General features: G+C 37.5%; 59 protein-coding genes. 8 read left to right on the forward strand and 51 right to left on the reverse strand.

Translation table 11 applies throughout. From position 1 onward, the window contains the following. Positions 1 to 12: 12 nt before the first annotated feature. The gene (locus IEV41_RS12455) at positions 13 to 507 is read right to left on the reverse strand and encodes a DUF4367 domain-containing protein (RefSeq protein ID WP_188388838.1); all 495 of its coding nucleotides are present in this window, start codon (positions 505 to 507) and stop codon (positions 13 to 15) included. Positions 508 to 591: 84 nt separating this feature from the next. Beyond that, positions 592 to 1,470 (reverse strand): YitT family protein, encoded by an 879-nt coding sequence (locus IEV41_RS12460; RefSeq protein ID WP_188388839.1) that lies wholly within the window; start codon positions 1,468 to 1,470, stop codon positions 592 to 594. 117 nt (positions 1,471 to 1,587) lie between these two features. On the opposite strand from IEV41_RS12460, the gene IEV41_RS12465 reads away from it, so the two are divergent. Continuing rightward, a complete protein-coding gene (locus IEV41_RS12465) occupies positions 1,588 to 1,836 on the forward strand; it encodes a DUF2624 family protein (RefSeq protein ID WP_229722257.1) in 249 nt (82 codons plus the stop codon). A gap of 32 nt (positions 1,837 to 1,868) precedes the next feature. On the opposite strand, the gene IEV41_RS12470 is transcribed toward IEV41_RS12465, so the two are convergent. The 3 genes from IEV41_RS12470 to IEV41_RS12480 all read right to left on the reverse strand — a co-directional run bounded on the left by IEV41_RS12470 (position 1,869) and on the right by IEV41_RS12480 (position 4,538). Continuing rightward, positions 1,869 to 2,198, reverse strand: coding sequence for a DUF1904 family protein (locus tag IEV41_RS12470; protein ID WP_188388841.1), 330 nt, complete (start codon positions 2,196 to 2,198; stop codon positions 1,869 to 1,871). Positions 2,199 to 2,226: 28 nt separating this feature from the next. Beyond that, a complete protein-coding gene (locus IEV41_RS12475) occupies positions 2,227 to 3,117 on the reverse strand; it encodes a deoxyribonuclease IV (RefSeq protein WP_188388842.1) in 891 nt (296 codons plus the stop codon). Between the two features lie 98 nt (positions 3,118 to 3,215). Further along, positions 3,216 to 4,538: a DEAD/DEAH box helicase gene (locus IEV41_RS12480; RefSeq protein WP_188388843.1), complete on the reverse strand. Its 1,323-nt coding sequence runs from the start codon at positions 4,536 to 4,538 to the stop codon at positions 3,216 to 3,218. Positions 4,539 to 4,702: 164 nt separating this feature from the next. On the opposite strand from IEV41_RS12480, the gene vrrA reads away from it, so the two are divergent. Further along, positions 4,703 to 5,386 carry a VrrA/YqfQ family protein gene (gene vrrA / locus IEV41_RS12485; protein ID WP_188388844.1) on the forward strand — a complete coding sequence of 228 codons (684 nt, stop codon included), beginning with the start codon at positions 4,703 to 4,705 and terminating at the stop codon, positions 5,384 to 5,386. A 93-nt stretch (positions 5,387 to 5,479) separates the two neighbouring features. Next, positions 5,480 to 6,430, forward strand: coding sequence for a 4-hydroxy-3-methylbut-2-enyl diphosphate reductase (locus tag IEV41_RS12490; protein ID WP_188388845.1), 951 nt, complete (start codon positions 5,480 to 5,482; stop codon positions 6,428 to 6,430). A 17-nt stretch (positions 6,431 to 6,447) separates the two neighbouring features. Here IEV41_RS12490 and IEV41_RS12495 read toward each other — a convergent pair whose 3' ends face one another. The 24 genes from IEV41_RS12495 to deoC form a co-directional block, all read right to left on the reverse strand. Continuing rightward, positions 6,448 to 6,681, reverse strand: coding sequence for a hypothetical protein (locus IEV41_RS12495; RefSeq protein ID WP_188388846.1), 234 nt, complete (start codon positions 6,679 to 6,681; stop codon positions 6,448 to 6,450). Positions 6,682 to 7,316: 635 nt separating this feature from the next. Further along, a complete protein-coding gene (locus IEV41_RS12500) occupies positions 7,317 to 8,438 on the reverse strand; it encodes a Nif3-like dinuclear metal center hexameric protein (protein ID WP_188388847.1) in 1,122 nt (373 codons plus the stop codon). Continuing rightward, positions 8,435 to 9,142, reverse strand: coding sequence for a tRNA (adenine(22)-N(1))-methyltransferase (locus IEV41_RS12505; RefSeq protein ID WP_188388848.1), 708 nt, complete (start codon positions 9,140 to 9,142; stop codon positions 8,435 to 8,437). The genes IEV41_RS12500 and IEV41_RS12505 overlap by 4 nt, the downstream gene beginning before the upstream one ends. Positions 9,143 to 9,229: 87 nt before the next feature. Continuing rightward, positions 9,230 to 9,583, reverse strand: coding sequence for a cytochrome c550 (gene cccA / locus IEV41_RS12510; RefSeq protein ID WP_188388849.1), 354 nt, complete (start codon positions 9,581 to 9,583; stop codon positions 9,230 to 9,232). Between the two features lie 112 nt (positions 9,584 to 9,695). Further along, positions 9,696 to 10,226: a hypothetical protein gene (locus IEV41_RS12515; RefSeq protein ID WP_188388850.1), complete on the reverse strand. Its 531-nt coding sequence runs from the start codon at positions 10,224 to 10,226 to the stop codon at positions 9,696 to 9,698. 89 nt (positions 10,227 to 10,315) lie between these two features. Continuing rightward, positions 10,316 to 11,440 (reverse strand): RNA polymerase sigma factor RpoD, encoded by a 1,125-nt coding sequence (gene rpoD, locus IEV41_RS12520; protein ID WP_188388851.1) that lies wholly within the window; start codon positions 11,438 to 11,440, stop codon positions 10,316 to 10,318. A 39-nt stretch (positions 11,441 to 11,479) separates the two neighbouring features. Then, a complete protein-coding gene (gene dnaG, locus IEV41_RS12525) occupies positions 11,480 to 13,276 on the reverse strand; it encodes a DNA primase (protein WP_188388852.1) in 1,797 nt (598 codons plus the stop codon). Between the two features lie 2 nt (positions 13,277 to 13,278). Continuing rightward, the gene (locus tag IEV41_RS12530; protein ID WP_188388853.1) at positions 13,279 to 13,773 is read right to left on the reverse strand and encodes a YaiI/YqxD family protein; all 495 of its coding nucleotides are present in this window, start codon (positions 13,771 to 13,773) and stop codon (positions 13,279 to 13,281) included. 249 nt (positions 13,774 to 14,022) lie between these two features. Beyond that, positions 14,023 to 14,826, reverse strand: coding sequence for a pyruvate, water dikinase regulatory protein (locus IEV41_RS12535; RefSeq protein ID WP_188388854.1), 804 nt, complete (start codon positions 14,824 to 14,826; stop codon positions 14,023 to 14,025). Positions 14,827 to 14,855: 29 nt separating this feature from the next. Continuing rightward, positions 14,856 to 15,491, reverse strand: a complete 636-nt coding sequence (ccpN, locus tag IEV41_RS12540; protein ID WP_188388855.1) for a transcriptional regulator CcpN — start codon at positions 15,489 to 15,491, stop codon at positions 14,856 to 14,858. A 300-nt stretch (positions 15,492 to 15,791) separates the two neighbouring features. Next, the gene (gene glyS, locus IEV41_RS12545; RefSeq protein WP_188388856.1) at positions 15,792 to 17,864 is read right to left on the reverse strand and encodes a glycine--tRNA ligase subunit beta; all 2,073 of its coding nucleotides are present in this window, start codon (positions 17,862 to 17,864) and stop codon (positions 15,792 to 15,794) included. Next, entirely contained in the window at positions 17,864 to 18,745 is an 882-nt protein-coding gene (glyQ, locus tag IEV41_RS12550) for a glycine--tRNA ligase subunit alpha (protein ID WP_188388857.1), read from the reverse strand. Before glyQ ends, glyS begins: the two co-directional genes overlap by 1 nt. Positions 18,746 to 19,012: 267 nt before the next feature. Continuing rightward, positions 19,013 to 19,765: a DNA repair protein RecO gene (gene recO / locus IEV41_RS12555; protein ID WP_188388858.1), complete on the reverse strand. Its 753-nt coding sequence runs from the start codon at positions 19,763 to 19,765 to the stop codon at positions 19,013 to 19,015. 30 nt (positions 19,766 to 19,795) lie between these two features. Next, positions 19,796 to 19,939 (reverse strand): YqzL family protein, encoded by a 144-nt coding sequence (locus IEV41_RS12560; RefSeq protein ID WP_188388859.1) that lies wholly within the window; start codon positions 19,937 to 19,939, stop codon positions 19,796 to 19,798. 151 nt (positions 19,940 to 20,090) lie between these two features. Further along, positions 20,091 to 20,993 (reverse strand): GTPase Era, encoded by a 903-nt coding sequence (gene era / locus IEV41_RS12565; protein WP_188388860.1) that lies wholly within the window; start codon positions 20,991 to 20,993, stop codon positions 20,091 to 20,093. Positions 20,994 to 21,041: 48 nt separating this feature from the next. Continuing rightward, positions 21,042 to 21,407: a diacylglycerol kinase family protein gene (locus IEV41_RS12570; protein ID WP_188388861.1), complete on the reverse strand. Its 366-nt coding sequence runs from the start codon at positions 21,405 to 21,407 to the stop codon at positions 21,042 to 21,044. Positions 21,408 to 21,413: 6 nt separating this feature from the next. Further along, a complete protein-coding gene (ybeY, locus tag IEV41_RS12575; protein WP_188388862.1) occupies positions 21,414 to 21,878 on the reverse strand; it encodes an rRNA maturation RNase YbeY in 465 nt (154 codons plus the stop codon). Between the two features lie 11 nt (positions 21,879 to 21,889). Next, positions 21,890 to 24,025 carry an HD family phosphohydrolase gene (locus tag IEV41_RS12580; RefSeq protein ID WP_373284218.1) on the reverse strand — a complete coding sequence of 712 codons (2,136 nt, stop codon included), beginning with the start codon at positions 24,023 to 24,025 and terminating at the stop codon, positions 21,890 to 21,892. A 101-nt stretch (positions 24,026 to 24,126) separates the two neighbouring features. Then, on the reverse strand, positions 24,127 to 25,089 hold the full coding sequence (locus IEV41_RS12585) for a PhoH family protein (protein WP_188388864.1): 963 nt from the start codon (positions 25,087 to 25,089) through the stop codon (positions 24,127 to 24,129). A 3-nt stretch (positions 25,090 to 25,092) separates the two neighbouring features. Beyond that, on the reverse strand, positions 25,093 to 26,277 hold the full coding sequence (gene yqfD / locus IEV41_RS12590; RefSeq protein WP_188388865.1) for a sporulation protein YqfD: 1,185 nt from the start codon (positions 26,275 to 26,277) through the stop codon (positions 25,093 to 25,095). A gap of 103 nt (positions 26,278 to 26,380) precedes the next feature. Further along, positions 26,381 to 26,665: a sporulation protein YqfC gene (yqfC, locus tag IEV41_RS12595; protein WP_188388866.1), complete on the reverse strand. Its 285-nt coding sequence runs from the start codon at positions 26,663 to 26,665 to the stop codon at positions 26,381 to 26,383. A 183-nt stretch (positions 26,666 to 26,848) separates the two neighbouring features. Then, positions 26,849 to 27,295 (reverse strand): GatB/YqeY domain-containing protein, encoded by a 447-nt coding sequence (locus IEV41_RS12600; RefSeq protein WP_188388867.1) that lies wholly within the window; start codon positions 27,293 to 27,295, stop codon positions 26,849 to 26,851. A 14-nt stretch (positions 27,296 to 27,309) separates the two neighbouring features. Continuing rightward, positions 27,310 to 27,483, reverse strand: a complete 174-nt coding sequence (rpsU, locus tag IEV41_RS12605) for a 30S ribosomal protein S21 (protein ID WP_129727313.1) — start codon at positions 27,481 to 27,483, stop codon at positions 27,310 to 27,312. A gap of 251 nt (positions 27,484 to 27,734) precedes the next feature. Continuing rightward, entirely contained in the window at positions 27,735 to 28,403 is a 669-nt protein-coding gene (gene deoC, locus IEV41_RS12610) for a deoxyribose-phosphate aldolase (protein ID WP_188388868.1), read from the reverse strand. Between the two features lie 207 nt (positions 28,404 to 28,610). Between deoC and IEV41_RS12615 the strand changes: the two genes are divergently transcribed. Next, positions 28,611 to 29,747: a stage II sporulation protein P gene (locus IEV41_RS12615; protein WP_188388869.1), complete on the forward strand. Its 1,137-nt coding sequence runs from the start codon at positions 28,611 to 28,613 to the stop codon at positions 29,745 to 29,747. A gap of 22 nt (positions 29,748 to 29,769) precedes the next feature. Here the strand turns inward: IEV41_RS12615 and IEV41_RS12620 are convergent, their stop codons facing one another. The 14 genes from IEV41_RS12620 to gpr all read right to left on the reverse strand — a co-directional run bounded on the left by IEV41_RS12620 (position 29,770) and on the right by gpr (position 44,635). After that, positions 29,770 to 30,315 (reverse strand): hypothetical protein, encoded by a 546-nt coding sequence (locus tag IEV41_RS12620; protein WP_188388870.1) that lies wholly within the window; start codon positions 30,313 to 30,315, stop codon positions 29,770 to 29,772. 107 nt (positions 30,316 to 30,422) lie between these two features. Next, the gene (locus IEV41_RS12625; protein ID WP_188388871.1) at positions 30,423 to 30,899 is read right to left on the reverse strand and encodes an S-ribosylhomocysteine lyase; all 477 of its coding nucleotides are present in this window, start codon (positions 30,897 to 30,899) and stop codon (positions 30,423 to 30,425) included. A gap of 120 nt (positions 30,900 to 31,019) precedes the next feature. After that, positions 31,020 to 32,378, reverse strand: coding sequence for a tRNA (N(6)-L-threonylcarbamoyladenosine(37)-C(2))-methylthiotransferase MtaB (mtaB, locus tag IEV41_RS12630; RefSeq protein WP_188388872.1), 1,359 nt, complete (start codon positions 32,376 to 32,378; stop codon positions 31,020 to 31,022). 5 nt (positions 32,379 to 32,383) lie between these two features. Then, complete coding sequence (locus tag IEV41_RS12635; RefSeq protein ID WP_188388873.1) at positions 32,384 to 33,133, reverse strand: 16S rRNA (uracil(1498)-N(3))-methyltransferase; 750 nt, start codon at positions 33,131 to 33,133, stop codon at positions 32,384 to 32,386. 9 nt (positions 33,134 to 33,142) lie between these two features. Then, a complete protein-coding gene (prmA, locus tag IEV41_RS12640) occupies positions 33,143 to 34,078 on the reverse strand; it encodes a 50S ribosomal protein L11 methyltransferase (RefSeq protein WP_188388874.1) in 936 nt (311 codons plus the stop codon). Between the two features lie 123 nt (positions 34,079 to 34,201). Continuing rightward, entirely contained in the window at positions 34,202 to 35,332 is a 1,131-nt protein-coding gene (gene dnaJ / locus IEV41_RS12645; protein ID WP_188388875.1) for a molecular chaperone DnaJ, read from the reverse strand. 153 nt (positions 35,333 to 35,485) lie between these two features. Further along, positions 35,486 to 37,312, reverse strand: a complete 1,827-nt coding sequence (dnaK, locus tag IEV41_RS12650; protein WP_188388876.1) for a molecular chaperone DnaK — start codon at positions 37,310 to 37,312, stop codon at positions 35,486 to 35,488. 33 nt (positions 37,313 to 37,345) lie between these two features. Further along, a complete protein-coding gene (gene grpE / locus IEV41_RS12655; protein WP_188388877.1) occupies positions 37,346 to 37,915 on the reverse strand; it encodes a nucleotide exchange factor GrpE in 570 nt (189 codons plus the stop codon). Positions 37,916 to 37,988: 73 nt separating this feature from the next. After that, positions 37,989 to 39,023, reverse strand: a complete 1,035-nt coding sequence (gene hrcA, locus IEV41_RS12660; protein ID WP_188388878.1) for a heat-inducible transcriptional repressor HrcA — start codon at positions 39,021 to 39,023, stop codon at positions 37,989 to 37,991. 146 nt (positions 39,024 to 39,169) lie between these two features. Then, the gene (gene hemW, locus IEV41_RS12665) at positions 39,170 to 40,303 is read right to left on the reverse strand and encodes a radical SAM family heme chaperone HemW (RefSeq protein WP_188388879.1); all 1,134 of its coding nucleotides are present in this window, start codon (positions 40,301 to 40,303) and stop codon (positions 39,170 to 39,172) included. 18 nt (positions 40,304 to 40,321) lie between these two features. Further along, positions 40,322 to 40,936, reverse strand: a complete 615-nt coding sequence (locus IEV41_RS12670; RefSeq protein WP_188389264.1) for a LysE family translocator — start codon at positions 40,934 to 40,936, stop codon at positions 40,322 to 40,324. 152 nt (positions 40,937 to 41,088) lie between these two features. Continuing rightward, positions 41,089 to 42,915: a translation elongation factor 4 gene (gene lepA / locus IEV41_RS12675; RefSeq protein ID WP_188388880.1), complete on the reverse strand. Its 1,827-nt coding sequence runs from the start codon at positions 42,913 to 42,915 to the stop codon at positions 41,089 to 41,091. 189 nt (positions 42,916 to 43,104) lie between these two features. Next, a complete protein-coding gene (locus IEV41_RS12680) occupies positions 43,105 to 43,422 on the reverse strand; it encodes a DUF3679 domain-containing protein (RefSeq protein WP_188388881.1) in 318 nt (105 codons plus the stop codon). Between the two features lie 112 nt (positions 43,423 to 43,534). After that, complete coding sequence (gene gpr / locus IEV41_RS12685) at positions 43,535 to 44,635, reverse strand: GPR endopeptidase (protein WP_188388882.1); 1,101 nt, start codon at positions 44,633 to 44,635, stop codon at positions 43,535 to 43,537. A 175-nt stretch (positions 44,636 to 44,810) separates the two neighbouring features. On the opposite strand from gpr, the gene rpsT reads away from it, so the two are divergent. Next, the gene (rpsT, locus tag IEV41_RS12690; RefSeq protein ID WP_188388883.1) at positions 44,811 to 45,068 is read left to right on the forward strand and encodes a 30S ribosomal protein S20; all 258 of its coding nucleotides are present in this window, start codon (positions 44,811 to 44,813) and stop codon (positions 45,066 to 45,068) included. Positions 45,069 to 45,148: 80 nt separating this feature from the next. Here the strand turns inward: rpsT and IEV41_RS12695 are convergent, their stop codons facing one another. The 3 genes from IEV41_RS12695 to holA form a co-directional block, all read right to left on the reverse strand. Then, positions 45,149 to 46,345, reverse strand: a complete 1,197-nt coding sequence (locus IEV41_RS12695) for an MFS transporter (protein ID WP_188388884.1) — start codon at positions 46,343 to 46,345, stop codon at positions 45,149 to 45,151. A gap of 117 nt (positions 46,346 to 46,462) precedes the next feature. Further along, positions 46,463 to 47,830, reverse strand: coding sequence for an MATE family efflux transporter (locus IEV41_RS12700; protein WP_188388885.1), 1,368 nt, complete (start codon positions 47,828 to 47,830; stop codon positions 46,463 to 46,465). Positions 47,831 to 47,845: 15 nt separating this feature from the next. Then, the gene (holA, locus tag IEV41_RS12705) at positions 47,846 to 48,856 is read right to left on the reverse strand and encodes a DNA polymerase III subunit delta (protein ID WP_188388886.1); all 1,011 of its coding nucleotides are present in this window, start codon (positions 48,854 to 48,856) and stop codon (positions 47,846 to 47,848) included. A 307-nt stretch (positions 48,857 to 49,163) separates the two neighbouring features. Between holA and IEV41_RS12710 the strand changes: the two genes are divergently transcribed. After that, on the forward strand, positions 49,164 to 49,298 hold the full coding sequence (locus IEV41_RS12710) for a YqzM family protein (protein ID WP_188388887.1): 135 nt from the start codon (positions 49,164 to 49,166) through the stop codon (positions 49,296 to 49,298). 22 nt (positions 49,299 to 49,320) lie between these two features. On the opposite strand, the gene IEV41_RS12715 is transcribed toward IEV41_RS12710, so the two are convergent. The 3 genes from IEV41_RS12715 to IEV41_RS12725 form a co-directional block, all read right to left on the reverse strand. Further along, positions 49,321 to 51,627 (reverse strand): DNA internalization-related competence protein ComEC/Rec2, encoded by a 2,307-nt coding sequence (locus tag IEV41_RS12715; protein ID WP_188388888.1) that lies wholly within the window; start codon positions 51,625 to 51,627, stop codon positions 49,321 to 49,323. 300 nt (positions 51,628 to 51,927) lie between these two features. Next, positions 51,928 to 52,341 carry a deoxycytidylate deaminase gene (locus IEV41_RS12720; RefSeq protein ID WP_188388889.1) on the reverse strand — a complete coding sequence of 138 codons (414 nt, stop codon included), beginning with the start codon at positions 52,339 to 52,341 and terminating at the stop codon, positions 51,928 to 51,930. A 161-nt stretch (positions 52,342 to 52,502) separates the two neighbouring features. Next, positions 52,503 to 53,108 (reverse strand): helix-hairpin-helix domain-containing protein, encoded by a 606-nt coding sequence (locus tag IEV41_RS12725; RefSeq protein ID WP_188388890.1) that lies wholly within the window; start codon positions 53,106 to 53,108, stop codon positions 52,503 to 52,505. Positions 53,109 to 53,204: 96 nt separating this feature from the next. Here IEV41_RS12725 and comER point away from each other — a divergent pair, with 96 nt between their 5' ends. Next, positions 53,205 to 54,035, forward strand: a complete 831-nt coding sequence (gene comER / locus IEV41_RS12730; protein WP_188388891.1) for a late competence protein ComER — start codon at positions 53,205 to 53,207, stop codon at positions 54,033 to 54,035. Positions 54,036 to 54,193: 158 nt separating this feature from the next. Here the strand turns inward: comER and IEV41_RS12735 are convergent, their stop codons facing one another. Then, positions 54,194 to 54,949 carry a DUF6612 family protein gene (locus IEV41_RS12735; protein ID WP_188388892.1) on the reverse strand — a complete coding sequence of 252 codons (756 nt, stop codon included), beginning with the start codon at positions 54,947 to 54,949 and terminating at the stop codon, positions 54,194 to 54,196. Between the two features lie 77 nt (positions 54,950 to 55,026). After that, positions 55,027 to 56,226: a helix-turn-helix domain-containing protein gene (locus IEV41_RS12740; RefSeq protein WP_188388893.1), complete on the reverse strand. Its 1,200-nt coding sequence runs from the start codon at positions 56,224 to 56,226 to the stop codon at positions 55,027 to 55,029. 161 nt (positions 56,227 to 56,387) lie between these two features. Between IEV41_RS12740 and IEV41_RS12745 the strand changes: the two genes are divergently transcribed. Beyond that, a complete protein-coding gene (locus IEV41_RS12745; protein ID WP_188388894.1) occupies positions 56,388 to 57,659 on the forward strand; it encodes an MFS transporter in 1,272 nt (423 codons plus the stop codon). The last annotated feature ends 12 nt before the right edge of the window (positions 57,660 to 57,671 follow it).

Raw genomic sequence — 57,671 nt, forward strand, 5'->3', positions numbered from 1 at the left:
AACCCTTTTTCTCTACTCTTTCATTGAACGTGCTATATCTAACATCTGCTCTTTCGTTAAGAAATCACTATACATTTCGATATACGTACCATCTTGTATCCAATCTAGTACACCACCGGTGATAAATCTTCCATTTTTGTCAAACTCCCCACTGTTTATCCATTCCGAAAAGTAGCCTTCATTCCCGTTAATCGTTATTCTTTTTGCACTAGGGCTTTGATAATCGTGTATGACCGAAGATGCATCTTGTTGGCTAATGACTAAAATAGATATTTCATCATTCTTCTCAAAGTACTGCAAGCGAAAATCATTAACATTCTCCTTTGGTATGTCTGGAGATGTTTTAATGACTAGCTCCCACTCTTTCGGAAGGTTCTTCGGTTTAAAGACTGAAAAAGCTACTCGTTTTTCTACTTCTTCAATCGTTATACTGTCCTTATGATAGGTAATAGCTTGAGCGGGAATAGCGAGCAAGCACCAACAAAACAAAAGCATCAACAAACGCATTATTATGCCCTCCATTCTACTAATACTATGTATTATTCCCTATAAAAAAAGAGAATAACCATAGCATGGCTATTCTCTCTCTTATTAGTGAATGGCACTCTTGAACTTTCCACCTTTTGTTTCTTGGGTGTTCATAATTGTTAAGAATGCATTTGGATCAATTTCATATACGATATTCTTCAACTTCGTTACCTCAAGACGTGTAACGACTGTATAAATTACTTCTTTCTCTTCGTCTGTGTAGCCGCCTTTTCCTTTTAGCTTTGTTGTCCCACGACCAAGGCGGTGTAACAGAGCATCTGATACTTCCTCATAATAATCAGATACGATAATAACAGCTTTCGTTTCATCTAACCCTTGAATTACTAAATCGATCGTCTTGAATGCAATGTAGTATGTCATAACAGAGTACATTGCTTGCTCTACGCCAAGTACGAATCCTGCCCAAATAAAAATAAAGACGTTGATGAACATAACAAATTCACCGACAGAGAATGGAAGTTTTCTCGTAAGCATAATACCTAAAATTTCTGTACCATCTAATGCTCCACCATTACGAACGACTAATCCAACACCTGTACCTAATAGAAGTCCTCCAAAGACTGTCGCTAAAATCGGCTCTTCTACAAATGGCTCAATCCCATGCAACGATTGCTCAATAACTGCTAAACACACAATCCCGAAAATAGATGAAAGCATAAATGTTTTCCCGATATGCTTATATCCAGCATACATGAACGGAAGATTCAGTATCACTACAAGTGTACCGAAATTCAGCCATGGTATATTATCTGTTAAATAATCAATGATAAGCGAAACACCAATAATCCCACCATCAATGATTTTATTTGGTACAAGAATTAATTCAATTGCCGCAGCAGCACATCCAGCGCCAATGATAATTGCAATAAGACGCAAAATAAGATGAGATGCAGCTTCTTTTTTATGTTGCTTTGCTACCATAAAACTCCCCCTAGTGTAAGTATTTTTTCTTTATTATACACTACATTTTCTTGTTTTTTGTTCTACGTGCCCATTCTTTTCATAATCATGAGAATGGGAGGCGATAACGTGAATTTAATGAAAATAATTGTAAACAAAAAAATCAATAATATCTCTGTGGACGAATTATTAAAACTTTGCCACGAACATCAGATAACTGTGACTTATCAGCAAGCTCAACAAGCTGTCCAAGTCATTAAACAAAAGAAAGTAGACATATATGATGATCATGACCGACTAGAACTCATTAACAAAATTGCTTACATTACAAATCCAACGACAGCCGAACAAGTAAATGGATTACTACTCAAACTGATTAAAAAATAAGCTTGGTGTTTCCCCCAAGCTTATTTCTTGTATTATTCGCAGCTCTTGCCGTTTATATAATAGGCAGCTTCTGCAAATGTGCGGAAAGCAACCTCCACTTCTTCTAATCCTGTTGCTAAGGTATGCTTCGTTACAGCCTTCGCAAATTCATCTCGTACAACCTGGCCTCTTTCAAACCAAGCTACTTCAATGAATGGATAAGATGGGACAACCTCTCCACCGAAGACAGATGTTGTATGCAACACTTCTAACATGAAATTATCTGTCCCACATTCACAAATTTGCGCTAACTCTTCTACTAAAGGTGTACTCATTTGTTTAACTTGTTCTACTTCCATCCCACGGATAAAAAGATGTGGCATTCTCATTCCCCTTTCTTTCTCAGCAATATTATTTCATTAATTTCGCTTGTAGTTCTGGATCAAATGTTTGATTGCGAAGCATTTCAATTTCTAACTTGTACGGTGCTTTCTTGTTGTTCTTGTCTTCTCCAACATATGGTGTTTCTAAAATTTTTGAAACATCCATTAACTGTGGATGATGAACGATGTAATTCAATGCATCGAAGCCAATATGACCGAATCCTAAGTTCTCATGACGGTCTTTCTTCGCTCCGCGGACATTTTTGCTATCGTTAATGTGTAATACTTTCAAGCGATCGATACCAATTAATTTATCAAAGTCATTTAACACACCATCGAAGTCATTCACAATATCATAACCAGCATCGTGTGTATGACACGTATCAAAACATACAGATAACTTATCATTATGTGTTACACCGTCAATAATCATCGCTAACTCTTCAAAGCTACGGCCACATTCTGTTCCTTTACCGGCCATTGTTTCTAATGCGATTTGTACTTTATCATCTGCTGTTAACACTTCGTTTAACCCTTCGATAATCTTCTTAATACCAGCTTCTGCCCCTGCTCCAACGTGTGCTCCTGGGTGAAGAACAATTTGGCGTGCACTAAGCGCCTCTGTACGGTCCATTTCCATACGTAAGAACTCTACACCTAATTCAAATGTTTCAGGCTTCACTGTATTTGCAATGTTAATAATATAAGGGGCATGGACAATGATATCTCGCATTCCATGTTCCTCCATATGAAGTAAACCTTTTGCGATATTTAACTCTTCAAGTGGTTTACGTCGTGTATTTTGTGGCGCCCCTGTATAAATCATAAATGTATTTGCACCGTATGATGCAGCCTCTTCACTAGCTGCTAAAAGCATTTTCTTTCCGCTCATCGAAACGTGCGAACCAATTTTTAACATATTAACACCTCTTCGTCTACTTTTTTGTGTACTATACAACAAAAAAGAGCTAGCAAGTAGCTCCTTCTTCTCTCGTACATGAAAATAAATATTAATGCTTATTTATTGTTTTTGTTGTTTGATTTACGACGTTCTTTCTCTTTAAACTTATCTACTTTCGCCTTCATTTTACGCTTATAACCAGGCTTTACTTTCGATGGCTTCTGAATAAGTCTCTTCGCTACCTTATCGACTTCATTTTCTTTGCGTTGACGTTTTTGACGTTTACGACGTGGACCAAGGTCTTCCCACTCACCGTTACGTAATTCTTTATGAGTGAACTCAATGCCGCGTTTTTCTAACTTCTCTAACGCTTCTTCATCTTCAACTGTATATAACGTTACCGCAACCCCTGAATTACCTGCACGGGCTGTACGACCAACACGGTGTACGTAGAAGTCTAAATCATCAGGAATTTCGTAGTTTACAACGTGACTAACGCCTTCAATATCAATACCACGTGCCGCTAAGTCTGTTGCAACGATATATTGGTAGTCTAAGTTTTGAATTTGCTTCATCATTTTCTTACGCTCACGTGGTGATAAGTCACCGTGTAAACGACCAACGGATAAGCCCTTCTTGATTAGTCCATCTGCCACTTCATCTGCAGCTTTCTTCGTATTCGTAAATACGATAGCTAAATAAGGATTTAAAGCTTCTAATACCTCTTTCGTAACTTCTACTTTATTACGATGTTTAGAAGGTACTAAACGGTGCTCTAAATTCACTGCCGCTAATTGCTTTGGATTAACATGAATGTGAGCTGGGTTCTCCATGTATTTCTTTAAGAATGGTTGTAACTTTTGTGGAATTGTTGCTGAGAATACAAGCATTTGTATATTCTTTGGCATCTTTGATGCGATTTGATCCACATCTTGTAGGAATCCCATATCAAGCATTAAATCAGCTTCATCTAAGATTAACTTCGTTGCTCTATTCACTAATAAAGCATCTGCTTTCATTAAATCGAAAATACGTCCAGGTGTACCAACTATTAAATGTGGCTGTTTCTTTAACTTATCAATTGCACGTTGCTTATCCGTTCCACCTACGAAACAACGAGCTGTAATTATTTCATTTTCTGGACAGAATTGAATAACCTTTAATGCCTCGTTGTAAATTTGGTTCGCTAATTCACGAGTTGGTGCTGTAATAACGACTTGTACTTCGTCTTTCGTCGGATCAATCGCCTGTAACATTGGCAATAAGTAAGCATGTGTCTTACCAGACCCTGTTTGTGATTGACCGATTACACTTTCCCCACGTTTTGCGACCGGGAAAATCTTCTCTTGTATTTCTGTTGGTTGTTTAAATCCAATTTCTTCGATTGCTTTCACAATAAATGGCGCAAATTGGAATTGTTTAAAGTTTGTAGCGCTCATATGTCCACCTTCTTATCTATGTATTCCTTTAACAGGTATATTACATTATTCAAACGAGTATCTATTATACCGAAATTTTAGGCAAAAATCCATGCTAACCTTCTTTACTAGTGTTGCATATTCTAGATTAACAATACATTTTTCCGAAAAAAGGAGGTGTTCGTATGCTATTTCAAAAGCATCCTACACCAAATCATCATCCATTTTCTTCCCCACAATCATCAATGATGGGACAACGACCACCTGCTCCCTCTCCACACTATCAACAGCCTCCATTCCAACAACTACATCCCATGAACCAACAACCATTTCCAACACCAGATATGATGAGAATGCATCAATCAAGGGGAATGAATCAATCGTCAATGGGAACACACCAACAAGGAATGCAACAAAAAAAAGGCATTGGAAATCTATTCTCAAATTTATTTTCACGAGCACGCGGTCCGAACTTTAGTAAAACAGCTCCACACACACAAACTAGGGTTGCAGGTGCCGCCAGTGCTGCTGCTAGTACCACTCAGACTGGTGTAAGTGGAATGTTCTCGAAAATGTTTTCTAACATCAATGGAAGCGCAATTTCAACCACTCTTGGCAACGTCCAAAAAGTAACACAAATGGCCGGAAACGTTATTCCGACTGTTCAACAATTTGGACCAATGGTAAAAAATCTCCCTTCACTACTTAAAATTTTCAAAGAAGTAAATACGGACGATACTACATCAACAGAGACACCATCTTCTCCTCCTACAACAGAAACCGTCTCCGCCATTAAACAAAACAAGAAAGAAGCTGTTCCTAGCAATACTGAACAGAAAAAAAATTCCGCACCGAAAATGTACATTTAAAATACTTTGTAAACAAGGAGCCCCTCCATTATAATAAGATAGAAAATAGTAAGTAGTGAGCTACTCCTACTTTTTATAGAGGAGGTAACATACATGAAAGTATTAAAAATCGCACCACGCGGATATTGTTACGGAGTTGTCGATGCAATGGTTATTGCACGTAATGCCGCATTAGACCCAACATTACCAAGGCCTATTTATATTCTGGGAATGATTGTTCACAACAAACACGTGACAGATGCATTTGAAGAAGATGGCGTCATTACATTAGATGGTCCAAATCGTCTCGAAATATTAGAACAAATTACAGAAGGAACTGTTATCTTTACTGCTCACGGTGTTTCACCAGAAGTAAAAAAACGTGCCATTCAAAAAGGGTTAACAACACTCGACGCTACGTGTCCTGATGTTTCAAAAACACACGACTTAATTCGTATGAAAAAAGCAGAAGGTTACCATGTTGTCTACATCGGTAAAAAAGGACATCCTGAGCCGGAAGGCGCAATTGGTATTGCACCCGAAATTGTTCACTTAATTGAAAAGCCAGAAGATGTTGCAACACTTTCCATCCCAGTAGCAAAAATTATTGTTACAAACCAAACAACGATGAGCCAATGGGATGTACAAGAGATTATGAAAAACGTATTGGAGAAATATCCTTCAGCAGAGGTACACAAAGAGATTTGTTTAGCTACGCAAGTTCGTCAAGAAGCAGTAGCGGAGCAAGCGCCTGAAGCTGATTTAACAATCGTTGTGGGTGATCCTAAAAGTAATAACTCCAATCGTCTTGCACAAGTATCAGAAGAAATTGCAAGTACAACTGCATACCGCGTAGCAGACGTATCAGAAATTCAATTAGAGTGGCTAAAAGGTGTGAACACAGTAGCTGTTACAGCAGGTGCTTCTACACCAACACCAATTACAAGAGAAGTAATTACATTCTTAGAGCAATACGACGAGAATGATGAATCAACATGGGTACGCGAACGTAATGTCCCACTTCACAAGATTTTACCGAAAGTAAAACGAGTGACAGGAAAATAACATACAAAAACAGCACCTCATGCAGGGTGCTGTTTTTCATATGATTCCGTTCCTCGATTAATCCAAATTAAGCCTATTACCACAATAATCGTTAAGCCTAGCAATCCTAATCCAATTGCCCATCCCGGTATGGAAGAAATGGTTTGATAATGATGCAACATATGCCGAAGTACCGTTAAGGCGATACAAACAAGAAAAGCAACGTATACAACAATGAACCTCATGAAAATCATTGCCTTTACGTAAAACAACTCTCTTTTCTCCCTCAGCTCACTAAGTTTCTTAACCTCTACTCTCCTCGAATTCCAATGACTCCATACAATGAATAGATATAAAAGGACAATACCTCCTAAAACGTAATACAAATGTAAATCCATCACACTACCAAAAGCATCCGCTTCTCCCACAAATATAAAATGAGTAGGGATATGTACGGTAGCATAATGAGAATGAATGAAATGAACAAATACGCCTTGTCCTATCATAAAAAGAATAAACAATACATCGAGGCTAACTTTTATTTTCTTTAATGTATTCCTCCATCTACATTCTATTAAATTCCCCCTGTTCATTAAGCCCTTAACTAAATGGGGCCGTTGACCTATTCACTGCACTCCGAGCGGACGCTTTCCGCGGGCGAGAGCGAGCCTCCTCAGCAAGCCTTGCGGGGTCTCCCTTTCCTCGCTTTTCCCGCAGGAGTCACCACTCTCCGTTCCGTGTATGAAATGTTCTTCATGTTCAAAAAATCCACCACATGATTTAATAATGAATCTAAATTATACTAATTTTACCAATATATACTCTTTATTACATAAAAATGACACAACCATGAACGAAGCTCCTTAAAAGGACTTGTCATGATTGTGTCGTTATGACGTTCTTCTTTTTATACAAACGTAAACGGATCTGTATGAAGCGCTGACGCGTGAATTGTTACGTCTAGCTTCTTCTCATCCATTTGCTTCTGTAATTGTTTTTGTACACCTTTTTTCATTACTTTCTCGACGTTGTGACCTGGATCGACGATATTTAAACCTAACATCATTGCATCGTGTGCAACATGGTAATACATATCTCCTGTTACATATACATCTGCACCTTTGAATTTCGCTTGCTTAATATACTTGTTACCGTCACCGCCAACTACGGCTACTTTGCGAATCTTTGTATTCATATCGCCAACGACACGTACACCATCTACTTCAAGCGTTGTTTTTACATGCTCAGCAAACTCACGAAGCGTCATTTCTGTCGCAAGGCGTCCAATTTTCCCTAACCCTAATACGTCTCCGCTGTTCTCTAGCGGATAAACATCGTAGGCTACTTCTTCATATGGATGGCTTTGTAACATAGCTCGTACAACTTGACGTTGAATTCCTTCTGGGAAAATCGTTTCAATACGCACTTCTTCCACTTCCTCAAGTGCCCCTTCCTTACCAATGAATGGGTTTGCACCTTCTTGTGGGAAGAACGTCCCTCTTCCTTCGCTATTGAATGTACAATGGCTATAGTTGCCGATAAAACCTGCACCACTATTTCCTAACGCTTTACGTACTTCTTCTTCATGTGTTTTTGGTACGAAGACAACTAATTTCTTTAACTTCTCTTCATACGTTGGTACAAGTACTTCTGTATCCGTTAATTGTAACGCTTCGGCTAATAAGTCATTTACGCCACCACGTGCAACGTCAACGTTCGTATGGGCCGCGTACAGAGCAATATCATGCTTGATACATTTCTCAATAATTTGGCCATACACATTATCTGTCGTAATGCTCTTTAACGGATTAAAAATAAGCGGGTGATGAGCAATAATTAAATTAGCACCTGTATCTAGCGCCTCATCCACAACTTCTAACGTCACATCTAAGGCAATTAATACATTCGTCACCTTTTTATTCAATGTTCCAATTTGTAGCCCGATTTTGTCACCTTCCATCGCTAAATGCTTCGGATATAAACTTTCAAAAGCTTGAATGACTTCAAATCCATTTGGCACTTTGCTCATCCAATCACCCCTTTAATCATCTCCACTTTCATCTGTACTTCTTCACGTCTCGCTGCCGTTTCTTCCGACTGCACCGCTTTCTCTAATTGTTTCGAAATATGCTCTAAATTAACTAATTCATGTTGCCATTTTTCTACGAATACATCGCTCTTCTCATTCATTAAGAACGGACCTAGATGAATTTCTGACTCTTTGTTCGTTGAATAAGGTGCAAGTGGATTCCCACGCTCTCCAACTAGAATTTCATATATTTTCTTATCTTCTTTTAAAATAAGCTCCTGCTTTAATTCCCAACCATTCTCAATGAACCACTCTCGAATGTTATATGCTGCAATATTTGGTTGTAAAATTAAGCGTGTTACACCTTCTAACTTCTCTTTGCCGTCTTCTAAAATGTCACGAATAAGCGCACCGCCCATTCCAGCAATCGTAATAGCGTCTACTTCACCTTTTTCTAGTACTTGTAGACCGCTTCCTTTACGAACAGAAATTTTCTCTGTTAAGCCACTTCTTCTTACTTGTGTACATGCTGACTGGAAAGGTCCTTCCACTACTTCTCCTGCAATTGCATAGGAAGCAATATTATTTAAAATCGCGTAACAAGGTAAGTAAGCATGATCGGAACCGATGTCTGCTAACTTAGCACCTGTTGGCACATTATGCACAACCATTTCTAATCGTTTTGATAATTTCACTTCATTCATTATTCATCACCATAGTTTCTTTTCTCTTAAAATAACCTTTTCTTATCATAACAAAACCCCTTGTCCAAAGACAAAGGGTTTTTTACGTTATTTTTGTTCAGATAACCATTTTGCTACTTTATCCACGTTAGTTGCTGGCTTCACAAGACCTCCAGGCATTGTACCTTTACCATTCTTAAGAACCTCTTTAATTTGATCCTCTGATAAACGAGATCCTACGTTAGAGATATCTGGCCCTGCCCCACCTTTGAGATCAGCTCCGTGACATGAAATACATGACTTTTGTACAATTTCCTCTGGCGTTACTTTCGACGCGTCAGCATACTTATCCGGATTCGCTAGTCTGTCCGATTTGTCTAAACCTTGATACGAAAGAATAAGCATTACTAAAAGACCGGTAGCCGCAATTAACGCAAACGGAATTAAAGGATTGCGTTTCATTTCATTTCCCCCTTATGTACCCCTTTAAAAATAATAATAAAACTCTCCATTCTTATTTTAATGGAAAATAGTCATTTAGGAAAGTATCATGCACAGCGATTCATAAAAACCCTTACATTATCCAAAATACTCCTACGATAAGCAAGCCTATTACACTTGAAATAAAGAAATATTTCAAACGAAGATAATAACCAAGCCCAGCCCATATAAAACAATTTAACACAATTGTACATGTCAATAAGAGCGTATTCTCTCCAAATATCCGCTCTACTACTTGAACAGAAAACATGAACAATAACACAGAAGTCATAATCAGCGGTAGGTGAATATACATTTTATCTATCTTTAAGACAAAATAAACGAGCAAAAAGGAAATAATCACGAAAATTCCTGTAAGGAGCATTTGCAAATCAAAAGACAATTCTGTAAAATAAGTAGCAAGAATTGAAATTATTGGCAAACACATAGCAAGAACAATTAGTCCAATCAAACGCTTATTACGCGACTTCTTTACAGGAATCTCATCTAGTGAGCCCTCTGTATAAAAAGCAAGTAAATAATCGCAATAGGTCGGTGGCAAAAGATTGTTTTCTTTCCAAAAGAGGATTTCATTAATAATCGTTTCTTTCCGATTTTTTCCCATATACTTCCCCTTTCTTTATCTCTCATATAAAGAATCGGACAAAAAAAGAGATAGTTTACTCTTTTCGAATAAACTACCTCTAAAACATTCTATTCTAAGAAATCCTTTAATCGCTTACTGCGACTTGGATGTCTTAATTTACGTAAGGCTTTCGCTTCAATTTGGCGGATACGCTCACGTGTTACACCGAATACTTTACCTACTTCTTCAAGTGTACGTGTACGTCCATCATCTAGACCAAAACGAAGACGAAGAACATTTTCTTCACGATCTGTTAATGTATCTAACACATCTTCTAGTTGCTCTTTTAATAATTCATATGCTGCATGGTCAGAAGGAGATGTCGCTTCTTGGTCCTCGATAAAGTCACCTAAATGTGAATCATCTTCTTCACCAATTGGTGTTTCAAGCGATACTGGCTCTTGTGCAATCTTTAAGATTTCGCGTACCTTTTCTGGTGCAAGATCCATCTCTTCACCAATTTCTTCTGGCGTTGGTTCACGACCTAAATCTTGAAGTAATTGACGTTGAACACGGATTAATTTATTAATCGTTTCAACCATATGAACAGGAATACGGATTGTTCTTGCTTGGTCTGCGATTGCACGTGTAATTGCTTGGCGAATCCACCATGTTGCATACGTACTAAATTTGAAACCTTTTTGGAAATCGAACTTCTCAACCGCCTTAATTAGTCCCATGTTACCTTCTTGAATTAAGTCAAGGAATAACATACCGCGACCAACATAACGCTTTGCAATACTTACTACAAGACGTAAGTTCGCTTCTGCTAGACGTCGTTTCGCTTCTTCGTCACCTTGTTCGATGCGTTTCGCTAATTCGATTTCTTCTTGGGCCGATAGTAAGTCCACACGACCAATTTCTTTTAAGTACATGCGCACCGGGTCATTAATTTTCACTCCTGGCGGAACACTTAAATCATTCAAATCAAATTCTTCATCATTATTCTTGTTTAACTGATGAGCATTAGGATCCTCATCATTATCACCGATTAGTTCTACTCCTTGCTCCTGAAGGAACTCGTAGTACTCATCCATTTGGTCTGACTCTATATCAAAACCACCTAGGCGATCTGCAATTTCTTCATACGTAAGAACGCCACGTTTCTTACCTAATTCTGTTAATTGTTCTTTCACTTGTTCAATCGTTAATTCTGACTGTACATCTTTAGAACCAGCTGATTTTTCAGCCATATTTGTTCCCCTCCTTCCGTGAGTTAACAACAAATAATATTATGATTTTATAGTTAACAACAACTGTTGTATTTCATATTGTAACGTCTTTGCCCGTTCTCTATCTTGTTGGCGAATCGCTTCTTCTACTTCCATCATTCGTTGCTTTAACAACATTTCACGTTCATGCTTGATAACTGCTTGAATGCAATCCTTAATTTCTTGCTCAGAAACATCTGGATTTACATTTATTAACGCGATTTCTGTTACAAGGTTTTGTAATGAGGCATTTGGCAATCTTCCAAGGAAATTACTAACGTCTGGATAGTTTCCCTCTTCATAATATGCATACAAATGAATAATAATCTCTGAATGTTCTTGAATATGAAAAAGTCCTGGTAACTTTTCTTGGACTTTCCTTGCGATATCAGCATTTTGAAGCATATGCGCAATTAAAATTCTTTCTGCATTCTCATATGCTAACCTTGTTTTCTTTGTAGAAAAAGAAGGTGTCTGTCTTCTTACTTTTACTACTTCTGTAGGCTTCGTTTGCCTGTGGATATTGGACAGCTCTGCTTGTAACGCTTCGACCGAAATAGAGAAATCTTTCGACAATGTATTTATATAATGTTCTATTTCAATTGGTTTATTTAACTTTGCTACTTCTTGCAACACATCATGAATGTATTTCATTCTAACTGATTCATCTTGTAAGTTCTTACCTTGACGAAGATAATACAATTTAAAGGCCATAAAAGAAAGACTTGCTTCGATTATCGCTGTTCGGAATTTCTCCGCACCATATTTCTTCACGTAATCGTCTGGGTCTAATCCTTCTGGGAGTTGTGCAATTTTCACTTCACATCCAACTTGTATAAGCATATTCGCTGCTTTAAAGGCAGCTGAAATACCTGCTGCATCACCATCAAAACTAATGATTACTTGATCAACAGTTCGTCGAATTGTCTTGGCTTGCTCTTCTGTAAGCGCCGTTCCCATCGTCGCAATTGTTTCTTCGTATCCAGCTTTGTAAGCTGCAATAACGTCAGCATAACCTTCAAGCAAAATAGCTCGTTGTTTCTTTCTCATATGAGCTCGTGATTGGTGATAGTTGTAAAGTATCCTACCTTTAGTAAAAATGGTTGTTTCTGGACTATTTAAATATTTCGGAGTATCTTCTCCCAAACTTCGACCACTAAAAGCAACTACTTTTCCTTGTAGGTTATGAATCGGAAACATAATTCTGTTTCGGAAACGATCGAAATAATTCCCATCTTGCTCACGGCGAATTACAAGACCCGCTTCTTCCATAAGAGATAATGAATAACCTCTTCTTTGTAAAATATTCGTTACCGCATCCCAGCGTTCTAACGAATAACCTATTCCAAACTTTTCGATTGCTTCTAACGTAAATCCTCGATCTAGCAAATATTGCAATGCTTCTTTCCCTTCTTCTGTGTTAAGAAGAAGGTGGTGATAATATTTCGCTAAATACGTATGTGCCTCAATCATAGAGGTAGTAGTTGTCGAAATAGGCTCTGAAGAAGATGAAGGTTCATATTCCTTAAGACTAATGTTTGCCTTTTCTCCTAACTTATTTACGGCATCGAAGAACGAAATACCTTCTATATTCGTTAAAAAAGTAATGGAATTTCCACCAGCCCCACAACCGAAGCAATGGTAAATTTGCTTATCTGGTGAAACAGAAAAAGATGGCGTACTCTCCCCATGAAAAGGGCATAAACCAAAATAGTTACGTCCTTGTTTCTTTAATTGTACATATTCGCTCACTACTTCTACTATATCCGTTGAGTGACGAACTTTTTCAATTATCTCGTCAGGGATACGATTTCCCATAGCTACAGCTCCGTATCATATTTTTTATTCGAGATAAATTCCTTTTTTCCTGTAAGATTCGACAGTAATTTTTGCAACATCTCGAAAAAACGATGCCTATCCGTCTTGGAAAGGGCTTTTGGTCCTTTAGAAAAGTGACCTGTTCTTCTTTCTTTTGCACTGACATATCTAGTAAACAAGATGCTCTCCATTTGATAATCTTCCAGTAACTCTCCTCTTGGGGAAAGAACATGCACCTCTTTTTTCAACAACAAGCTTGCAAGCCCCATATCTTGTGTAACAACGATATCGCCTGCTTGTACATGTTGAAAGATATAGAAATCCACACTATCATGTCCTTGTTCAATATATACCCATTCCCCACGTTTGTTATTAGAGATATGAGCATAACAAGCGACAAATAAAACAGGAGTATCAAATAAGTGTGCAACATCAAGAATTTCTTGCTTCACTGGACATGCATCCGCATCCACAAAAATCTTTATTATTCTTTGCATACTTTTTTATTCTACATCCTTTCGGTGATTCCTTCTTACTAGAAAAGATTTTTGTCGATATTTTCACCTTGACGGCTTATGTATTGCTTATTACGAATCTTATTCCTAGTTTATTCGGAAAGACGAAAGTCTAAACCTAAAAAGTTTTTTTATCACAAGTTTTTATTATAATATAATTCACAAAAGTTATCTACCAAAAAAGAAAGCTTCCTTCATTTTTTTAAAGGAGCTTTCTTTTTGCCCAAACACTTATTGTTTATGTTGTACTTTGTTCATAATAGTATTAGCAGTTTCTTCTACCGCCTTATTTGTTACATCGATGACCTGACAACCGATACGATTCACAACTTTCTCGAAGTGCGCTAATTCTTCTTGAATGCGCTCAATACGAGCATACGACGCCTCTTCATTTAACCCAAGAGATTTCAGACGCTCTGTACGAATACTATTTAATTTTTCTGGGCTAATTTTCAGCCCAAAACATTTACTCTTATCCACTAAGAATAATTCTTCCGGTGGATCTACCTCTGGCACAAGTGGTACATTCGCTACTTTCAAACGCTTATGTGCCAAATATTGAGAAAGCGGTGTTTTTGATGTTCTCGACACACCAACTAAGACAATATCCGCACGTAAAATCCCTCTTGGATCGCGACCATCATCATACTTCACTGCAAATTCAATTGCTTCTACTTTCTTAAAGTAATCCGCATCTAGTCGACGAACAACACCTGGCTCACATCGCGGATAAATATTTGATTTCTTTTGGATTTTCTCAATTAGCGGCCCGATAATATCAAATACCTCGACATTTTCCTTTGCTGCTTCTTCCACTAAAAATGCACGCATATCTGGCTTCACAAGCGTAAATGCAATAATAGCTCCATTCGTCTTTGCTAGTGAAACAACTTCTGCAATAGTCGCATTATCTTCCACATATGGAATACGTCTTATATCTGATACACATTCAAATTGACTTAACGCAGCACGAACAACTAAGTCTGCTGTTTCCCCAACAGAATCGGATATTACATATACAACCGGAGTTTTCATTCCACACCCTCATTTCTATCATTATTCCATTACATATCTTCGTGAATTAAATCAACTAATGCTTTCGTAATATTTGTCTTTGTAAATCGACCTATCACTTCTAGTTGCTCCCCGTTTCGTTTAACAACAGGAACAGCATCTATTTGCTTCTCAATAAGAATTTTTGCTACTTCATATACATTATCGTCTTTTTCGCAAAATGTGATATTTGGCATTCTTGTCATAATAATATTAACCGGAAGCGTCGTTAAATCCTGTTTTCCTAGACTAGCTCGCAATAAATCTTTCCTTGATAATACCCCAACTAAAATCGAACTATTATCTACAACAAATAATGTTCCTACATCCTCTAAGAACATCGTACAAATAGCATCATACACAGATACATTCTTATCCACTACAACCGGAATAGATTGATACTCTTTCACTGTTATTTTCTTAATGCTGTCCGATACTAATTGCAAACTCGTCTTCCCAGTGTAATAATATCCTACACGTGGACGAGCATCTAAATATCCAGCCATTGTAAGAATCGCTAAATCAGGTCGCAATGTCGCTCTCGTTAAATTCAACTGATCAGCAATATGCTCCCCTGTTATCGGTCCGTTCTCTTTCACAATTTCTACAATTTTCTCCTGCCTCTTATTTAGCTCTATGATAATCACCACCTAACACTTCAAAATAAATTATGTATTCTTCGCTATTCGACGTACCATCTGCATGTTTGTATATATCATTTAGTAACTTTTTACAGATAACTCATTTAAAAGTATATACTATTCCTTTAAATATTATATACTAAATCCTTATTATATTGAAGAGGTATTCAATTGTACACTATTTTCATGAAAATAGCACTTTTGGACTTAGAAAGCGTTCCGCTTCTAAAAGGCCAAAAGTCGCCTCTCTCCATTCTGCGGATAAACTAGAAAAACACCTCATCCATCGATGAGGTGTCGTATTCATTACTTCACAATAATTGTGTTAAAGTTCGTAAATGTTTGAATCACATGTGCTAAATGAACCATTTGTGATAAGCGGTTATTACGTACTTTTTCATCGTCAGCCATAACCATTACTTTATCAAAGTATGCATCAATGACAGGACTTAATGTCGCTAATTTCTCAAATGCCGCTTCTATGTTACCTTGTTCATAAAGAACGAAATATTCCTTCTTCATAGACTCGTATGCTGAGAACAATACTTTCTCTTCTTCTACTTCAAATAAGCTTTCATCCAATTGGACTAGCTCACCTTTTTTCGCAATGTTACATACACGGCTAAGTGATTCTACAGCACCTTTGAATCCTTCATTTGTACGGTTAGCTTCTAACGTAACAGCACGCGCTACGAATGTATTCACATCGCCAACAACTGTTTCTAACATCGCTTCTACAATATCATAGCTAACGCCTTTTTCGTTTAATACATTTTTCAGACGTAGTTTAAAGAAGCTATATAAATCTTCTAATACTTCTTGACGAGAGCGTTTTAATAACCCTTTCGCTTCAAATACATCAATAACGTTTGATAATAGCGTTTCTAATGATAACGTCCATTCCTTGGCTAATAGAATATTTACAACCCCACTAGCTTGACGACGAAGTGCATATGGATCCTGTGATCCTGATGGAATTAGACCAATACTGAAACTTCCTACGATTGTATCTAACTTATCTGAAATACTTACAATTGCACCAATATCACTTGCCGGCGTTGCATCATCTGCTGAACGCGGCATGTAATGTTCATTAATTGCTACTGCAACTTCTTCATCTTCACCGAAGATACGTGCATATTTCTCTCCCATTAAACCTTGTAATTCCGGGAACTCATAGACCATATGCGTTACTAAGTCAAACTTGCAAATTTCTACTGTTCTTGCTACTTTCGTTGCAATAGCAGCATCAAATTGTAACTTCTCTACTAATTTCGCACTTGTTTCACCAACACGTCTTACTTTGTCTCCAATTGTTCCTAACTCTTCATGGAACACGATGCTATCTAACTTCTTCGTACGATCTGCAATTGCAACTTTTTGATCTTCACGGTAGAAGAACGCTGCATCTGATAGACGTGCACGTAATACTTTTTCATTTCCTCGCGCAACGTTATCTAGATGTTTGTCGTCACCGTTACGAACGGCTACAAAGTGTGCTAATAAGTTACCTTCTGTATCCATTACTGGGAAGTAACGTTGGTGCTCCTTCATCGACGTAATTAGTACTTCTGCTGGTACTTCTAAGAATTCCTTCTCAAAGCTTCCGAAGAACGCTGTTGGATACTCTACTAAGTTATTTACTTCTTCTAATAACTCTTCATCTACTGGAATCGTCCAGTTTTGCTTCGCTTCAAGTGCTTTCAACTGCTCACGGATCATATTTTTACGCGTTTCTGGATTTACGATAACGAATTGCTCTTCTAATGCCTTTTCATACATGTTCGCATCTGTAATCGTCACTTCTTCTCCAAGGAAACGGTGACCACGTGATGTATTGCTTGATGTTACATTTGTGATTGCCATCGGAATAATTTCTGTTCCAAATAACGCAATAATCCATTTTACTGGACGAACGAAACGAAGGTCGTTATGTCCCCAGCGCATGTTCTTCCCAAAGTGTAAGCCTACTACAACCTCTTGTAAAGTAGGTAATAACGCTACTGTTTCCTTCCCGGCAACAAACTTATTCACGTGTACGTACTCTACACCTTTAATTTCTTTGAAGAAAATATCTTCTACTGTCCCACCTTGGCCACGAACGAAGCCTTGAGCTGCTTTTGACCAGTTACCTTCCGCATCTAACGCAATCTTCTTAGCTGGTCCTTTAGCCTCTTCTTGAATATCTTCTTGCTTCTCTGCTACACCCGTTACCTTCACAGCTAAACGACGAGGAGTTGAATAAGCTGTTACCGTTTCATAACTAATGCGATTTTCATCTAACCACGCTGCTACTTTTGTTTGTAACTGGTTCATTGAATCTGTTACAAAACGAGCTGGCATTTCTTCCAAACCAATTTCAAGTAATAAATCTCTCATTACTTCTCCTCCTCCTTCTTTAACATTGGGAATCCTAATTTCTCACGCTCATCTACATATGTCTTCGCAATCTTACGTGCTAAATTACGCATACGTGTAATGTAACCAGTACGCTCCGTTACCGAAATCGCACCTTTTCCATCTAATAGGTTGAACGTATGAGAACATTTCAATACGTAATCGTATGCTGGGAATACTAAGCCTTCTTCCATTTGGCTTAATGCTTCTTGCTCATACGTATTGAATAAGTTAAATAACATTTCTGTGTTTGATGTTTCAAATGTATACTTTGAATGCTCGTATTCTGGTTGACCGAAAATGTCACGAACTGTTACACCATCTGTCCACTCTAATTCGAATACATCCTCTTTATCTTGAATGTATGACGCTAAACGCTCAATACCATACGTAATCTCTGCGGCTACTGGCTTACACTCTAAGCCACCTACTTGTTGGAAATACGTAAACTGCGTCACTTCCATTCCATCTAACCAAACTTCCCAACCAAGACCTGCACAACCTAATGATGGGTTCTCCCAGTTATCTTCAACGAAACGAATATCATGTTCTTCTGGTTTAATACCTAGTGCACGAAGCGAATCTAAATACATCTCTTGAATGTTATCTGGAGATGGTTTCATAATAACTTGGAACTGATGATGTTGATATAGACGGTTCGGGTTCTCACCGTAACGGCCATCTGCCGGGCGACGAGATGGTTCTACATATGCAACGTTCCATGGCTCTGGACCAAGGCTACGAAGGAATGTATACGGACTCATCGTACCTGCACCTTTCTCTGTATCATACGCTTGCATTAAAATACAACCGTAATTCGACCAATGCTTTTGCAATGTGAAAATCATATCTTGAATATTCATGTTAAAACCTCCTTAAAATATAAAAAAGAAAAACAAAAAACTCTCGTCCCTATGTGCCTTCACACATAGGGACGAGAGTTATACCCGCGGTTCCACCCTATTTATTTTGACAAATGTCAAAATCGCTTTCTTGTAGCACGCTCCAGAACGCCTTCCTATTCTCCCTATACCCTAGCTTGCACTATCCTAGGTTCGCTTCTATAGGTAAAGAAAAGTACTCCTCTCCTTCATCGCATGCATATATAAATAAAAATAGATAACATCATTTTACTCATTTGTTTCAAAAAAATCAAGTTGATTTAAAAATCGTCTTGACTTCAAGTACATTCCCGCATACTCGTCATAGTAAATATCAACAATTCGACGAATTTGACGCTTATTCTCTCTCTTAACAGATATATTCCCTAGACGAACTAAATCAAAATGATAAAAAACACGTGTTAACTTGATTGCCGTTTCACTCATTTTCAAATGATGTGGGTCTTTATGTACACAGTTCTTACATAGAAAGCCGCCCTCTCGGATAGAGAAGGCGACAAAATCTGTTGAGTCGTGACAATCAGCGCATGTATCAAGCGTTGGATACAACCCTAAGACTGGTAGCAACTTCAATTGATAAATCAAAGAAAGTACTTCTGCATCTAATCCTTCTTCCATGTAATTTAACGTTTGGTATAAGAGCTCGAATAAATATGGATTATGTTTCTTCTCTTCTAACGCTTTGTCCGTCACCTCGATGACAAGAGAAGCATGTGCAGTTACCACAATATCTCGTCGTATGTCTTTCATCGATGAAATAATATCTCCTTGCTGCAAGGTACCTATACCACGACTTTTTTGAACAAGAAAATATCCATATGTGAATAATTGTGTAAGAGAAGCAAGACGACTATTCGCTTTTTTTGCTCCTCTTGCCATCACACTAATTTTTCCTAATTCTCGTGTTAATAACGTTACAATTTTATTCGTTTCACCGTAGTCAATACAACGAATAACAATTCCTTCTACTTTCTGAAGCAATTCGCTCACCATCCACTTTTTAGCAGGTGATCACGAAATTGGTGAATCTACATCAGCTAACTCGCCACTCTGATCAAGCGTTCCTTCCACACTATCTTGCTCTAACTCCTTGATTAATAAATAGGTTTCCAAGTTCCCTGTACGAGAAAAGACATCCCATGCAAATTTTAACATTAGAACCCACCTTCCTTTGAGAAGCTTAGCATATATGCAATTCCAATTTACTATTAAGATGACCACCTACACTCATTTTCATGTGTGATAATTTTTGACATTCTATTCTTTCATACAAAGAGAAAGATAGAGGTAACCCTCTATCTATTTCTTAATACTCATCTTCTCTAAATCCTAAGTCGCGAAGATTAGACATTTTATTACGCCAGTCTTTCTGCACCTTCACCCATAATTCTAAGAATACTTTCGAACCTAATAACATTTCGATATCCTTACGTGCACGTTTTCCGACTTCTTTTAACACTTTCCCTTGTTTTCCGATTACGATACCTTTTTGCGAATCACGCTCAACAATAACTGTCGCTGCAACATATACTGCATTCCCTTCACGTCGTTGAATAGAATCAATTGCTACTGCAATAGAATGTGGTACTTCCTCACGTGTTAAATGTAGCACTTTCTCGCGTACAAGCTCTTCGATAATGAAACGCTCCGGATGATCTGTTACTTGATCCGCTGGATAGTACTGAGGTCCTTCTGGAAGGTATTTCTTAATAACCCCTAATAAATTATCCACATTATTACCCGCTAACGCAGAAATCGGCACAATCTCCGCAAACGGATATAGCGTACGATATTTATCAATGATTTTTAATAACTCTTCTGGATGAACTTTGTCAATCTTATTTAAGATAAGGAATACAGGTGTTTTCGTTTCCTTTAATTTCTCAATAATAAATTCATCTCCACGCCCAAATCCTTCTTCTACATTCACCATGAACAAAATAAGGTCTACTTCTTTTAATGTATTCTGTGCAACTTTCATCATGAAATCGCCTAACTTATGCTTCGGTTTATGAATACCAGGTGTATCAATGAACACTACCTGTGCATCATCCTCTGTATATACACCTTGAATTTTATTTCGTGTTGTTTGTGGTTTATCACTCATAATAGCGATTTTTTGTCCGATTACACGGTTTAAGAATGTTGATTTCCCAACATTTGGTCTTCCGATAATCGATACAAATCCTGATTTAAACGTATGCTTCATACTATTTCCTCCACTGATGCCTAATATCTTTTCTTCGTATTTTTTCTTTTAGTATGCCCTATCTATGTATGGCCAAAAAACAATAAACCCAATTATTACTGCAAAGCATGTAAATAATAACACAGCACCAGCTGCAACGTCTTTCGCAATTTTAGCTAACGGGTGTCGCTCGGCGGTCACTAAATCTACCGTCGCTTCAATGGCGCTATTCACCATTTCAAGAGCAAGTACTCCTGCAATTACAAGAAGGAGTACAAGCCATTCTGTCTGATTGATACGAAAATACATCCCAGCCCCAAGTACAATCCCTGCTGCGACAAGATGAATTTTCATATTCCGTTCTACCGTACATACATGCTTAATCCCACAATATGCATAATAAAAACTTTTCAAAAGGCTTCCCTTTTTTCTCATATTTCTCTACCTTGAAAGACCATACGTATCAAGAATGTCCTTTTGTTTCGTGAACATTTCTTTTTCTTCTTCTTCTGTCATATGGTCATATCCTAACAAATGCAAGAATCCATGGACTGTTAAAAATCCTAATTCACGCATAAATGAGTGACCATATTCTTCCGCTTGTTCTTGCGTTCGCGGAATAGAAATAATAATATCACCTAGTAGACGCGGCCCAACCATGCCTACAATTTCGATTTCTCCTTCTCCCATTTCTTCCATTGCAAAAGAAAGGACATCTGTCGGTTGATCTTTTTGACGATGTTCACGATTTAACTCTTGGATACGGTCATTATCAACAAATGTTACCGACATTTCTATTTCTCCGTCTACTCCTTCCATCTTCGCTGCATGACGGAGTAACGCCTCAAGCCTTTGTTGTTTCTCTTCACCTATCTCATTTGTTTCATCTATAAAATCAATGTACATGTTATATCCTCCTAGTTCTTCTCCTCAGGATATTTAATCCTCGAATGGAACGTTCCGTTTAACGTCTCGCATAACGCTCGACTTACTAATTCCAGCTCCTTAAACGTTAAGTCACATTCACTAAACTGACCGTCTTGTAGCCTATCTTTAATAATGGACTTTACGAGCGCCTCAATCTTCTCCGGTGTCGGCGGTGTTAAAGAACGAACGGCCGCTTCTACACTGTCTGCAATGCCTACAACGGCTGCTTCCTTAGACATAGCCTTCGGTCCCGGATAACGGAAATCATCTTCACAAACCGTCTCATCATTTTCTTTCGCCTTGTAGTAAAAGTATTTCAAGAAGGTTGTCCCATGATGTTGTGCCGCAATATCGACAATCTCACTTGGAATATGATTTTTCTTAAGCAACGCTACCCCGTCCGTTACATGTGCAATGATTATATCTTTACTCTGTTGTGACGTCAATGAATCATGTGGATTTTCCATACCCATTTGGTTTTCAATAAAGTAATAAGGGTGGAACGTTTTTCCAATATCATGATAGTATGCACCAACCCGCGCTAATAATCCATCTGCTCCAATCGCCTCACACGCAACTTCAGATAAATTAGCGACCATAATACTATGGTGGTATGTTCCTGGCGCTTCTAGTAGCACTTTTCTTAACAATGGGTGGTTTGGACTTGCTAAATCGATTAGCTTCAAACTTGAAATCATACCAAATCCATCTTCTAAATAAGGGACTAGTCCGATAGTTAAAATGGATGCTATCATGCCGGAACCGGCTGCTGTTAGTATATATATACCAAATTCTTTCCACTCATAATGACCACTCTTAATTAATAATAGACATAGAACAAGTACAATATTGAAAAGCGCTAAAAATGCTCCTGTCCGTAGTAACATTACGCTTCGTTTCCGTTCCGTCAAAAACATAGGTGCCGCTAATGAACTTAACAATACATAAATTCCCATCGAGAAATTAAACGTGCCTGTAATTCCTTCGTTAAATAAAATACTCGCCCAAATAGAGAGCAATGCACTCGTAATGAAAACCATTCTTTTATGGACAAGTAAATATACAAGCATTGTACCTAAGCCAGATGGAATGAGATAGGCAACAACTGTATATTCGTTCTTTTGAAACAAGCTAACACCTTTCATCAATCCTAGCATAATAAGTAGAATCATCACATATACTAGTATGTGTGGCTTGTCTTTCACTTCTAACAATCCGAACGTCTTCAATTGATAATGAATTAAATATAAAGAGATAGATACAAGTAATAATAATCCTATATAAGCTTGGTAATCATTGTCATTTTCTAACAGACCTACCAGCTCTAATTGGCGATATATATCATCTGTAATTTTTTGCTTTTCATTAACAATGATTTGCCCCTCTAAGATAAAGACGGGTTCTACATTATTTTTCGCTTGCTCCTTCTTTTCAGCCGTCTTCTCTGCATCATACACGATGTTTGCAACGATACGACTTTTCCCAATTATTAAAATAGCATCTTGTAATTGCGGACTTATATTTTGCTTTCTTAGATCAACCTCAAATTCTTCGTGAGCATTATAAGTTTCAGTAGTACTCATTTCCTTTTCCATTAACTCACTGACTTTTGCTTCGGTAAATTCTCTCACTATATTTAAGTCTTTTTTAGATGCCTTCAGAATAGTCGAAATATCATTATCCGATAAGTCCTGATTTAACTCTAGTGGCAAACCATCTCGTACTTTCCTTACTTGACCTGCTAACTTCTCTGCCTCTGGAAGGGGAGATTCACCTAAATGATTATTACTTTCTTCAGAGGTCTGTACCTCTTCAATTGTTTTAAAAAATTCGGTAATAATTTTAATTTGTTCTTTTTCGATTTCCCCGTTCAATGAATACTGCCTTACTTCTTTTTTAGCAGCTTCTTCTTTTCTTTTTGCTGTTACCTCTTTATCTTCTACAGTACGTGGTGAAATAATTGCTTGCTCTGCGCTTTTCCCCTTTTCCACATTTAGTTGAGCAGGTTTCACATTAGGAAGTAATCCTATGTACATCACGCAACCTATTAATCCATATAAAAACCACCTAAAAGCCGTTGATTTCTGATATTTCTTAAGGGAACTAAAAAAAGATTGTACAGACATGCTCTCTATTCCTTCCTTCTCTCTATTCACTTGAAACAAAAAGGACCCTTAACTTAACAGAAGGGTCACCTTGTATCCTTATCCATAATGGCATACATCATCTAAACTTCTACTTCATCGTAAGCTTGAATAATTTTCTGGACAAGTGGATGACGTACAACATCTGATTGTTCTAAGTGAACAAACGAGATTCCAGATACCCCTTTTAACACTTGATCTGCAAGTTTCAATCCTGACTTCACACCTTTTGGTAAGTCAATTTGCGAAGTATCACCTGTGATGATCATCTTTGAATCAAACCCTAAGCGCGTAAGGAACATTTTCATTTGTGCAGATGTTGTGTTCTGCGCCTCATCTAGTATAACATACGCATCATCTAATGTTCGTCCTCTCATATAAGCAAGAGGTGCAATTTCAATTGTTCCGCGCTCAATCATTCGTTGTGTATGTTCCTGTCCTAATACATCATGTAACGCGTCATATAAAGGGCGTAAGTATGGATCTACTTTCTCCTTTAAATCTCCTGGCAAGAATCCTAAACTCTCCCCAGCTTCAACAGCTGGTCTTGTCAAAATAATTCGTTTCACAGAACCGCTCTTTAATGCTTGAACAGCCATAACAACTGCTAAATATGTCTTCCCCGTTCCTGCCGGCCCAATTCCAAATACTAGATCATTGCGCTTCATTGCTTGAATGTATTGACGCTGACCTAACGTCTTAACACGTATTGGTTTTCCTTTGACATTTTTAATAATTTCTTCACTGTACATTTCTTCAAAATGCTCGATATTTCCCTTCAGCGCCAAGCTAATTGCATACGCTACATCACGCTCTGAGATGGAAATTCCTTTACGAATGACAAGGAGTAGATGTTTCAACACCTCTTCCACTAATGACACTTTCTCTTCGTCACCAGACACACTTACGCCTTCTCCACGTGTTACGATAGAAACATGCAACTGATCTTCTAAAATTTTCAAATGCTTATCATTAGTACCAAATAGCGCAATTGCTTCATTTGTATTCTCTAATTGTTGCTTAATCGTTAATAACTCTTCAGACATTAATCAATCTCCTTGCACAATAGATTGTGGTACAGCAATATTTTCAACCACCTGAAAAAGTATTGTTAGTTTAACTTTACCATTCTCTACCGATTGACGCAAAACTTTTTCCCCTTTTATTCGTGCAAATTCGTCTAATTTCCCTTGTATTTCTTTTCTAGCTATTTCTTTCCCTACCGTAATTGCTTCCTTCATTTTATACTCTCGTTCCGTATGCTCTTCTTCCCTAAGAATCTCTCTTTCATACTGAATAGGTAATTCCCATCCTAGAAAGCGAAATGGGGATTCCACAGTTTCCTTGTTAGAGAGCGTATACTCATCTTGCCCAAAACCCCATATCTTTACTTTCCACGGTCCGATATGTAAATAATGGGAACGTTTTTCTTCTCCTGTATATACATTAAGCGCAGATTTCAACGGGACTTCGACAACTGAAAAATCCCACGTTTCACCTAGCACAACACCGGTCGCGGGGACGTATACTTGTTGAGTCTCAGTTCCCATTGCACCAGACACCAATATATCCCCTTTATTCACCACTTGATTTTCTTGTACAACTGCTTTACCAGTATCCACTAATACTTGTTTCACAACTCCTTTTTTAGCTGCAACTAAATGCTGCGGGGGAAGGTCCTCATACCTTTCTGGTTCATTCTTTTCTACCACCTGAAAATGGAAGGTCGTCCCATTTAATTGCACACCAATCCACGTAATAGAAGAAATTTGATTCGTTAACTTTTTCTGAATCGCTTCTTTGTCATCTAATGTGAATTGTAAACTACCTACTTTCACTCCCATTTTTCTTAGTTCTTGGCGGATTAAGGATTCTGTTTCTGGCGTGGCCCCTTTAATTTGAACACTCCATATCATATTAGAAAGAAGAAAGATAATAACCAAAAAAGCAAACAACCCTCCTAAAAAACCACTGTTTCGCAATAACTTCTTCCACTTGAAAGGAATTCCTGAACGCTTCTTAAATGAAATATCACATTCGTGCTTCCTACGAACACGACGAATAAGAGAAATATCTTTAATGCGGACACAACATGTGATTTTCTCCTCTTTACTATGCACATCCCAGACATAGACACCTCGTCTTACACAATCATTAATAAACCGCTCTAAGCCTCGTCCACTAATTTCCATCTCAACATACCCAGAAAAAAACGTTATCCAATGATTCTTCATAAAGTCCTCCCCTAAATAAATCCTATATCCTCTTAGAAGCATCACTTGTTGTATCTAATCATTAGAACATTGTTTAATGGAGAAAACTCCATTAAACAATGTTTCATTCATTGTCAATAAAAAAAACATGTTCAATATTTCCCTCTAATAAAATCTCTTCTGGTAAAATTGTCTTAATAACAAACGAATTCCCTTTAATAAATAACTGCCCGTGTTTAAGTAAGATACGAAATTCCGTATCTGTAAATACAAGCAATCCACGGTGGTTTTCAATATATATATGTAACTGTCCAATCATCGTAATGCGAGGCAAATCCATAATAACATCAACAGGTAGGTCTGCCTTCTTCATTAGCCAATTCTTCATTTGTTGTTGCCATTTCCCCATAAGAAGACCCCCCTCATCTCATATGTATGAATGAGCGGTTTCCAATAGCACTACAAAGTGAAATTCCACATTCTACAAAATGTATATACCAAAACGAAATATAGGCATCTTTTATCTCTATATTATCTTTCTAAAGAAATGAGCCCATAAAAAAAAGAAACGTCATTTTATGACGTTTCTTTTTCATGAGAGTTGTTGAGCTACTACCTTGTTCACAAGTGATCCTTCTGCTTTACCTTTTAACTTCGGCATAACAGCACTCATCACTTTTCCCATGTCAGCTTTCGAAGAAGCACCGATTTCTGAAATTGTTGCTTTGACAATTTCAATAACCTCTTCTTCAGAAAGTTGCTCCGGCATGTACGTTTCTAAAACAACAATTTCATTTTTGAGTTTATCAACAAGGTCTGTACGACCTGCTTTTTCAAATTCAAGGAGGGAGTCTTTGCGTTGTTTTAGTTCACGTGCTAAAACTGTTAACTCTTCATCTTGAGAAAGTTCCTGTTTTCCATGCTTAATTCCTTCATTTTGAAGTGAAGCTTTAACCATACGAATAACAGTTAATCTTTCTTTCTCTTTGTTCTTCATCGCCTGTTTCATATCATCGTTTAAACGAGTGAGAAGACTCATAGATACACCCTCTCTTAGAATTTACGCTTTCTAGCTGCCTCAGACTTTTTCTTACGTTTTACGCTTGGCTTTTCATAAAACTCACGCTTTCTTGCCTCAGCAAGTGTACCAGTTTTAGAAACTGCTCTCTTAAAACGACGAAGTGCATCCTCTAAAGATTCGTTTTTGCGAACTACTGTTTTAGACATTTTTATTTCCCTCCCTCCAAAACATTCACTTACATCAATAAATCAATCCATGTAAAAAGACATATCTTTCAACAGGTCTTTTACGATTATAATATATTCACTTCTATTTGGTCAACCACAAAAAACGTCCGTTTCTTCTTTTATCTATCTTTTTTCGACCAAATCCACCACATTTATGCAGATTGTGTAGGTTTTATATCGATAAGGAACAAAGAAAAGCTATCTGTTCCTCACAGATAGCTCTATTTATCTTAGTAATCAGTTGTTGACTGCTTACCTTGCATGATTACTACACCAGAACTTGTTCCGATACGTGTAGCTCCTACTTTCACCATATCTTCCATACCTTGTAGGTCACGTACTCCACCAGATGCTTTCACTCCGATGTCAGGACCTACTGTTTTTCTCATTAATGCAACATCTTCAATTGTTGCTCCACCAGTTGAGAAGCCAGTCGATGTTTTCACATAGTTAGCGCCTGCTTTTACACATAATTCACAAGCACGAACTTTTTCTTCTTCTGTTAATAAACATGTTTCAATGATTACTTTTACTAATGTTCCGTTTGCAGCTTCTACAACTGCACGGATATCACGTTCAACAAGCTCATCGTTTTTGTCTTTTAATGCACCGATATTGATAACCATATCAACTTCTGTTGCACCTTTTGCAATCGCATCTTTCGTTTCAAAACCTTTTGTTTCTGGCGTATTTGCTCCTAATGGGAAGCCAATAACTGTACATACATCTACGCCTGAACCTTTTAATAACTCTGCTGCTGTTTCAATCCAAGTTGGATTTACACATACAGAAGCGAAGTTATTTTCTTTTGCTTCTTGGCATAATGTAATGATTTGCTCTTTCTTTGTATCTGCTTTCAATACTGTGTGGTCGATTAATTTTGAAAAGTTAGTTGTCATACATCTGACCCCTTTCGTATGTAATAAACGTTTATTATTATAACATATTTTTAGCGCTTTCATAGACATAATTACAACATTTTTTTATTATCTTCATCATTTGTTATTCCTTTTTTGCCAATATTATCTATCATTCTTTCTAGTAAACTTTTAATTCTATCTTTTTTCTCTACTACATAGACTAGAAATAGAGAAGGAGTTGATCGTGTGATTTATATCCAAAATATAAAAATTCGTAAGTTAATATTCATCCTCTTTTTAATCGTCTGCTTTGTGTTCTTACTTTCCTCCTTATTCGTAACTGCAATGAAGAATACAAAATCATTTGATTTAAACCAATTGCTCCGCCCCCTTTCTTCAGATGCTTTTATGATGGCGCTAGAGAAAGAAAATCACTACTTTGCAGAGCCCTATTTCAAAGAAAACAAGCGTGACTCACTCTCTTCCTTAGCTCTTTCCATGACGACAAATATTCAATTTGATGATATCCGTAGCCTTATTCGTACAGAACTCCCTGGATATAGTAGCTTCTATTCTCCTATTAGTAGTGATGACGACTTTACAACAATGCCAGAAGAAGAAAATGTAACAATGGAAGAATTAGCAAAAGAGAGAGAAGTTGATATAGGCAGTATTAGAAAAGCACAAGAAAGTAACAAACCAACTGAAACCCCACCACCCACTCAAACAACGAGTGGAAAAAAAGTTGCCTTTATTTATCACTCACATAGCCGAGAATCCTTCCTCCCACTACTACCAGGGGTAACAAATCCAGATCATGCATCTAGTCCAAAAGCAAACGTATCATTATTAGGAGAGCGATTGAAAAGTGAACTAGAAAAACACGGTATTGGAGCTGAACAAGATAAAACAGACATTGTACAACTACTTCTTAACAATAAACTAACATACGGGAGTTCCTATACGATGTCACGTAAAGTTGTACAAGAAGCAATGAAAACAAATAATGACATTCAATATTTAATAGACATTCATCGTGATAGTGCACGTAAAAATTCCACAACAGTGGAAATCAATGGGCAAACATACGCAAAAGTGTATTTCGTCGTTGGGATGGATAATAAAAATTATGCTACAAATTTAAACTTAGCAACTTCCATCCATAATGAACTTAATAAAAAATATAAAGGAATTAGTCGTGATGTCTATAAAAAATCACGTAAAATGGGAAACGGCATTTACAATCAAGACCTTTCACCAAATTCTCTCCTCATCGAGATTGGTGGCGTTGACAACACATTGGACGAGCTATATCGCACAGTAGATCTTCTTGCCGAAATCATTAGCGACTACTATTGGAAAGACGCAAAAGTAAATAATTAAAACACTAAGAGGAAATCTCCTCTTAGTGTTCTGTCTTCTTATGTTCCTTTTCACGTACTTCTTTCGCAATATCTCTCATTGATTTCCCTTCAGTAGAAATGCCAAGTTCTTTCGCTTTTTGAAGTAACGCTTGTTTGCGATATTGCATTTTCTGTTGAACGATTTCTTTCGCAATATCTGCTAACGATTTTCCTTCTGTTGTGATATTCATTTCCTTCGCTTCTGCATAGATATCATTTTTATGTTGTTCTAACTTTTTTGCATAAATTTCTTTAATTAACTGCGGCATTGTCTTATTTGCCATATTAATACTTAATGCTTGTGACTCTTCTTTGATTTTCTCATCTACCTTTTCTTGATGCTGCTTTGGTAATTTATCATAATATTGATCTGCATAGTACCAGAAGAATACTTGTTTATGCCATTCTTTATATTGATTGTTTACATCGCGCTCTAACTTGTCCATTTTATGATAGTGATGACCATGACCATGTTCATGTGCCATCGCCCCCATGTTCATGCTTAATAAAAGACAAGAGATAGCAATCATCCATATTATTTTTTTCATAAATTTTCCTCCTTATGTAACAACAGATACATATAGCATCCCCTTTACAAAAGAAATTATGTATAAAAAAAGAGAATATCTACAAAATAGACATTCTCTCTGTTTTCTTAAGAAGAAAATACTTTTTCTAACGACTCTTTATCATACGATAACCAGTAACGGAATAATTCTTTTGCTCCTTCTAAATCGTGCAACTTCGCTTGCCCACATTGTAATTCATTCGCTGCTGGTACCTCTTCAATTTCTAAACCATCTTTCATTGTCTCTTCTAACACCTCAATAACTTCTCGTATCGTTGGTGTTCCGCTCACAATTAAGTAATAACCAGTCTGGCATCCCATTGGTGAAACATCGATAATATCAAAATGATCGTATTTCTCGGAGTATTTACGGATATTGATCGCCAATAAGTGTTCAAGCGTATGAATAACACCTGTTTTTAGTGCTTGCTTGTTTGGTTGATAAAAGCGAATATCGTATTTATTTACGACACCATCGCTTCCTACCTTGTGTACTCCGCAATGTCTTACGTATGGAGCTACCACAATTGTATGGTCTAAGTCAAAACTTTCTACTGAAGGCATCTATTCATCCCATCCTTTTTTATTAGATTATTTTAAATAATATGACTACAATAGCTGAAAATCAACCATTTCATCATAAAAAAAGACCTTTTTGTACAACCGCACAAAAAGGTCTTCTCATTATACAATTTTCACTAATTCTTCTGGTGTTACTTCATCGTCCATTACTTTCAGTACTTGTCCTTCATTATAAGGATAGCCAGCCTTCGTAATTTTCACACGAACTAATTTACCAATTAAATCTTCTGATCCTTCGATGATTACCTTCATATAGTTATCTGTGTAACCAACTAATAATCCTTCTTGCTTGTTATCTTTGAATGCTTCCTCTGGAATAATCTCTAGTACTTCATTATCATGTTTCGATGCATATTCCTTCGCTAACTGATCAGATAATGCAATTAACTTGTGTACACGTTCATTCTTAATTTCTTCATCTACTTGATCATCCATACGTGCCGCTGGCGTACCTGTACGTTTCGAGTAAGGGAAGACGTGAAGTTCAGAGAACTCATACTCCTTAATGAAATTATACGTCTCCATGAATTCTTCTTCCGTTTCACCCGGGAAGCCAACGATTACGTCAGACGTAATTGCAAGGCCCGGAAGAGCCGCTTTTAACTTCGTTAAACGCTCTGCAAAGTGTTCCATCGTATATTTACGACGCATACGCTTTAGAACTGTATCTGAACCTGATTGAAGAGGAATATGCAGGTGACGTACAACGATGTCCGATTTCCCTAACACATCAATTACTTCATCTGTAATTTGACTCGCTTCAATAGATGAAATACGAAGACGCTTCAATCCTTTTACTTCTCTTTCTAAATCACGAAGAAGTCCAGCTAAATTGTAATTCTTGATATCCTCACCGTATCCGCCTGTATGAATACCTGTTAAGACAATTTCTTTGTAGCCAGCATCTACTAATTGCTGCGCTTGACGAATAACTTCCTGTCCATCACGAGAACGCATTAATCCACGTGCCCAAGGGATAATACAGAATGTACAGAAGTTGTTACATCCTTCTTGAATTTTAAGTGATGCACGTGTACGATCTGTGAACGCAGGTACATCTAATTCTTCATATACACGCGTCTTCATGATATTACGTACCGCATTAATCGGTTGACGCTCTTCACGATACTGTGCAATATAATCTAACATTTTCGTACGGTCTTGTGTACCAACAACAATATCTACTCCCGGAATAGCCATAATTTCCGCTGGAGAAGTTTGTGCGTAACAACCAGTTACACATACTACTGCATCTGGATTTTGACGAACAGCACGGCGAATAATTTGGCGACTCTTCTTATCGCCTGTATTCGTTACCGTGCACGTATTAATGACATACACGTCCGCACGCTTTTCATACTCTGTTCTTTCGTATCCAGCTTCTTTAAATAACTGCCAAATTGCCTCAGTTTCATAATGGTTTACTTTACACCCTAATGTATGGAATGCTACTTGTGGCATTCTGTTCACCTCGATAATTCAAAATTGTATGAAACAGCAGATAACACATACAATGGTGCTGTTTCCGTGCGTAAAATACGCGATCCTAAACTACAGCGTACAAACTTTGATGCTTCTAGCTGACTAATCTCCTCTTCCGCTAGACCACCTTCTGGCCCGAATACAACTAATAGTTTTTGCCCTGGATTTAATTGTTCAAATACACGCTTTAGTGCCTTACTTTCACCATTCTTAGCGTCTTCTTCGTATGCGACAATACACATATCATAATTACTACTCTTCTCTAGTAGTTGTTTAAAAGAAATAGGGTTTGTTATATGAGGAATAAGGTTGCGATAAGATTGCTCCGCTGCTTCTTTTGCAATTTTCTCTAAACGCTCTACTTTCTTTTTCCCTTTTTTCTCATCCCATTTCACGATAGACCTAGCTGCAGAAAAAGGAAGAAATGCAGCTGCACCTAACTCTGTACCTTTTTGCACAATATACTCTAGTTTATCACCTTTTGGTAAACCACTCGCAATTGTTACACGAATAGGCAGTTCGTTCGTTTCCTCTATCCATTCTACAACATGCACACGAACAGATTCATTGGTAAAATCCGTAATCTCACATGTTGCTGTACGTCCATCCACAATACATTGGATACTATCTCCGGCTTTCATACGCATTACTTTCGTCATATGACGTGCATCATCACCGTAAATAGTCATCCTATTCTCTTGTACATCTTCTTTCTCTACAAAATATCGCTGCATCTCATCACCTTATGCCTTTGCAATAATAGCAACCCAGTCTTCCATCGTAATAACTTCCACAACATCAAAGCCTGCTTGTACTAACTTCTCTTCTACTTCTCCACGCTTTGCTCCGATAATTCCAGAAGAAATGAAATATCCGCCCGGCTTAATTACTTTCTTCGCATCCTCAACTAAACGTAACACGATTTCAGCAAGTAAATTTGCAACAATTCCATCTACCGGTCCTTCGATTCCGCTAAGTAAGTTGTTTTGATCAACTTCTACTACGTCATCTACCTTGTTTAATTGTACATTCGTACGTGCACTTTGAACAGCAACATCGTCTAAATCGTATGCACCAATTTTGCTAGCACCTAATTTCGCTGCTGCAATACTTAATACACCAGATCCTGTTCCTACATCAATGATGTTATCACCATTCTCTACGCATTTCTCCAATGCTTGAATACACATAACAGTCGTTGGATGTGTTCCTGTACCAAATGCCATTCCTGGATCTAGTTCAATAATTAACTCATCTTCCTTTTCCTTCGTGTACTCTTCCCATGTTGGAACGATTGTGATGCGATTAGATACGCGCACAGGATGGTAATATTTCTTCCATGCCGTTGCCCATTCTTCCTCGTTTACTTCACTAACAGAAATTGTATTATGTCCTAAGTCAATATCATGAATCAGTAAGTTATTAATCGCTTCTTTGATTGCGTCTACTGTTTCTCCTAAAAAACTATTAACTGGCAAATATGCTTTTACAATAACACCTTCTGTTGGGTAGTCATTCGGATCAAGTTGGTAGATTTCTCCATATACATCCGCACGCTCTTTGTATAAATCAAATACATCCTCGATAACAACACCACTCGCACCTGCCTCGTGTAATATATTTGAAATAGGTTCTACAGCTTCTTGTGTAGTATGGATACTCATTTCCGACCATTTCATTCTCTACCAACTCCATTCTTTAATGTTCATCATTTATTTTCTAGTGTAGACAGATTACCTTTGGAGTAATCTTAGAAGAAAGGGAGGAAGGAGGACAGTGATTAGTCCTCCTTTCTCTATTCTTTATTCTCCTTTAAAAGCACGCTTTAAACGTTTGAAAAGATTGTCATTCTTCTCATCGTACGATGCTGTTCCATCTGCCGCAAATTCCTTTAAAAGTTCTTTTTGCTGCGCAGATAACTTCGTTGGTGTTACAACGCGTACAATAACATGTTGGTCTCCTTGACCATACCCACGTACATTCTTCACACCTTTTCCTTTTAAGCGGAATTTCGTACCTGTTTGTGTTCCAGCAGGGATTTTTAAGTTTACTTTTCCGTATAATGTCGGAATTTCCACTTCATCACCTAGAGCAGCTTGTGTGAAAGTTAATGGCATTTCACAGTATACGTCATCTCCGTCACGTTCAAAGAACTCATGTCCCCTTACTTGGAAAACGATATATAAGTCGCCAGCCGGTCCACCGTTCACACCAGCTTCCCCTTGACCACTCATGCGAATTTGTTGTCCATCATCCACACCAGCAGGGATTTTCACATTCAGTTTTTGTGTTTTACGAATACGACCTGCTCCGCGGCATGTTGAACACTTCTCTTTGATCATTTGACCTGTTCCGCTACAATGGTTACATGTACGACGATTTACAATACGTCCAAATGGTGTATTCTGCTCAACATTCACTTGACCAGCACCTTGACAATGCGAACATGTCTCTTTGGATGTACCCGGTTTCGCACCTGATCCTTTACACGTGTCACACGACTCTTCACGAGGGATACTAATTTCTTTTTCTAATCCAAATACAGCTTCTTCAAATGACAATGTCATTGAATATTGTAGATCAGATCCTTTTCTCGGTGCGTTCGGATCACGACGGCGTCCACCGCCACCACCGAAGAATGAGCTAAAGATATCTTCGAAACCACCAAAACCGCCTCCGAAGTCTCCACCACCAAATCCTCCGAATCCTTGATTTGGATCTGTATGACCATATTGATCGTACTGCGCACGTTTTTGGTCGTCACTTAACACTTCGTATGCTTCTTGTACCTCTTTAAATTTCACTTCTGCATCTGCTTCTTTACTTACATCCGGGTGATATACCTTTACAAGCTTACGGTATGCTTTCTTTATTTCATCTTTGCTGGCTGACTTGGACAGACCAAGCACCTCATAATAGTCTCGTTTACTCATCTTACAAGTCCCGACTCCTTTCTCACATGAAAAATATTTTAACACTGATAGGACAAAGTATGCAATAATGAACCTTTTGTCTTACTCATTTCATACAGAAAGCCAAAGCCAAGGAGGACCTGGCTTTGGCTTTTGTTACACATACACTGTGGATTACTTATCTTCTTTTACTTCTGTAAATTCAGCGTCTACCACATCGTCGTCTTTTGTTTCAGCGCCTTGTGCACCTTGAGCCGCTTGTTGCTCAGCAGCAGCTTGCTCATATAATTTCATTGAAAGTTGTTGAACAACTTCTTGAAGCTCGTCTTTCTTCGCACGTACTTCATCTAAGTTCTTCTCTTCAAGTGCTTTCTTTAATGCATCTTTTAATTCAGTTGCTTTCGCAATCTCAGCTGCATCAACTTTGCCTTCTACGTCTTTCAATGTCTTCTCTGTCATGAACACCATTTGGTCTGCTTCGTTCACTAAATCTGCTTCTTCTTTAACCTTCTTATCTGCTTCAGCATTCAATTCAGCTTCTTGTACCATACGGTTAATCTCATCTTCACTTAATGAAGAAGAAGATTGAATTGTAATAGATTGCTCTTTGTTTGTTCCTAAATCTTTCGCACGTACATTTACGATACCGTTACGGTCGATATCAAATGTTACTTCAATTTGAGGAATTCCGCGCGGAGCTGCTGGAATATCTGTTAATTGGAAACGACCTAATGTCTTGTTAGCCGCTGCCATTGGACGCTCACCTTGTAATACGTGAATGTCTACTGCTGGTTGGTTATCAGCCGCTGTAGAGAATACTTGTGATTTACTTGTTGGGATTGCTGTATTGCGCTCGATTAGCTTCGTGAATACACCACCCATTGTTTCGATACCAAGAGATAATGGTGTTACATCAACTAACACTAAGCCTTCTACGTCACCAGAAATAACGCCACCTTGAATAGCTGCACCAAGTGCTACTACTTCATCTGGGTTTACTCCTTTGTGTGGCTCTTTACCAATTTCTTTCTTAATTGCTTCTTGTACTGCAGGAATACGAGTAGATCCACCTACTAAGATTACTTTGTCAATTTCAGATGGTGTTAAACCAGAATCTGATAACGCTTGACGAGTTGGTGCTAACGTACGCTCTACTAAGTTATGTGATAACTCTTCGAATTTTGCACGAGTTAAGTTTAACTCTAAGTGTAATGGACCTGCTGCTCCAGCAGAGATGAATGGTAATGAAATTTGTGTACTTGTTACACCTGATAAGTCTTTTTTCGCTTTTTCAGCTGCATCTTTTAAGCGTTGAATAGCCATCTTATCTTGAGATAAGTCTACGCCATTTTCTTTCTTGAATTCTGCTACTAAATAATCGATGATTACTTGGTCGAAGTCATCTCCACCAAGACGGTTGTCACCAGCAGTAGCTTTTACTTCGAAGATACCATCACCTAACTCAAGGATCGATACGTCGAATGTACCGCCACCTAAGTCGTATACAAGGATTGTTTGGTCTTCGTCTTGCTTATCTAAACCATATGCTAACGCAGCAGCAGTTGGCTCATTGATAATACGCTCTACTTCAAGACCTGCAATTTTACCAGCATCTTTCGTTGCTTGACGCTCTGCATCGTTGAAGTAAGCTGGAACTGTAATAACAGCTTTTGTTACTTTTTCACCTAAGTATTGTTCTGCATATTCTTTTAAACTTTGTAAGATGATAGCAGACATTTCTTGTGGAGTGTAATCTTTACCTTCTACCTCTACTTTGTAGTCTGTACCCATATGACGTTTAATCGACATAATTGTGTTAGGGTTCGTTACTGATTGACGTTTCGCCACTTCACCAACTTGACGCTCACCGTTTTTGAACGCTACAACTGATGGTGTTGTACGGTTTCCTTCTGGATTTGGGATTACCTTTGGTTCGCCACCTTCTAATACAGCGACACAAGAGTTCGTTGTTCCTAAGTCAATACCAATGATTTTGCTCATATAACATTAACCTCCTACATTCTTCTATGTTCATTATTGATTTACTTTAACCATGGAAGGACGAATTACTCGATCCTTTAATTTATAACCTTTTTGGAATTCTTCCACTACTGTGTTAGATGCAAACTCGCTATCTTCCACTTGCATAACCGCTTGGTGAACGTAAGGGTCAAATTCTTTCCCTACTGCTTCTACTACTTCCAAGCCTTCAGTCGTCATTGCATCAAGCAATTGACGGTATACCATGTTCATCCCTTGTAAGAAAGGTGCCATTTTCTCGTCTGCTTCTTCTACCTTTAAGGCACGTTCGAAGTTATCGAGTACAGGTAACAAATCTGTCACAAGGTTTTGTGCGCGATATTTATTCGCTGCTTCTTTCTCTTGCAACGTACGACGACGATAATTTTCGAAGTCTGCTTGCGCACGAAGAGCACGGTTTTCTACTTCTGCTAGTTTAGCTTGCAGCTCAGCGATTGTTTCATTTGCCGCTGTTAGCTCATCTTTTTCTTCTGTTTGTACTTTCTCTTCAGAAGGATTAGATTCAACTGCTTCATCAGTTTGTACTTCTTCTTGTTCAACGATTTCTTTTTCCTCTTGTACCATTTCCTTCACCTCCCTCAAAAGCTAATGCGTGTAAATATTCCTACACATATCTAATGAATGGCACTTTACCACCCTATTCTTTCATTTCATTTAGGTCTTCAAAAAATCCAGATAATCCAGCTGCAACATACTGAAGCAAACTAATTACCCGTGAATATTCCATTCTCTTTGGACCTAAAATAGCCACTGTTCCAAGGTTATTCTCCCCGAATGAATACGTAGCTGTAATAATACTACAGTTTTCCATTCCTACATTCTCTGTTTCACGACCAATCATAACATGTACTCCATCCCTCCGCTTACGAAGAAGCTCTTTTATCTCCTCTTCTCTCTCAAGCGTTGTTAAAAAAGAACGGAATTTATCAATATCATGAAACTCCGGTTGGAATAACATATTTGTTTCGCCAGAAGTATATACTTTTTGTCGACTTGGAATATAAAATGTGCCATCTAACATCTTCACAATGCTTTCATAATTTTGCACATGACCTCGCAAGACAGATACTACCTCTTTAAAAATTTTGTCTTGCAAATCGACAATTGGAACACCAACCAAACGATTATTCAAGATATTTACCATCTTTTCAATATCACCGATTTCAATGTGATCTGGAATGGTAATGGTCTTATTTTGAACAAGCCCTGTATCTGTTACGATAATTGCCACTGCTTTGTTCAAGCCGACAGGAATAATTTGAATACTTCTCAATTTATTCGTCTTCACCTTCGGACCAAGAACGACAGATGTATAATTTGTTAACTCTGATAAGATTTGCGATGATTTTTGCACGACTTTTTCCAGTTCAAACATATGCGCCGCAAACAATGACTTAACAGCTTCTATCTCTTTCCCTTCCAACCGCTTCGGTGAAAGCAAATGGTCCACATAGAATCGATATCCTTTCTCAGAAGGAACCCTCCCAGAAGATGTATGTGTCTTCTCTATGTATCCCATCTCCTCCAAGTCTGCCATTTCATTACGAATTGTAGCGGAGCTAAAAGATAGTTCTTCTTTTTTCGATAAAGTTCTTGAGCCAACTGGTTGAGCTGAATGAATGAAATCATCAACAATAACTTGCAAAATCAATAGCTGACGTGGCGTAAGCATGTTATAATCACCTCTGTTAGCACTCTCTCTTAATGAGTGCTAATTCTATAATTAAATTACCAAAGAAACATACTAATTGTCAACGATTAGTTCACCTATCTCCTACGAAATTTATTACTACTTTGATACAAAAACGTTATTCCATACTAAATAAAGCGTTGAAAAACTTCATTCCCTAAAAACTTCCCTTGATGTGTTAGTCGAATAACAGAATCCGTTTCTTCAATTAGCTTTTGCGCTAACAATAATTTTATTTGCGCAGAAAAGATTTCTTGTATATCCATTCCATACTTTTGGCGGAACTCCATTTTATTCACACCACTCATTCTGCGTAGTCCCAAGAACATTTCTTCTTGAATGGCCTCTTCTTTCGTCACTTTATGTGATTCAATATATGGAAGTTCACCATCCGCCAGCTTCGCCATATACTTTTTTAATGGGCCATAATTAGCGTTTCGATGACCGTTAACATAACCATGCGATCCTGCCCCAAATCCGTAATACTCTTCATTGTTCCAATAAGTAAGGTTATGTTTACTTTCTAGCCCAGCTTTTGCGAAGTTGCTAATTTCGTACTGATGATATCCGTGACGCTCCATTTGCTCCATTAATATTTCATACATAGTTGCCTCATCTTCTTGCGATGGTAGCGGCAGTCGATTCTTATTCATTAATGTATAGAACACCGTTTTTGGTTCGATAATTAATGAGTAAGCGGAGAAATGTTGAATCCCAAGCGAAAAAGCTTCCAACAACGTATGCATAAAATCTGGAATCGTTTGGTCAGGAAGCGAATAAATTAAATCAACATTTATATTATGAAACCCTACATCTTGCGCCATTTCAATAGCACGATGTGCTTGCTTCGCACTATGTGAACGACCGATTTTCTTTAATAGTTCATCATTGAACGATTGCACACCGAAGCTTAGGCGATTTACTCCTGCATCTTTTAACAACACTAATTTCTCTCTCGTCATATCATCTGGATTTGCTTCAAATGTATACTCTACTTCGGAGGAATTTGGCATTAAATGAGTATGTATAGATGTTAACAAACGATTAAGCTGCTTATCATTTAGCGCTGTAGGGGTACCCCCTCCTACAAAAATCGTTTCCATCGTACTGCGAGGATGTTTCTTTAATGTATAGATTATTTCTTTTTCCATACAATCTAAATATTCATCTACAGGTTGACGATGAATAAATACTTTATTGAAATCACAATAGTGACAAATTTGATTACAAAATGGTATATGAAGATATGCTGCTTTTGGCACTCTGAAAACACCTTCTCTCTAAATCATTGAATAACTCAACATACCAATCCCAAATAGAATTAATACGGTTCCTACAATTCGGTTCATCCATGTAAAAAACATAGATGGTAAACGCTCACGAAGTCTCCCAACTCCGTAACTTAACGTACTCCACCAAATAGTCGCACCTGTAAACACACCTAGGATTAAACTAACATTTAATAAATAACTATCATGAACAGTTGACCCTATTCCTAATCCTGCAAGAATCCCACCAAATGCTAGTAACGTAATTGGATTTGCTAATGTAACAAAAAATACAGACCAATACGCGCCTGCCTTACTTGCCTTTTTTTCCACTGTCATATCTTCACGTGAAGGTTTAATCCATGCATTTATTCCCATAAACACAAGAAGTAATCCACCTACTAGTTGGAAGAACAATTGATTCTGTAATAAGAAGTCAAATACAAACGTTAAACCAAAAGCAGCAATACCACCGTACAGTGCATCTGCTGTTGCGGCTCCTAAACCAGAAATAAAACCAAACAACGTCCCTTGTACAAGCGTCCTACGAATACACAACACTCCTACAGGTCCTACCGGAATCGAAATTAATATCCCGACTAATATACCTTCTAAAAAGTAAAACATATATTCCAACCAACTCGCTCTCCGAATTATGGTACGTAGACTTTAGCCAATCTGTGAATGGATATGTTTTCTTCTCTAGTACTATCATTTCTTCCTTATGTAAAGAAAAGCCGCAGATATACTCTGCGGCACTATTAGTATATATCAGAAGTCTACTTACTATCGTCCATTTTCAATACTGCCATGAATGCTTCTTGCGGAACTTCTACAGATCCTATCGCCTTCATTCGCTTCTTACCTTCTTTTTGCTTATCAAGTAACTTACGTTTACGTGAAATATCTCCACCATAACATTTTGCTAATACGTTTTTACGCATTGCTTTAATTGTAGAACGGGCCACAATTTTTTGACCTACTGCTGCTTGAATAGGCACTTCAAAGTGTTGACGTGGAATTAAATCTTTTAATTTCTCAACAATTACCTTCCCACGCTCATAAGCGAAGTCACGATGCACAATGAATGACAAGGCATCTACATTTTCTCCGTTAAGAAGAATATCTATCTTCACCAGTTTAGACGGTTTGTAGCCAATTAATTCATAATCAAATGACGCATATCCTTTTGTATTTGATTTTAATTGGTCAAAGAAGTCATATACGATCTCACAAAGTGGAAGTTCGTATTTCAACGTTACACGTGTTTCATCTAAATATTGCATATCAATGAACGAACCACGTTTATTTTGACAAATTTCCATTACAGCACCAACATAATCATTTGGAACCATAATCGTTGCCTTTACATACGGCTCTTCCACACGATCAATACTTTGTGGGTCTGGCATGTTAGATGGATTATCTACACGAACAGACTCCCCGTTTGTCATATGCACTTCGTAAATAACACTTGGTGCAGTCGTAATTAAATCAATTTTGAACTCACGCTCAATACGCTCTTGAATAATTTCCATGTGTAGTAATCCTAGGAATCCACAACGGAAACCAAATCCAAGTGCTTGCGATGTTTCTGCCTCAAATTGAAGAGCAGAATCACTTAATTGCAGTTTCTCTAACGCTTCACGTAAATCGTTGTAACGAGCTGTATCAATTGGATATAATCCACAGAACACCATTGGATTTAATTTACGGTATCCTGGTAACGCTTCAGCCGCAGGGCGTTTCGTATGCGTAATTGTATCACCCACACTCGTATCGCCTACGTTTTTAATAGAAGCTGTTAAGAAACCTACATCTCCAACAGAAAGTTCTTTACGCTGTGTTGTTTTCGGCGTAAATACACCTACTTCTGTTACTTCAAAGTCTTTACCAGTCGCCATCATATGAATTTTGTCGCCAACTTTAACTGTACCTTCTACTACTCGAATGTAAGCAACAACACCACGGTACGGATCGAATAATGAGTCAAAAATCAGTGCTTTTAACGGTGCTTCTGGATCTCCAGTAGGCGCCGGTACTTTCTCAACAATTTGCTCAAGAATATCTTCAATACCAATACCAGCTTTTGCAGAAGCTAATACCGCCTCAGAAGCATCTAAACCGATTACGTCTTCTACTTCTTGACGAACACGTTCTGGGTCCGCACTTGGTAAATCAATCTTGTTAATAACAGGTAAAATCTCTAAATCATTGTCTAATGCTAAGTATACGTTTGCTAATGTTTGTGCTTCAATACCTTGTGCAGCATCAACAACTAAGATTGCACCTTCACATGCGGCTAAGCTACGTGATACTTCATACGTGAAATCGACATGTCCTGGTGTGTCGATTAAATGGAAAATATACTCTTCTCCATCTTTCGCACGGTACGTTAACTGTACAGCATTTAATTTAATAGTAATTCCTCGCTCACGCTCAAGATCCATAGAATCTAGTAACTGACTCTTCATCTCACGTTGCGTTAAGGCATTTGTTTTCTCCAAAATACGGTCCGCAAGTGTTGATTTGCCATGGTCTATATGTGCAATAATCGAAAAGTTACGGATTCTCGATTGTCTTTCTAAACGTTCTTCAATATTCATGTTATTATCACCTCAAAAAATCTCGCCATTCTACACTAGCAATGATTATATCACTAACGCAATCATTTATTCAACATAATTAGGCGGGGACTCCCTATCCTTCTCTCCTTAGTATATGTAGAAAAAACTAGAACGCCATCTCTATTCGCAAAAGCAAAGAACAGTTGCCATAAAAATGGCCAACTGTTCTCACTTCGCTAATATATTTACTAATCTCTCTAATACAACATCAATGGTTGATTCAAATCCACCTTCTACTAAGTTCGATACGGTACTCCCAGCTTCTGAAAAAGCATTAAATGTTTGAATATCTTCTAGCTTTTTTGCTTTTTCTTCTAGTTGATGGCTTGTTAATTGTTTCTCTTCTTCCTTTTGTTCTTTCACATTCATTTGTATTTCATTTCCCTGCATATCGTTCATATTATTCGTAGCTAGTTGCATGCCGACTAAAACACCTAAAAACAATAGAAGTACAAGGAGAATACTTTTCCCCATAAATTTCGCCATTCTCATTTTCCTCCACTAGCGATTTTGATGCACGAAACAAACGCTTGTCCATTTTTCATAATCTTAGTCATATGTATGCAAGATGTACCGTATTATATTCTTATTTCTTTTACTAATGCGTATATGCTCCGTAATTATCTTGGTCAACCGAACGATGAAGTGCTGCGTTCAATCCACCAGCAATAATATTAGCCATATCCTCAATAAAAACATCCACTTCCTTTGGTGTTACCATTAAGTTATGTCCGAGCGGTGCAAGTACTTCTTGAATTAATTTTCGTTTCTCAAAATCATCTAATGTTCCTACAATTCCAAGAAATGTTTGACGCTTCCCTTCATCAGGTAAATCTTCCTCTGTTAATTTCTTTTTCTCTCCAAACGTCATCCCAGCAGGAATAAGCGCACGAGATGGTTTATCTCCTTCTCGCAACTCACGACCAAAATGTTTCAAAATGAAATCAATCGTATCACTCGTAATTGACACAGCATCCACTACTGTCGGTACACCAATTGCAATAACAGGTATACCTAGCGTCTCCTTACTTAATTCCTTACGTTTATTACCAACACCAGCTCCAGGATGGATACCTGCATCAGAAATTTGAATGGTTGTATTCACACGTTCAATTGAACGTGCTGCTAAGGCATCAATTGCAATGATAAAATCTGGCTTTGCTTTCTCAATTACACCTAAAATGATGTCACTCGTCTCGATCCCTGTAATTCCCATCACACCTGGTGAAATAGCACATACATCACGGAAACCGTCCTCCACACTTTCTGGTTGTAACTTGAACAAATGTTTTGTTACAACTAAATTCTCGACAACAGAAGGACCTAATGCATCTGGAGTCACATTCCAATTTCCAAGCCCCACAACAAGACAACTATCTTCCGCCTTAATACCGATCCCTTCTAAGAAGTGCTTAAATTCTTTCGCGAATACTTCTTCTACCTTTTCTTGCAGTTCTGTATCTTGATTACGAATTCCTTGTATTTCTAATGTTAAATAATGCCCTGCCTTCTTTCCAACAGATGGTGCTGCCTGATCTGTTATATCAACCGCCGTAATTTTAATTCCATCTACTTCACGTTCTTTCACAAGAATGCCATCAATTGTTGTTGATTGCTTCTCTTCTTGTAACATCTCTTGTGCTTCTATCGCTAAGTCTGTTCGAATTGAATATTGGCTTAAATCTAGTTCCTCTTTCATACGAGATCCCTCCATAAGCGTGACATTTTTTACTTAGAATCCCCACTTCAATTAAAAACATACAAAAATAAAACAGATTGTCTAAACTCTATTGCCAAATCAACTTGTATTTGTTAAAATAACTCTTGTTCTTTGTAGATACGAGATCTCTCGTCTACATTAGGGAGGTGAAAGTATGCCAAATATTAAATCAGCTATCAAACGTGTAAAAACTAACGAAGCTCGCCGTGCTCGCAACATCGCTGCAAAGTCAGAGATGCGCACAGCAGTGAAGAAAGTTGAAGCATTAGTAAGCTCTAACGATATCGACAACGCTAAAGTTGCATTCGTTGCCGCTTCTTCACAACTTGACAAAGCAGCTCGTAAAGGTTTAATCCATAAGAACGTAGCTTCTCGTCAAAAAGCTCGTTTAGCAAAACAATTAAACGCGTAAGAAAAAACAATTCCCGGGAAGTGGTTTTTCTTATTAAAAATCCTTCTGCCTTAGGCAGAAGGATTTTTTCATTTCTTTATTTAACTTGATAAGCGCTCATCTTTCTCAACAAAGATACGGTCTTTATTTTGCTTCATATAGTATAAAATACCAGCACATACAATAAACAGAACCGAAACACCGTACATTATTTGATAACTCGTGTACATTGCTACATACCCTAATACGAGTGAACCGATTCCCACCCCTGTGTCATAAAATGCATAAAATGTAGAAGTCGCAACACCTCTTCGATTATCCATCGCTTGTCCAACAATTAAAGTTTGTAAACAAGGAACCAATGCTCCGTACCCTAAACCAATGATTCCACCACTCAGTAAGAACATTACAGTAGAATCCGCCACACTGAGCAATATCATCCCAATTGTATACAAGACTATACCAGGATACATAATAAAGTTCACACCTTTTGAATCAAATAAACGCCCAGCAAACGGACGAGCCACGACTAACATAATAGCATAGATAGCAAAGAAATAACTCGCATCATCTACTGAACCAATCTCTTTCGCATAAACAGATATAAATGAAATAATACCGCTATAGGCGAACGCTAATATTCCCGTAATACATGCAATTCGGAGAGCAGACGTTTCCAATACATCACTCCACTGAAAGCGTTTCTTTTCTTCTTGCTTTTTCATCAATTGAATATGTGGTACAGCAATTCGAGAAGATAACAAGAATGAGATTCCACTACAAATCGCACATACTATAAAGAGTATCATGCTATCATATTTCGAAATAATAAGAATTCCAACAAACGGGCCAATTACCATCGCCAAATTCATAAACATCCCAAAATAACTAATTCCTTCTCCACGCCTCTTAGCCGGGATTAAATCCGCCGCAACTGTCCCAAGAACCGTCGTGGACATCCCAAAACCAAATCCATGAAAGAAGCGCAAAATTAACAAAGCGAACAAACTATGTAGCCCAATATATAACACAGATGCAAACGCAAACAGGAGCAACGAAATAAATAATAATTTCTTTCGACCAAATTGATCTACCCATTTACCAATAAACGGACGAGAAAGAATAGAAGATAACAAAAACAATGTCGTTACAAGTCCAATCTGGCTCTCCTCCCCGTTTAATACATCTACTATGTAAATAGGAAGTGCCGACATTAGCATATAAAAAGCCATAAACATAAAAAAACTACTAAATGAAACACGTAAAAAATCTTTTGTCCATATCGTTTCTTTTTTCATCACTTTTCCCCACTTTCAAACAAACACATCATATTCCTACTTCATATACTTGGTCAAGTAAAAAGAAAAAGAAGTGAAAAGAGCGAATTATATCGCCTTTCCCCTTCTTCTTTCATCTTATACAGCATGATATACTTCTTCTTTTATTTTTCGCTTCTGCAATAAATGCAAACGAACACTTAAGAATACCGCGCCAAACGCTAGACCAAGAATTAGGCCAACCCAGTAACCTTGTGCTCCCCAGTCTGTATAATTCGCTAATACATACCCCACTGGCAATCCAATCACCCAGTACGAAATTAACATAATGATGAGTGGGAGATTTACATCCTTGTATCCACGGAGGATTCCTTGAATTGGTGCCGCAACAGCATCTGATACTTGGAACAAAATTGCGTACAGTAAGAAGATCATTGCCAATTCCTGAACAGCCCATTCATTCGTATACATTCCGGCCACTTCTTCATTAAAGAAATAGAGAATAAGCGCACATAGGGCGGAGATAGCAACTGCTGTTCCAATTCCTAGCAAGCTATATTGCTTCGCATCTCGGTACCTCCCTGCCCCTACCTCATATCCGACAACAATCGTTAACGCAAAGGAAATACTAAGTGGTGACATATACATGAGTGATGCGAAATTCATCGCCGCTTGATGTGCCGCAATTGTCGTGGTATCGAAATTACTCATCAATAAGGTCACAATAGCAAAGATACTCGTCTCAAAAAAGATTGATAATCCAATTGGGATCCCTAACTTGAGTAACATTCCCCATGCACGCATCGATGGTTTTTCAATTGTTTGAAGCACATGAAATTGTTGAAACTTCTTCCCGCTTCGAACAAGATAAATGGAAATACCTAAAATCAGCCAATAAGTCACTGCCGAAGCAATTCCAGCTCCAACACCGCCAAGAGCCGGGAAACCCATCTTTCCAAAGATAAGCATATAATTGAGTGTTACATTAATTGGTAATGAAATTAATGTAATAACCATCGTTACTTTTGTTTTTCCAAGCGCATCGATGAATCCTCTTACAACTGTATATGCAAATAAAGGAATAATCCCAAACGAAAGCGCTACTAAATAATCATGCGCAATACGGCGCACTTCATCTTCTAATGTCATGCCGTTTAGAATTGGATTCAAACTAAAGAAACCAATAACAATAACAACAATAGAAATACATACGGATAAAAACAACGCTTGTATCACAACAGATGCTATTTTCTTATGCTCCTTAGCCCCCAAATGATGAGCAATCATTGGTGTTACAGCCATTAGAATACCATTTAATCCAGTACTAACTGGTAGCCAAATACTGCCCCCTACTGCTACTCCTGCCAAATCTTCAGGACTAGCTTGTCCTGACATCACCGTATCAAAAAACACCATTGAGAATAGGGCAATTTGTGTAATTAAAATAGGAAGCAACAAACTAAAAAATCGCTTTACCTTTGTTGAAAAACTTGTTGTTTGAATCAAGTAAAGCCCTCCTTCCTATCGTTTCCTGCCACGTTTCATAATGAAGAACTCGAGCACTAGTTTCTTCTCTAACTTTCCAGTCTTCATCATATAGTCTGCTTCTGCTAATTCATCCATAACCGTGTATAATTCTTCAAATGAGAACATATTAATTTGCTTCATCGCTAACTTTACACGAAATGGATGAACACCAACATGACTCGCTATTTGATTTTGGCCATATCCTCTACGCATATATTCTTTAACTTGATATAACAAACGAAACTGGGATGCTAATAATCCAAGTATTTTAATTGGTTCCTCTTGTTTATGTAACAATTCATACATAATCCCTAAAGCTTGTGGAATATTTCGCTCAACGACACGCTCTACTAACATAAAAACATTTTGCTCTACTGATTTTGGTACTAAATTGTAGACAATGTCTCTCGTAATAGTACTATCTACACCAACGAATGTCGTTAACTTATCAATTTCATTTGCTAATATCATGATATTCATGCCGACTAGCTCTACTAACGCCTCTGCTGCTGAAGCTTCTATATGACTTCCATTGCTTTCGACACGCTGTCTAATCCACTCTTTCGCACGGTCTATTGTGAACGACTGTGATTCAATAACTGTCGCATGCTTCTTTAGTGCTTTTGTTATTTTTTTACGCTCGTCTAACTTCTCATACGGCGCAACAAGTACAAAAATAGTAAACGGAGACGGTGATTCTAAATACGCTTCTAACGCTTTCATATTTTGCTCTATCTTTGCTTTTTGCGCAGTCAAAAATAACGGACGTTTTACAATCACGACTTTTCGCTCACCGAAGAAAGGAAGTGTTGTCGCATCTTCTAACGCTTCTTCTATATAAGACTCCTCTAAATCATACGTTGATACATTAAATTCAATATCACTTTCCTCTACAGCATGGTTGATAATTAAATCTAACGTTTCATCCATAAAAAATGACTCCACTCCATATAACAAATACATAGGAGTGAAGTTTCCTTTTTTAATATCATTATGTACACTCATCTTTTTTCTCCTAGCTTCAATCTACTCTTTATAGTAATAGGTAATGTCCACTTGCGCAAGTAGCAGTAGGGATAGGAAGCCTCTCTCCCTATCCCTATTATATAATAAACGTTTATAAATAAGTCTTCCCAGCTCACTTATAAACGGAACTAACCGATTCGTTTATTATTTAATCTGCCGCTAAAGTACATTTGCACTCTAACATATAAAAAAGAACCTACAACTACTTCATTTTGTTCAAATACCGAATTGTAGATTTTTTTTGTCAATTGGATTATACTTATTCTGAGAAATGGGAGGGATAACCATGAATGAATTTGAAAAAAGCGTTCAATGTCAACGAAATGACGCAGTTGATGCAGGGGTAGGATTCGTTGTTTCGTTTGGATTCTTCGCTACAATTTTTATTATGGGTACTGTGATCAAATTAATTGGAAGCTAAGAAGACTGCGAATACGCAGTCTTTATTCTTTGTTAGCATCATATGGTATTTGTGTAAAAAAGGTTCCTCTATTTTCTACAAAAGAGTATGTCACCATGCCGTGTTTATCTGTTCGAAAGATCGTGATATCTCTCTGCTGCAATCGTTCTATTACTTCACGATGAGGATGCTGATAACGATTCCTTTCTCCAGCAGAAATAACCACAATCTTTGGGTTAATTTGTTCTACTAACTGCTCTGTAGTCGATGTTTTACTACCGTGATGTCCTGCCTTCAAGACATCTACTTGAAGTTTCTGATAATTCTTCACTAACATTCTCTCTCCTTCTTCTTCTAAATCTCCCGTGAACAACCACCGATATTCTCCCAACACTGCATACAAAACAATAGAACGTTCATTTTCCTCTTTTTCAATGCCAGTTGGCGCTAATACATAAAACATGTAAGGCTCTTCTCCAAACGTATCGCCTTTTTGCACCGTAGTAACAGGAATACCTCTACTCTTTGCAAGCGCTATAACATCTTCTTCTAATTTAGGATGCTTCACCTTCATGCCAACAACTATCTCCTTTACTTTGATCCCTTTTATAACTTCATCAACGGCACCAATGTGATCCGTATCTCCATGCGTCAAAATTAATTTATCAATCTGTTTAATACCTCTTGATTTCAAATAAGGTAGCACCGTGTCACTACCAACATCATAAGACTTCCTTTTCTGTTGCCATCCTTCTTTCTCGAGTTCAATTGTTCCACCAGTATCAATAACATATACTTGTTGTTGCTTTGGCAACTCAATAACAATACAATCTCCTTGGCCAACATCTACAAATGTCACACGAAGCTCAGACTGAAGCGGAATGTATTGAACAAAGAGGAGAAGCGTCATCGCACAAAAGGAAAATTGCCGTAATGTACGTTTCTGCCGCTCCATTGAAATAAAGAACGCAATGACACTAACGTATAAAAGCATCATCCACCATAACGCTGGCTTTCCAAAAGTCAAGCGAGCAAACGGAAGCGACGAACATATTTCCAATATAGAATTGGAGACACGAATAAAAAATGCTAACAATAAAACAAATAAATCACCGAGTGGCGGGAGAAGAAAAGAAGTAAGAAGGGAGAAAACACATAACGGCAACAACATGAACGAGAAAAACGGCACAAAGAATAGATTTAGAATAATGCTATATGGAGAAAATTCATAAAAGTAATATAAGGTAATGGGAAGTGCTACACATTGAGAAACAATTGTCATACAAAGAAGGCTTTGAAGCGGAGAAAGTCCACGAGATAGAACAAAATGAGCAGACAAGATAAGTCCAGCACTCACCGTAAAAGATAATAAAAATCCAACATCCACTAGATAATACGGATTATAAAAAAGCATTACAATACAGGTACTAGCTAATAAATCAAGCGCAATCTCTTTCTTCTTTGCAACAATTGTTACTAACACAAGCATACCTGTTATTGATGCGCGCACAACAGACGGTGATGCCCCTGCCATAAACATATAAAGCGGTAAAATACAAAATAACAAAAAGGTTGCTGTCTCACGCGTTACTCCAACTCGTAGGAGAAGCCAGTAGCAAACAAGCATAATAAGCGTAATGTGCGAACCAGAAATAGCTAATAAATGGACAAGTCCTAACACTTCATACCATTCTTCTACATTCTCTTCCAACTCTTGTCGCTCTCCAAATATTAATGCTTGTACAAAACCAATTGTTTCAAGAGGAAAGTGTTCTCGCACATACTGTAAGTATTGCTGACGATATTTAGATAAAAAACTAGTAATGGAATTCTCTCCCGGTTGATAACTCAATGATGTCGCATGTAACATATAGTGAATACGTTGGTGATACAAATACTGCCTGTAATCAAATGCATGTTCATTTCTAACAACTGGTGGTTCCTTCAATTCACCAGAAACAAGAACACGTATTCCTTTATGCAAAAAGGTTAACCGCTCTTTCTCTTCCTCTGTTTTTATTTTATAGACAAGCCGCACTTTCTCATCCTGTATTCGATAATCAAAGTGAAGCCTATCTCCATTAACTACCGGATCAGACACAATCTCACCTTGAAACTGTGTCGAATCAGTGGAAAGAAATGATTTATTCTCCTCTTCTATATAGTGAACGTACAAACAAAAGCTAAAAAAGCTAATGAGGCAAAAAACAAAGATACGGCGCGGATGACGAAGAAAACTATATATGAAATAAAAAATAGATAGAACAATCATATAAATGGAGTATTGAACGAATGATGTCATAGTCCCAAGTACAGCAGCCAATGCAACGTAACATACATAACCCCTCAAGGAAACACCTACCTAACAAAAGTACTTTTATTCCCTTAATTCAGATTTCAAACCCTAGACAAGACATTTGAAGAGTAGACCGAGATGCCGATAGAGGAAATTTTAAAATGAAGGAAGTTTGAGGAAAAACACAGAAAACAGTAACTCCTATTTCATTCATAATTATTTAGAAATCACCGATAGCTACACATATACAATAAGCTTCTTTTGTTCACGAAGGAAATAATTTACCTATTTTGAAAACGCATGAAATGACTCATGCGTTTTCTTTTATATAATCCCAGTATTCAAATCTTTTCATTAATCAATGGACAAATGAAGAATTTCGATATCTTTTAAGAAATGTTTATTCCATTGATTAGGATACCCGTTAGCGAAAACAATTCGTTTTACACCTGCCTGTGCTAATGTTTTTGCACATTTTTCGCACGGTTCATGTGTGATATATGCGATTGCATCTTTTAAACTTTCTCTCTCCGCGTGCAACACGGCATTTTCTTCCGCATGCAGCGTACGAATACATCTACCATTTTGATCGATTAAACAACCAACATCTTCACAGTGGTCATGTCCATGAATAGAGCCATTATATCCTGTTGAAACAATATGCCTATTTTTCACGATGACACACCCCACATGTAATCGCGGACAAGTTGAACGTGATGCTACAACTTCTGCAATTTCTAAAAAATAATGATCCCAGCTCTTCCTCATCTTATCCATTTTCCTCCCTATATTTCTTCAATCGATAATATATTGTGTATGGTATGAGTAACATAAATTACACATACGTAATGGGTATTTGTGCTCCCATTCTCCCTCTAGTGTACAAACTCCCCCTCTTTCCCGTCAATCTCACCTTTCTCACATCATCATTATAGTTTAATTTTATCTTTCATCTTTTCTAACGTCTTTTCTCCAATTCCGCTAATTTCAAGTAAATCTTCAATTTTCTTAAAGGGGCCGTTTTCTTCACGATAGTTAATAATTGTTTCTGCTCTTGTTGGGCCAATACCAGGTATTTGTTGTAGTTCCTCACTTGTTGCTTTATTAATAGAAATTTTGCTATCCTTTGTTTCACCACCATTTTGTACAGTACTCTGTTCTTCACCTATCACCGGAACATAGACAACCATTTCGTCTTGCAGTGTTGCCGCCAAATTCACTCCATTTGAATCTGCATGATCTGCAAATCCACCAGCTGCTGCAATCGCATCCTTTATACGTGTACCTTGTCTAAGTTCATATACACCACTTTTCACAACTGCTCCTTTCACATCAACAAGGAATACTTTCTGGGCGTCATTCTCTTCTTCCTGTTGCTTAGATGGAAATCCTTCTTGTATTTCTTCGTGGGCTACTGCTGCCACGTTATCCTTTAATCCTTCTTGATTTGGATTACTATAATAATAAATACTGATACCGATGATTACAGTACCTAAAAGCACAATATACTTATACTTTAACCACATCTCATACATGCACGTTCACCTCTTATCTTGTTTCAATACTCATAATTACGAAAAAATAGTCATAACCTTTAGAAGAAGGATGTTTTGAAAGAGAGGGGACACATAATGAACGTAGGAATTATCGGTACGGGGAATATGGGAAAAATATTAATTGATGCATTCATGGAGTCCCGCGTGTTAATGCCCTCAGACCTATTTATTACAAATCGAACACTTGAAAAAGCATATGCTATTCAACGGCAGTATCCAGCTATTTCTGTAGAAGATCACATTTTCGAGGTCATCCAAAAAGCAGATCTTATCTTCCTATGTGTCAAACCATTAGAAATATACCCTATTTTAAAAGAACATACCGACTACTTTACAGAACAAAAATGTCTAGTTTCTATTACTAGTCCAATATCTGTAGAACAATTAGAAACTGTCGTGCACTGCCAAGTAGCACGTGTTATTCCGAGCATCACAAATCAGGCATTATCCGGGGTATCACTCCTTACTTTCGGAGAGAATTGTAATGAGGAGTGGCGAAGAACAATCGAAGAGTTATTCGGGAGCATCTCAACTCCAACGTTTATTGAAGAAAGCATTACACGCATCGCTTCTGATATTGTAAGTTGTGGTCCAGCATTTATGAGTTACTTACTGCAACGCTTTATTCAGGCTGCCACAACAAAGACTCCTATTACAGAAGAACACGCGACAAAATTAGCAACTGGTATGTTAGTTGGAATGGGAAAATTATTCGAAAAAGAATTATTTACATTACCTACTTTACAAGAGAAAGTATGTGTCAAAGGTGGAATTACTGGAGAAGGTATTAAAGTATTGGAACGGGAGCTTGAAGGCATATTCGAGCAACTTGTAACAGCTACTCACCTAAAATTCGAGGAAGACGTACATGAAGTACAAAAGCAATTTAATCAACATGAAGTTTAGAAGGAGAAGATTTCATCTCCTCCTCAGGTGAATGAACAGTAAAAATGGTAACATTATATCTCATTCGACAATTCTTTTATAATCCCTCCTATATTTCAAAAAATTTATCGATATTAATAAAAAAATCTCTAGCGCTTGTCCGCTAGAGATTTTCATTCTTATTTAGGAGCTTTAATCTCTTCTACTTGATTAATAGAATGATATTCCATTTCCGTAACCGTTGGAACTTTAATCCCTTGTTCTTCCATTTCTAAACTCATTACTGTTTTCTTAGGGAAGTACGTTTTACTATCTATCGTTACTACAGAAGTAGCTGTCGTAAATTTCCCTGATACACCTTGTTGTTTTGCCAATAATAATGTGAATTTATCTGAATTCATCTTAATTCGTACTACGTAATCATCGCCTTCTTGCTTCACTTCTGTCGAATCGATTGCATCCATAAATTCTGCATTATATGTCTTGTCTACCTTTGAAGCATTCATAAACTGACGTAAAGCGATTGAAAAATCCTCTTCTGCTGGAACAAGTTCCCACTGCGGCATGTCGGCTACTTTAATGTATGTTAAATTATTAATATATACACCATTAATTTCACCAACTTCTGGATCATACACTGTAATAGACGTCGCTTCGGTCGGCTTTAATTGTACCTTCATCTCATAACGTTCAACTTCTTCTGTACCCATTGTCGTTTTAACTTTTAGGCCAAAATTATTGATGGTAGCATATGACTCATTCATTTTTTGAATAATCTCTTTGCCATCTAGAGGTTTTTCTTCTTTAACTTCTTCCTTCTTTTCTTTTTCCTTTTCTCCTGTTGCTGTATCTTTGTTCGTACAAGCAGCTAAAAAGAAAACGCTACAAACCATTAGCAACGCAACAAGTTTCATCCATTTGTGCTGTTTACTCATTGTTCCCTCTCCTCTTCCCAATAAACTATTACCGACTGAGAATTATATCAAAAATCAGACTATTTTTCTACTTATATTTAGTTCTTTCTTCCTAGAATTGCATGATACGTTTCTTCTACAAATTTTTTCGTATAATTACTTGGCAATTCCATAATTTGTGTATACGTCTCGATAATCTCTTCTCTTGCTTTCTCTATACTACCAAGTTGCTCATAACAAAGAGCGCGGTATGCACCGGCACTTAACGTGAATTCTTTATCAAGCGGATGATACATACCTTGTACTAGATTAAATGTTAACATATCTAATGCTTCTTCATATTTTTGCTCCCTGTATAATAGCTTACCACTCAATTTCCTTGAAATAACTTCCTCTTTCTCTGCCATTTTCATATATTTGTCTAAATGAATACGTGCTAACTCATCGTTATTCTCCACTTCTATATAATACTCGATATACCCTACTTCTACATAAGCTTCTAATACTTTGCTTTCTGTAAATACAGCATATTCATAAGCTTTTCTGCTAAAGTAAAAGAAGTCTTCTTTATCTTTACTTATAATAGCACTCATTGCCAACGTTCGATAAATTTCACCAGCTCGATAATACACTGCTTTTTCTTTTGAATATGCAATTGCTGCTGTTAGCACTTCTTTCGCTTTTTTATTTTCACTTATCCCCAATAAAAAAATGGCCTCCATATGATAAAGATCCAATTTAAACATAATATCTACTTCTATCTCCCTACTTTTACAATACGTACGTACATCGCTAATTAAACGTATTCCAGCCTCACAATCTCCTCGTCTCAAGTGTACATGTCTCAAAACAAACTTTGCTTTTGCACTTTCATGATACATGTGATGTTGTTCATATAGTGCTACTGCTTTTTCTACCATATTCTCTACCTTCTCTATCTCTACCTCAACGCATGCTTTCGCAAATTGCTCTGCTAATTTGGCTCCTTGCACAGTTTGTGGAAATCCCTCGTTCATAAGTTCCAATAACTGCTCATACATTTCTTTATATTTTCCTTGCTGTAATAACTTTTGCATTTCATGGGCTAACTGGGCATAGTGCCCTTGATTACCTAGTAAGAAGTCCACATCATATCCAAGTTGCTCCGCAATATAATGCAAACTTTTCATCGAAGGCATTGCTTTCCCATTTTCAATTTGACTCAGCATGCTTTTTGTTAATTCCGTGCCAACTAATTGGGATTGCGTTAATCCCTTTTCTTTACGCAACGTCCGAATACGCTCGCCAATTCCTTTCATAATAGCTCATTCCTCTTTTTTTCTTTTCATTATACACAATTAACGAAATAATTTAAAAAGTTAAACAAGATTAAACTTTTATGTTGAAATATTCTGATTATTTTTATAGAATAAAACATAGTTAAATTAGATTAAACTTTTTTTGAATAGGAGGATATTTCATGGAATCAATTATTAAGCGAAATATGTTACTTCTGGTGATTGGTAAATTCACCTCCATACTAGGAGCTGGTGTATATACATTCGCAGCAAGTTTTTATGTACTACAAGTAACTGGATCTGGAATGAACTTTGCCATTACTCTTTTATGCGGATCGTTACCACGTATCGTCTTAGGTCCTTTCGCAGGAGTTATTGCCGATCGTTTCAGTCGGAGATTACTCGTCATTGGAATGGACGTCATGTGTGGTGCCATCATGTTAACTTCTTTCATCATTTCACTTACATTTGGACCTAACTTACTATTGATCTATATTACATCCGCATTGCTATCGATTTGTAGTACATTTTTTAGCGTCGCATTTAGTTCATCGATACCCGGATTAGTAGATGATACGCGTATTCAACGAATTACTTCATTAAATCAAGCTGCAGGAGCTTCTGCCAATATACTATCACCTATTATCGGCGGCATCATCTATGGATTCCTATCACTTTCCTCTTTTATGTTCGCAAATGGCATTACATTCTTACTATCAGCCTTACTCGAAGTGTTCATCGTTTTCAACTTATTCATAACTACAAAACAACAGGCAACCAAAAAAGAACCACTATTAGCTAGCTTAAAAGAAGGATATACGTATATGAAGAATCACAAAGGATTATTTTCTCTACTAAAGATTGCCTTTTGGATAAATTTTTTCTTCTCAGCAATAATGGTTTGTTTGCCATACTTCATTATTAAAGAACTATCTCTCACTTCTCAGCAATTCGGTATAATTGAAGCAATGTTTGCAGTTGGTACATTAAGTGTAGCAATCTTTTTGTCTATGCGTACTGAAATTCAAAATAAGTATGCTGTCATGCGTTATGGTTTACTCTTTTTAGCATGCTTACTGACAATAACCGTACTACCTTTATTACTACCACCAATTCCTTCTTTACTTATCCTTATCTTTTATATGCTTATTACATTTAGCATCGGTGGAACAACTAGTTTTATTAATACTCCTTTACTTGTATTATTACAACGGAGTACACCAGAAGAATATTTAGGCCGTGTATTCGGCTTTCTTGACACGATAGCTGGTGCAATTATGCCTTTAGGCTTTATTCTGTTCGGTTTTTTGCTAGACATAGTGCCTTCTTACTACATTCCAATCGGATGCGGTATAGCATTAGGAATTATTGTGTTGCGCTACGTGACAAAGCCCATCTTTACACTATTAGAGCAACCTTCTTCTACACACATAAGCGAACAAGTAACATCCTAATTAAGAACAAAC

It is taken from the genome of Priestia taiwanensis (genome assembly GCF_014638355.1).
Taxonomy (GTDB): Bacteria; Bacillota; Bacilli; order Bacillales; family Bacillaceae_G; genus Priestia_D; species Priestia_D taiwanensis.

Bases quoted from the DNA above. Each gene is read 5' to 3' on its own strand.
- IEV41_RS12500 (WP_188388847.1), bottom strand. From the start codon at position 8,438: ATGAGCAAAGTGCCAAATGGATTTGAAGTCATTCAAGCTTTTGAAAGT.
- IEV41_RS12490 (WP_188388845.1), top strand. From the start codon at position 5,480: ATGAAAGTATTAAAAATCGCACCACGCGGATATTGTTACGGAGTTGTC.
- yqfD (WP_188388865.1), bottom strand. From the start codon at position 26,277: ATGAAGAATCATTGGATAACGTTTTTTTCTGGGTATGTTGAGATGGAA.
- rpsU (WP_129727313.1), bottom strand. From the start codon at position 27,483: ATGTCTAAAACAGTAGTTCGCAAAAACGAATCTTTAGAGGATGCACTT.
- lepA (WP_188388880.1), bottom strand. From the start codon at position 42,915: ATGAATATTGAAGAACGTTTAGAAAGACAATCGAGAATCCGTAACTTT.
- gpr (WP_188388882.1), bottom strand. From the start codon at position 44,635: ATGAAAGAGGAACTAGATTTAAGCCAATATTCAATTCGAACAGACTTA.
- IEV41_RS12725 (WP_188388890.1), bottom strand. From the start codon at position 53,108: ATGTATGAGATGTGGTTAAAGTATAAGTATATTGTGCTTTTAGGTACT.
- holA (WP_188388886.1), bottom strand. From the start codon at position 48,856: ATGAGTGTACATAATGATATTAAAAAAGGAAACTTCACTCCTATGTAT.
- IEV41_RS12670 (WP_188389264.1), bottom strand. From the start codon at position 40,936: ATGTTTTACTTTTTAGAAGGTATATTAGTCGGGATATTAATTTCGATT.
- grpE (WP_188388877.1), bottom strand. From the start codon at position 37,915: ATGGTACAAGAGGAAAAAGAAATCGTTGAACAAGAAGAAGTACAAACT.
- IEV41_RS12625 (WP_188388871.1), bottom strand. From the start codon at position 30,899: ATGCCTTCAGTAGAAAGTTTTGACTTAGACCATACAATTGTGGTAGCT.
- IEV41_RS12620 (WP_188388870.1), bottom strand. From the start codon at position 30,315: ATGAAAAAAATAATATGGATGATTGCTATCTCTTGTCTTTTATTAAGC.
- IEV41_RS12480 (WP_188388843.1), bottom strand. From the start codon at position 4,538: ATGAGCGCTACAAACTTTAAACAATTCCAATTTGCGCCATTTATTGTG.
- era (WP_188388860.1), bottom strand. From the start codon at position 20,993: ATGAAGCATACGTTTAAATCAGGATTTGTATCGATTATCGGAAGACCA.
- IEV41_RS12695 (WP_188388884.1), bottom strand. From the start codon at position 46,345: ATGAAAAAAGAAACGATATGGACAAAAGATTTTTTACGTGTTTCATTT.
- IEV41_RS12465 (WP_229722257.1), top strand. From the start codon at position 1,588: ATGAAAATAATTGTAAACAAAAAAATCAATAATATCTCTGTGGACGAA.
- IEV41_RS12460 (WP_188388839.1), bottom strand. From the start codon at position 1,470: ATGGTAGCAAAGCAACATAAAAAAGAAGCTGCATCTCATCTTATTTTG.
- IEV41_RS12720 (WP_188388889.1), bottom strand. From the start codon at position 52,341: ATGAGGAAGAGCTGGGATCATTATTTTTTAGAAATTGCAGAAGTTGTA.
- IEV41_RS12505 (WP_188388848.1), bottom strand. From the start codon at position 9,142: ATGAATGAAGTGAAATTATCAAAACGATTAGAAATGGTTGTGCATAAT.
- glyQ (WP_188388857.1), bottom strand. From the start codon at position 18,745: ATGAATATTCAAGATATGATTTTCACATTGCAAAAGCATTGGTCGAAT.
- yqfC (WP_188388866.1), bottom strand. From the start codon at position 26,665: ATGGGGAAATGGCAACAACAAATGAAGAATTGGCTAATGAAGAAGGCA.
- comER (WP_188388891.1), top strand. From the start codon at position 53,205: ATGAACGTAGGAATTATCGGTACGGGGAATATGGGAAAAATATTAATT.
- IEV41_RS12475 (WP_188388842.1), bottom strand. From the start codon at position 3,117: ATGTTAAAAATTGGTTCGCACGTTTCGATGAGCGGAAAGAAAATGCTT.
- rpoD (WP_188388851.1), bottom strand. From the start codon at position 11,440: ATGGCTGAAAAATCAGCTGGTTCTAAAGATGTACAGTCAGAATTAACG.
- cccA (WP_188388849.1), bottom strand. From the start codon at position 9,583: ATGAAACGCAATCCTTTAATTCCGTTTGCGTTAATTGCGGCTACCGGT.
- IEV41_RS12680 (WP_188388881.1), bottom strand. From the start codon at position 43,422: ATGGCGAAATTTATGGGGAAAAGTATTCTCCTTGTACTTCTATTGTTT.
- IEV41_RS12585 (WP_188388864.1), bottom strand. From the start codon at position 25,089: ATGTCTGAAGAGTTATTAACGATTAAGCAACAATTAGAGAATACAAAT.
- rpsT (WP_188388883.1), top strand. From the start codon at position 44,811: ATGCCAAATATTAAATCAGCTATCAAACGTGTAAAAACTAACGAAGCT.
- IEV41_RS12745 (WP_188388894.1), top strand. From the start codon at position 56,388: ATGGAATCAATTATTAAGCGAAATATGTTACTTCTGGTGATTGGTAAA.
- IEV41_RS12560 (WP_188388859.1), bottom strand. From the start codon at position 19,939: ATGTTAAAATTTGCATGGGATGTCTTTTCTCGTACAGGGAACTTGGAA.
- IEV41_RS12740 (WP_188388893.1), bottom strand. From the start codon at position 56,226: ATGAAAGGAATTGGCGAGCGTATTCGGACGTTGCGTAAAGAAAAGGGA.
- glyS (WP_188388856.1), bottom strand. From the start codon at position 17,864: ATGAGAGATTTATTACTTGAAATTGGTTTGGAAGAAATGCCAGCTCGT.
- IEV41_RS12530 (WP_188388853.1), bottom strand. From the start codon at position 13,773: ATGCAAAGAATAATAAAGATTTTTGTGGATGCGGATGCATGTCCAGTG.
- mtaB (WP_188388872.1), bottom strand. From the start codon at position 32,378: ATGCCACAAGTAGCATTCCATACATTAGGGTGTAAAGTAAACCATTAT.
- IEV41_RS12710 (WP_188388887.1), top strand. From the start codon at position 49,164: ATGAATGAATTTGAAAAAAGCGTTCAATGTCAACGAAATGACGCAGTT.
- prmA (WP_188388874.1), bottom strand. From the start codon at position 34,078: ATGAAATGGTCGGAAATGAGTATCCATACTACACAAGAAGCTGTAGAA.
- vrrA (WP_188388844.1), top strand. From the start codon at position 4,703: ATGCTATTTCAAAAGCATCCTACACCAAATCATCATCCATTTTCTTCC.
- IEV41_RS12600 (WP_188388867.1), bottom strand. From the start codon at position 27,295: ATGAGTCTTCTCACTCGTTTAAACGATGATATGAAACAGGCGATGAAG.
- IEV41_RS12735 (WP_188388892.1), bottom strand. From the start codon at position 54,949: ATGAGTAAACAGCACAAATGGATGAAACTTGTTGCGTTGCTAATGGTT.
- IEV41_RS12635 (WP_188388873.1), bottom strand. From the start codon at position 33,133: ATGCAGCGATATTTTGTAGAGAAAGAAGATGTACAAGAGAATAGGATG.
- deoC (WP_188388868.1), bottom strand. From the start codon at position 28,403: ATGACAACTAACTTTTCAAAATTAATCGACCACACAGTATTGAAAGCA.
- IEV41_RS12515 (WP_188388850.1), bottom strand. From the start codon at position 10,226: ATGGGAAAAAATCGGAAAGAAACGATTATTAATGAAATCCTCTTTTGG.
- IEV41_RS12535 (WP_188388854.1), bottom strand. From the start codon at position 14,826: ATGAAAACTCCGGTTGTATATGTAATATCCGATTCTGTTGGGGAAACA.
- IEV41_RS12580 (WP_373284218.1), bottom strand. From the start codon at position 24,025: ATGTCTGTACAATCTTTTTTTAGTTCCCTTAAGAAATATCAGAAATCA.
- IEV41_RS12455 (WP_188388838.1), bottom strand. From the start codon at position 507: ATGCGTTTGTTGATGCTTTTGTTTTGTTGGTGCTTGCTCGCTATTCCC.
- IEV41_RS12470 (WP_188388841.1), bottom strand. From the start codon at position 2,198: ATGCCACATCTTTTTATCCGTGGGATGGAAGTAGAACAAGTTAAACAA.
- IEV41_RS12570 (WP_188388861.1), bottom strand. From the start codon at position 21,407: ATGAGAAAAAAGGGAAGCCTTTTGAAAAGTTTTTATTATGCATATTGT.
- dnaK (WP_188388876.1), bottom strand. From the start codon at position 37,312: ATGAGCAAAATCATTGGTATTGACTTAGGAACAACGAACTCTTGTGTC.
- dnaJ (WP_188388875.1), bottom strand. From the start codon at position 35,332: ATGAGTAAACGAGACTATTATGAGGTGCTTGGTCTGTCCAAGTCAGCC.
- dnaG (WP_188388852.1), bottom strand. From the start codon at position 13,276: ATGGGAAATCGTATCCCTGACGAGATAATTGAAAAAGTTCGTCACTCA.
- ybeY (WP_188388862.1), bottom strand. From the start codon at position 21,878: ATGTACATTGATTTTATAGATGAAACAAATGAGATAGGTGAAGAGAAA.
- hrcA (WP_188388878.1), bottom strand. From the start codon at position 39,023: ATGCTTACGCCACGTCAGCTATTGATTTTGCAAGTTATTGTTGATGAT.